We start from the raw sequence: 57,364 nt of genomic DNA, 5'->3' as shown, positions 1-57,364 counted from the left end.
TGCAGCGCGCCGGGTCCTGCTACATCTGCGAGGGCTGCGGCTCGACCAGCGGTTGCAGCTGAACAACGGTGGGCGGCACGTGGGACGGACATCGGGTGTAGTCCGCACGGGCAGCTGACCGGCAGTTGACGAAGGGGACCGGCCATCGGCCGGTCCCCTTCTGCGCGCGGTGGAACGGCGCGACACCGTTACGAGCGGTTCCCCATCTCCGAGGCGAACGAACCGGGGTCACCCTCGAATCCGCGGACGGCCCCGCGGAAACCCCAGGACCCCGACGAGTCCCGGACGAACTCCGCGACGACGGCGGCGGTGGCGGCCGCCACCCCCGAGAAGTCGTCCTCCACCAGATTCGTGTATCCCTCACGGATCTGCACGGCCGTGTGCTCGATCTGACCGAAGGTCTTGTGGCCGTCGCGCTGCTGGATGGCCACGCCGACCACGACCCTGGCGTACGCGTCCGACAGCCGGTCCAGTTCGAGCGTCATGACCTCGTCGAAACCGAAACCCTGCCCCGTGCGGCTGTCGCGGTTCAGCGTGATCGTGCCGTCAGGTGACCTGCTGTCGAAGTGCACGAGATAGGAAGGGGCACCGTAGGGCGCGTCCTTCCCGTACGTGGCCGCGATTATGTCGAGGTCGTTGGCGGGCTCACCGGCGGCGCTGGGGTCCCACTTGACCCTCACTTCGACCTTTTCGATGTCCTTGTTGGGAGTGCTCATCGGACGTGCCTCCTTGCTGCTGGACCGACGGACCTCTTCGCTCCCCAGATCATGTCCGTAACTGTCCGTGGATCCAACCGCGCAGGAAACGGACGTCGCTTTCGGGCCATCGTGTGGCCGGAGTTGTGTGCTGTCCGTGTCTGAGGGCAGAGGCGCGTCCCGGGCGTGAACCGCGACACGCCGGGCGCCGTACGATGGCGCGGTGCTGGTCAAGTGGATTCGTTGCACCGTGTCGGACCGTCGCGGTTTCGAGCGGGGGCAGCGGAAGTGGGCGGGGCTGCTCGACGAGCCGGGATTCCGGGGTCAGAGCGGTGGGTGGAGCCGAGGGCAGCCCGAAGTCGCCCATGTGTTCGCGTTCTGGGAGAACCGGGTCTTCTACGACTCCTTCATGGCCCGCGGGCATGACCGGATGGCCGCCGCGCAGTCCGGCATGTACAAGGACATGCAGGTCAAGCTTTTCGAGTACCGCTTCGATGTGAAGACCGGTTTCGCGCCGAACTTCGTCGACGCGGACGTGGTCAGGGTGGCGCACACCCAGGTGCACGAGGACCGCGTCGACCACTTCGCCCTGATGCAGCAGCGGGTGTGGAACCCGGCCATGGCGGGTTCGCCCGGGATGCTGCGCGGAGTGTTCGGAGAAGCGCCGGGGCACGAGTTCCTGGTGCTGTCGATGTGGCAGTCCAGTGCCGAACGCGGCAAGTACCGGCCGGAGGGCGTCGCCCGGCTCTCCGCGCGGGCGGAGATCGAGAGGGACGTCGCCTCGCTGACGGGCGACGTGGTGCAGCTCGATCCGTCGTGGACGGTCTGACCCCTGCTCGCACGGCCGCCCTCCAGGGCGCGTACACCCGCCGGGTCCCGCACAACTGCTCGATCGGGCCGCACGGCATCCGGTGCCGCGGCAGGCTACGCTCGCCCCGTCGCGACGTCCGGCACGCCGAGAGCACGCACCGGACACCGCTCCCTGACGTTCCCCGACGTTCCCCGACGTTCCCCGACGGGCAGACACTGCCTGCTGCGGCACTAGGGTCGGTGCATGGCACGACCGCAACGCATCGTTCTTGTCCGGCACGGTGAGTCCGAGGGCAACGCCGACGACACCGTCTACGAACGTGAGCCCGACCACGCGCTCGGACTCACGGCGAAGGGTCTGAGCCAGGCGCGGGCGACGGGCGCACAGCTGTGCGAGACGTTCGGGAACGAGCGCGTCAGCGTCTACCTCTCGCCCTACCGGCGCACACACGAGACGTTCGAGGCGTTCGGCCTGGAACCGGCCCACGTACGCGTCAGGGAGGAGCCCCGGCTGCGGGAGCAGGACTGGGGCAATTGGCAGGACCGCGACGACGTGCGGCTGCAGAAGGCCTACCGGGACGCCTACGGGCACTTCTTCTACCGCTTCGCGCAGGGCGAGTCCGGGGCGGACGTGTACGACCGGGTCGACGCCTTCCTGGAGAGCCTCCACCGCAGCTTCGCCTCCCCCGACCATCCGCCGAACGTCCTGCTGGTCACCCATGGGCTGACCATGCGGCTCTTCTGCATGCGCTGGTTCCACTGGTCGGTGGCGGAATTCGAATCACTGTCCAACCCCGGGAACGGCGAATCCAGAATTCTGCTGCTCGGCGAGAACGGCCGCTACAGGCTGGACCGGCCCTTCGAACGGTGGCGTACCCCTGAGCCGTACGGCCGCACCGGATAGAGTGGCCGGGCGATGACCGCTGACTCTGCTTCCGACCGCTTCGAACGCGCTCTGGCCAGCCTGCGTGGACTCTCCGTGGGTGATGCCCTCGGCTCCCAGTTCTTCGTGCCGGCCCATTACCCGCTGCTCAAGAACCGGGAGCTGCCGCCCGACGGCTGGCAGTGGACCGACGACACCGAGATGGCCTGCTCCGTACTCGCCGTGCTGGCCGCGCACGAGCGCATCGACCAGGACGCGCTCGCCCACTCCTTCGCCCGGCACCACGACTTCGACCGGGGCTACGGCCCCGCCGTCAACCGGCTGCTCAGGCTGGTGAGGGAAGGCGGCGACTGGCGGGAGCTGGCGTCCGCCCTCTTCCAGGGGCAGGGCTCCTGGGGGAACGGTTCGGCGATGCGCATCGCACCGCTGGGTGCCTGGTACGCACACGACCCGGAGCAAGCCACGCACCAGGCCGAGATCTCCTCGTACACCACCCATCAGCACCGCGAAGGCGTCGTGGGGGCCATGGCCGTCGCGGCGGCCGCCGCCCTCGTCGCCGCTCCGGGAGGGCCGCCGACACCGGAGGACCTGCTCGACGGCGTCGTCGCCCTCGTGCCCCGCAGCGCGGTCGGGGCCGGGCTGCGAAGGGCGCGCGACATGCTGGACTACCAGGACGCCGGCACGGTCGCGGCAGTGCTCGGCAACGGCCGCCGCACGAGTGCGCACGACACGGTTCCGTTCGCCCTCTGGTCGGCCGCACGGAGTCTCGGCGACTTCGAACAGGCCTTCTGGGTGACAGCGGAGGCCGGCGGTGACGTGGACACCACCTGCGCCATCGTCGGCGGGATCGTGGCCGCGGAGCCGACCGGCGCGCCTCCGGCGGACTGGCTGGCCCGCACGGAGGAGCTGCCCGACTGGGTCCCTACCGCTCCGGCGCGCCGCTGACGGCCCGGCAGCGGCGTTCCACTGTCACGGTCCTGCCACAGCGGTGGTCCCGACCGTTCGAACAGGACGGACGGGACTTACTCTTTCGGCCACGCCGCCCTCATCGATCTTGGTGGGCGTGTGCCTAGAGACGCCGGGGCCGTCGCGCCGCGATGTGCCGTGCGAGCGGACCCCGGTCGGGGAGGGGTCCCATGTCCGATCAGCCGTCCGACGCATCAAGTCGGTCCGAGACGTCGCCGGAGTCACCGGTGTCCGGCGACGTGCCACCTGCGTCAGCCGTCACGCCCGAGCCGGACGGTGTCGTGCCGCCCGGAGACCCCGGCCGGGCGAAGGCGGCGGGAAAGCCCGCACGGGCGTCCAACGCACCGGTCCCGGCGCAGGACGCCGGCCCGGACGCGCCGAAGGTGCCCGCGTACCTTCAGGCGCCGCCCAGGCCGGACGTCTGGCAGCGCCGGGGACAGCAGCCGCCGCCCGGCGTGCTGTCCCGGCTGCGGCCCCCGTCCCCGCCCGCGATCGGACCGGCGACACTCTGGTCGGTCCTCGCGACCGCCCTGCTCAGCGCTCTGCTGCTCGGCGACGGCCTGGGGCCCAACCTGCTGATCGTGGCCGTGCCGGCCGCTCTGGGGGCCTTCTTCTCCGCGCGCTCGGCAGGGCGGGAGCTGCGGCCCTGGACCGCCGTGTGGGCGGTGGGCGGCTTGGCGCTCCTGACGGTTCCGGCGCTCAGGGAAGCGGGGTGGCCGGTCTTCCTCGCCGTGGTGTCGGCCCTCGCCCTGGGCTCACTCGCCCTGCACGGGAGCCGCAGCTGGCCCGGCGTGCTGCTCGCGTCGCTGGGGCTGTTCCCCTCGGCCGCCGCCGGTGTGCGCTGGGGGTGGCAAGGGGTGCGTGCCCGCGCCGACGACTCCAGGGGCCGGGTGCGCACCGTGGTGCGCAGCACCGTGGTCGCCCTGGTGCTGCTCCTCGTGTTCGGCACGCTCTTCGCCTCCGCGGACGCCGCCTTCGCCGACCTGCTGGGCAGCCTCACCCCCGACGTGTCGGTCGGTGACAGCCCCTGGCGGATCTTCCTCTTCGCACTCGGACTCGTCGGCGCGCTCGCAGCCGCCTACAGCGCTGCGGCGCCCGTGCGCTGGGACGGCATCACCGTCCGGCCCGGCAAGGCCAGGAACAGGGTGGAGTGGGCCCTTCCGCTCATCGTGCTCAACCTGCTCTTCGCCGTCTTCATCGCTCTCCAGCTCGTCGTACTCCTCGGCGGGTACGACAAGGTGCTGGACGAGACGGGCCTGAAGCTCTCCGAGTACGCCCGGCAGGGCTTCTGGCAGCTCCTCTGGGCCACTCTGCTGACCCTGCTCGTCATCGCGCTGGCCCTGCGCTGGGCGCCGCGCGGCGGACCGGGGGACCGGACACTCGTCCGGAGCGTCCTCGGTTCCCTGTGCGTGCTCACGCTCGTCGTCGTGTTCTCGGCGCTGCGTCGCATGGACCTCTACGTGGACGCCTTCGGGCTGACCCGGCTCCGGATCTCCGTCGCCGCCGTGGAGCTCTGGCTCGGCGTGGTGCTGATCCTGATCATCGCGGCCGGTGTCTTCGGCGCCAGGCTGCTGCCGCGTGCCATCGCGGTGAGCGCGGCGGCCGGTGTCCTCGCGTTCGGGCTGCTCTCGCCCGACGGGCTGATCGCGGAACAGAACGTGGCGCGGTACCACAGCGACCGGACGATCGACATCGACTACCTGAAGGGCCTCTCCGCGGACGCCGTGCCGGCCCTGGACACTCTGCCGGAACCGCTGAGGTCCTGTGCGCTGCGGAACTTCGAGCGGGACGTCGCTCTCCAGGACGCTCCGTGGTACTCCTCCAGCTGGGGTGAGGTCAGGGCCCGGGAGATCCTGGAGGAGCGCCCCGTACGGAACGAAGGGGTCGAGTGCTACCGCCTCGGCCAGGAGACCGACGAGCGGGACGGGTACGAGGAGGATGACTCCTACGACCCGTACTGAGCCGGCCGCCCGCTTCACGCCCTGAGTGTCTGGAGGTCTCCGAACGCCCGCTCGTGTCGCGGGCGTTCGGGGAAGGCGCCCGCCCCGGAGAGGCGCCGGAGAGCCACGTGACCGGTGCGGCACCGGGTACTTCCGGGACACCGGGAAGGGTGTTCCGGACATGGCCGGACACATGCCGAACCGCTGGACGGTGCCCCGGGGTGTTCTTGCCGTGCGCATCGGCGTAACCTGGCAGGCGCCATGCCGTACGAACCACCCACGCACACCGTCGAGCGCTCACTGCGCGCTACGTCCGGTGCCAGGACCGTCGCCGGTGTCGACGAGGTCGGACGCGGAGCGTGGGCCGGCCCCGTCACCGTGTGCGCGGCCGTCACCGGTCTCCGCAGACCCCCTGAGGGCCTGACCGACTCCAAGCTGATCAGTCCCAAGCGCCGGGCGGAACTCGCCCCGACGCTCGAGAAGTGGGTCACGGCCTACGGGCTGGGACACGCGTCACCCCTGGAGATCGACGACCTCGGCATGACCGCGGCGCTCCGTCTTGCGGCCGTCAGGGCGCTGGAGGCGCTCCCCGTGCGACCGGACGCCGTGATTCTCGACGGCAAGCACGACTACCTCGGCCCGCCCTGGAACGTCCGTACCGTGATCAAGGGGGACCAGTCCTGCATCGCCGTCGCCGCGGCTTCGGTGATCGCCAAGGTTCACCGGGACACGATGATGGCCGAACTGGGCGCGGGCACGGGGCAGTACGCAGACTTCGCCTTCGGCGCGAACGCCGGTTATCCGTCGCCGGTGCACCGGGCCGCGCTGGAGGAACGGGGGCCCACGCCTCACCATCGCCTCAGCTGGGCCTACCTCGACGCGCTGCCCAAGTGGCAGCACCTGAAGAAGGCACGATTCTCCGCCGAGGCGGCGGCACTGGAAAGCGGGGGCCAGCTCGGCTTCGACTTCTGATCGCACAGACGTATCCACCCGCCGACCCGTTCACGTCGGCTGTGACAGACAACCATTCATGCCTCTCATCCCCGAGGAGCCTCAGATTCCCGAGAGCGCCCAGGGTCCCCGCGTCACTCCGGCCGCCGGCCGAACCGCGCCGACCCCCCGTCCCGTACCTGGTCCGCGTTCCGCGGCCACCCCGCGTCCTGGCAGCTCAGGACGCGGCCCCGCGCGGCCCGCGCCCCCGGCGCAGCGCCCGCACCCCGCTCCCGCCGCCCCGGCTCCTGCCCGGAAGCAGTCGGAAGCGGATTCCGCAGCGCAGTTCCAGCTCATTCCGGCTCCGGCCGACGGTGCGGTCGACGCAGCCGACGAGGCGGTCGACCTGCTGCTCGACGCCGGTCGGGCACCCGGCGACATCCTGGTGCTCACCACCGGCGAGCAGCATCCGTGGGCCGCTCATGAACTCTCCTTCGGAGAGGCCGCCTACTGGGCCCAGCACGACACGGGCGAGGACGTCTTCTTCGCCCGCACGGCGACCGCCGACCGCTGTGCCTCCCGTGCCGTGGTCGTGGTCGCCGTGAACGGCGATCTCGACGACGTGGCCGCCCGCGCGTTGGCCGACGCACGGGAACGCGCGGGTGCGCTGCTGATCGTCTGCGGAGACCCGCAGAAGATCAACTCAGCACTCGGCGCGGGAGTCTGAGCCGTACATCCGTGGGTCCCGGCCGTCCGTGAGGGCATCCGGGGCCCACGTCCCGTTTCACCGGGCGGCGCTCCGGCGCAGTGCGTCGGCCGACCCGCCCCCGGTGCTCAGCGGGACGGGGTCATGGCCGGTGGAGGTGTCCGCCAGGGCGGACGGTCCGGACAGCAGCGTCGGGCTGCGGCCACCCCGGCCCTCCCCGAGGACCTGCCAGCCGCCACGCGTCAGGGTGATGTAGGCCCCGCAGCGAAGGCCGTGCAGTGTGCAGGCGTCCCTCAGCCCCCACATCCACGCCCCGTCCTCCTCGGTCCAACGCTCGTCGCCCTCGCGACAGTAGAGCAGGACCGCGGTTCGCACCGGGGTGCGGCGGCGCAGATCGTGCGGGATCACCCGGCGCAGATGCGCCAGCAGGGCGTTGCGGAACTCCCAGCCGTCCGCGGCCACGGTGGAACGGCGGTCGAACGAGGCGCTCGCCGTGAGCCGTTCTTCGTGGTCGAGGACGGCGACGACGGCGGTGGCCGGAGTCGGCCGGTGCCGCGCGTGGAGGCCGCTGACCACCTCCCGCGGACTGCGCAGCAGAGGTATGCCCGCCGCGGCCCACTCGGCCGGTTCGAGCATCCTGGCAGTGTGGTTGACGGAGCCGGCGGACGCCGACAGTGAAGAGGCTGCGGACGGAGCGAATCCGAAGGTCACGGTCCTCCCTTCGCTTCACGCCCAGGGTACGGGCAGGGTCGAGTGAGGGCGCGCCGCGGCACAGCCCTTCCGGGCCCGCGAAAGACCGTGCGGGGAGCGACTCCAATTCTTCCTGTCGTACCGGCGGGCGGCAACGAGCAATTGGCGCGGCTGACGGATATCTGACGGAATAGCACGTATATCCCTGCCCGTTCGGCGCCGAACGAAGCCATTCGTCACACCTGAACCGCGAGGACCAGCGGGAACACCCGCTCCCGTCCCCGCGCGCCGGAGCGGCCGGGCATGCGCCACACCGGGCGGGATTCGCTCATTGCCGGTGCCATCGGGTTGCATGGGGGACATGGACAACCTGGAGCTCCGCGCCGAAGCCGACACCATCCTCGCCGAGCTCGTCGGCGACCCGGGGGGTTCGGCGCGACTGCGGGAGGACCAGTGGCAGGCCGTGGCGGCGCTGGTGGAGGAGCACCGGCGTGCTCTGGTGGTGCAGCGCACCGGCTGGGGCAAGTCGGCGGTGTACTTCGTGGCCACTGCCCTGCTGCGCCGGCGTGGATCAGGCCCCACGGTGATCATTTCGCCGCTGCTCGCGCTGATGCGCAACCAGGTCGAGTCGGCGGCGCGGGCCGGTATCCAGGCGCGCACGATCAACTCCGCCAACCCGGAGGTATGGGAGACCATCTACGGAGAGGTGGAGCGAGGCGAGACCGACGTTCTCCTGGTGAGCCCGGAACGCCTCAATTCGGTTGATTTCCGTGATCAGGTACTGCCGAAACTCGCTGCCACGACGGGTCTGCTGGTGGTCGACGAGGCGCATTGCATCTCGGACTGGGGTCATGACTTCCGGCCCGACTACCGGCGGTTGCGCACCATGCTCGCGGAACTGCCGGCGGGTGTGCCGGTGCTCGCCACGACGGCGACGGCGAACGCGCGGGTGACCGCGGACGTGGCGGAGCAGTTGGGGACCGGGGGTGCGGACGCCCTGGTGCTGCGGGGGCCGCTGGACCGGAAGAGCTTGCGGCTCGGTGTGCTGGAGCTGTCGGACGCGGCGCATCGGCTGGCGTGGCTGGGGGAGCGGCTCGGGGACCTGCCGGGCTCGGGGATCATCTACACCCTGACGGTGGCGGCCGCCGAGGAGGTCGCGGCGTTCCTGCGGCAGCGCGGGTACCCGGTGGCCTCGTACACGGGGAAGACCGAGAACGCCGACCGGTTGCAGGCGGAGGAGGATCTGCTGGCGAACCGTGTGAAGGCGCTGGTGGCGACCTCCGCGCTGGGCATGGGCTTCGACAAGCCGGACCTGGGGTTCGTGGTGCACCTGGGGTCGCCCTCGTCCCCGATCGCCTACTACCAGCAGGTGGGCCGAGCGGGGCGTGGCGTGGACCATGCGGACGTCCTGCTGCTCCCGGGCAAGGAGGACGAGGCGATCTGGGCGTACTTCGCCTCGGTGGGCTTCCCGCCGGAGGTGCAGGTGCGGCGCACGCTGGCGGTGCTGGAGGATGCGGGACGTCCGCTGTCGCTGCCGGCGCTGGAGCCGTTGGTGGACCTTCGGCGCTCGCGTCTGGAGACGATGCTGAAGGTCCTCGACGTGGACGGTGCGGTCAAGCGCGTGAAGGGGGGCTGGACCTCGACGGGGCAGCCATGGGCCTACGACGCGGAGCGGTATGCGTGGGTGGCCCGGCAGCGTGAAGCCGAGCAGCAGGCCATGCGGGACTACGTGGCGACCACGGGCTGCCGGATGGAGTTCCTGCAGCGACAGCTCGATGACGAGAAGGCCGTTCCCTGCGGGCGCTGCGACTCCTGCGCCGGACCCTGGCTCGATCCGGCCGTCTCTTCCGCGGCTCTCGCGGCCGCGACGGGCGAGCTGGACCGCCCGGGCGTCGAGGTCGAGCCCCGCAAGATGTGGCCGACCGGTCTCGCCGCGGTCGGGATGGACCTGAAGGGCCGCATCCCCGCAGGCCAGCAGGCGGTCACAGGACGCGCGCTGGGAAGGCTGTCGGACATCGGCTGGGGCAACCGTCTGCGCCCGATCCTGTCGGCCCAGGCGCCGGACGGGCGGATCCCGGACGATGTGCTGGCCGCCGTGGTGACGGTGGTGGCCGACTGGGCCCGCTCGCCGGGAGGCTGGGCCGACGGTGCGCCGGACGCCACGGAGCGGCCTGTGGGGATCGTCGCCATGCCCTCCCGCACCCGCCCCCAGCTGGTGGGCTCGCTGGCCGAGGGCGTGGCCCGCGTCGGCAGGCTCCCGCTGCTGGGGAGTCTGGCCTACACTCCGCAGGCCGACGAGCACGCTGCCCACCGCAGCAACTCCGCCCAGCGGCTGCGGGCCCTGGCCGCCTCGTTCACCGTCCCCGACGGTCTCGCCGCAGCCCTGGCGGCCACTCCCGGCCCGGTGCTGCTCGTCGACGACTACTCCGATTCCGGATGGACCCTGGCCGTAGGGGCACGCCTGCTGCGCCAGGCCGGAGCGGGCCAGGTGCTCCCGCTCGTCCTCGCCCTGGCAGGGTGACCGGGCCCGCCGGCCGTGGCACATCCAGCCGAGCGGGCAGGCTCCCATCCAACCCGGCGGCATGATGAGGCGCGACCCGCCGTGACTCCCTGTGGATAACTTATCCACAGGGGGTGGCGGGAATCGGTGGACCGGGGGACGGTCGTGCCATGAACAAGCGCGAAGAACCCACCGGTCCCTCCGGCGCACAGCAGATCACCCTGCGCGGCCCCGGAGACCTCGCCGACGCCCTTCCCTATCTGATGGGTTTCCATCCGAACGACAGCGTGGTCATGGTGGCCCTGCACGGTGGCCGGGGTCGCTTCGGCGGCCGGCTCAGGCTGGGTATCCCACCCGAGCCGGAGGAATGGGCGCCGGTCGCCGACCAGTTGGCGCGGTGCCTGATCGAGGGAAGCGAGAAGCGCGAATCCCGACCTGACGCGATCGTCGTCTTCCTCTGCCAGGACCCCGCCGAGGGGGAGAGTGCTCCTCAGACCATGGAGCGGCTCAGGCCGCTCGCTCAACGCCTGCGTACGGCCTGCGGGGTGCTCGACGTTCCCGTACTCGAAGCGCTGTGCATCTCCGACGGCCGCTACTGGTCCTACTGCTGCCCCGACGAACGATGTTGCCCGGCCGAGGGCAATTCACTGGCCCTGCCGGGAACGACGGTGATGGCGGCCGCGGCCGCGTACGCCGGTGTGCAGGTGCGTGGATCGCTGAGGGACATGGAGGCACGGCTCATGCCGTGGGAGACCCCGGCGGCACCGGAGCAGGAGAGTGCGCTGGATTCGGCCGGTGCGGTGCTGGTGTCCCGCATCCTCGACGTCGAGGGGCGCGGTGAGGTGGGGCGGGAGACTCTGACGCTCGCACGCTGCCTCATGGAGCGCCTGGGGAACGCGCCGGCCGCAGGCTCCGCCGAGGAGGACGCCCGTGACGACACCCTGATCACGGCCGAGGAGGCGGCGGCGGTGATCCTCGGACTGCAGGACCGCGAGACCAGGGACCGGGCGGCGGCATGGATGGAGGGCCGCGAGGCCGGAGCGGCGCTGCGGCTGTGGCGTGCTCTGGCTCGGCGCTGCGTCGGTCCGTACGTGGAACACGCCGCGGCGCCGCTCACGCTGGCCGGTTGGGTCTCGTGGTCCATCGGTGACGAGGCGGGTGCCAGGGTTGCGCTGGGGCTCGCCCTGCGGGCCGATCCCTCGTACACGTTCGCTCAACTGCTGCACGAGGCGTGCAACCAGGGACTGGACCCGGAAACGCTGCGCAGCTGCCTCCGCGGGGGAGGCGTCCCGCGTGACGACGACGGCGCGGGCGAGGGCGAGGGCGGAATCAGCGTCCACGGAAGCCTCAGCGCCCCACAGGGCCCCGGTGGACGGCGGCCGGAGCGACGGGCCGAGCCCAGGCCGGCGCGCGCTCCGGCCGCCGGGCGGAAACGGAAGGCGGTGCGGCGGCCGGAGCCGGGTGCCGCTGCCCACCCCCGATCGGCGGTGGGCAGGCCCGGGGCCCGGGGTGCCCGGCGACCGGGCCACCGCGGGGTCAGGACCCGCGAATGACGGATCCGGACCGCCCGGGCGCGGAACCGGTCTCGTGAATGGAGTGTTTATCGTCAGAGAGACGACTATGATTTCGGCATGCCGTCCTACGACCCGTCGACCTTCCCGCCCTTCGCTGTCACCGTCGACCTGGTTGTCCTCACGGTGCGACGACACGCCCTCTGCGCCCTGGTGGTACGCCGTGGTGAATCGCCGTACCAGGGGCGGTGGGCGCTGCCGGGCGGATTCGTCCGAGCCGATGAGGACCTCGGGGCGGCGGCGGCGCGTGAACTCGTCGAGGAGACCGGGCTCTGCGCGCACGACCCGGCCGCCCCCGCCACCGGCAACGGCGCCCACCTCGAACAGCTGGCCACCTACGGCGACCCGGGGCGGGACCCTCGGATGAGAGTCGTCAGCGTCGCCCACCTCGCGCTGGCCCCTGACCTGCCGGCCCCGCGTGCGGGCGGTGACGCGAACAGTGCCCGGTGGGCGCCGGTCGAGGACCTCATCGGGCGGGGAGAGGGTTCCGGCCGCGACGGCGAGCAGTCCGCGTCCCTGGCCTTCGACCACGCGAGGATCCTCGACGACGGAGTGGAGCGGGCCCGCTCGAAGATCGAATACTCCTCCCTGGCCACGGCGTTCTGCCCGCCCGAGTTCACGGTCGGCGAGCTGCGGAGGGTGTACGAGGCGGTGTGGGGAGTGGTCCTGGACCCCCGGAACTTCCATCGCAAGGTCACGGGAACACCCGGTTTCCTCGTTCCGTCCGGAGGGACGACGACACGGCAGGGGGGTCGCCCCGCGCAGTTGTTCCGGGCCGGCGCGGCGACCGTGCTCAACCCTCCGATGCTGAGGCCGGAGGTCTGAGGGATTCCGTCCCGCAGGCTCGGGCCGGGCGCGCCCACGGAACGCCCGTAGAAGCCTCGGTGCAACAAAAGTCCGAAATGTCGCGTTATCTTGCTGGGGTACTCCACCCTGCCGCCGAGCGGTCTCACCCTCAGCGAGAGAAGCGATGCTCCAGGCCATCGGACTCACCAGCGCCCCCCGTCGCGACGGTCCGCCCGTCGTGGACGACCTGACCTTCCAAGCCCCGGCCGGCAGTGTCACCGCGCTGCTCGGCGCACCCGGTTCCGGCAAGACCACGGCCCTCCGTCTGATGCTCGAACTCGAAGCGGGAAGGGGCGTCACCTACTTCAGGGGCCGCCCGCTGCACCGCATCGGCCACCCCGCCCGCGAGGTCGGGGTGTTGCTCGGCGACGTACCGGGGCATCCCGCGCGCACCGCGCGCGGTCAGCTCCGCATGCTCTGTGCCGCAGCGGGAGTTCCCGCGTCGCGAGCCGACGAACTGCTCGAGGTCGTGGGCCTCGCGGCGTTGGGCGACCAGCGCATCGGGACCCTCTCGGCGGGGATGGACCGGCGGCTCGGTCTCGCCTCGGCGCTGCTCGGCGATCCCCATACGCTCGTTCTCGACGAGCCCACCGCGGGGCTCTCGCCGCGCGAGCGGAGCTGGCTCCACGGCCTGCTCCGCGCACACGCGGCCGAGGGCGGCACGGTCCTGCACACGACCGGCGATCCCAAGGAAGCCGCCCGCGCGGCCGACCGGGTGGTCACGATCAGCGAAGGGCGTCTCGTCGCCGACCAGGACGTCGCCGACTTCTCCCGCACCCGTCTGCGCCCCCGGGTCGTCGTGCGGACCCCGCACGCGGCCCGGCTGGCCGCCGTGGTGAGCCGTGAGGCCCGCGCCGCCCAGCGCTCCGTCGAGGTGGTCGCCGAGGGTGGCAGCCGGCTGGCGGTGTACGGGAGCAGCTGCGCGGAAGTCGGGGACGCGGCGTACAGGCACGGTGTCCCCGTCCATCAACTCGCCGACGAGACAGGGGACGCGGGGCCGACGGCCGCTCCGTCCCGGGGCCCGGGCGGTGGGTGTGCCCCGCCGGGCTCGCCGCCGAGGATCGTCCTGCCGGGGCCGGCCTCGACCGTGGCGGTCTCGAAGCTGCCGCCCCCGATCCCCGTACGCCCGGCCCGTGGGCCGCTCCGCCCCGTGCGGTACGAGCTGCGCCGCCTCTTCGGCGTCAGGGTGACCACCCTGATCATGGCGGCCGTCCTGATCGTCTCGGCGGGCCTCTCCGTGGTGCTGGCCCGCTCGGGGAGAACGCCCCTGCCGGATCTGCTGGTCGCCTGGCCGGACCTGTTGCCGCTCCCGCCTGCCGCGTTCGCGGCCGGGCTGCTGGGCGCCCTCTCCTTCGGCGACGAGTTCCGTTACCCGGCGCTCGCCGCAGGACGCGGGACGGTGCCGCGCAGGCTGGGTCTCCTGCTGGCCAAGCTGGTGGTCTCGGCGGGCGTCGCGCTCCTGCTCGCCCTGCTCTGCGTACTGGCGGACGCCGAGGCGCTCCGCCTCGTGTACGGCGGTGACGTGGTGGCCGTACCCGCGAACGCCGTTCAGTTGGCCTTCAGTTGGGCCGGTCTGTCGGTGGGGTGTGCCTGGGCGGGGCTCCTGGGGGCAGGCGTGTTCCGGCTGACCGGTGCCGGAGTGGCGGCCGTGTTGGCGGTTCCGGTTCTCGTCGTACCGCTGGTGCAGAAACTCCTCGCGGGACCGTCCGCCCGTTCGATCACCGGCCTGCCGGGCCGACTGCGTGAACTCGGCCGGGTGCAGTGGCCCTACGAGGCGGACCGATGGGTCATGGCCGCCGTGCGGGTCGTGGCACACCCCGTGGGGCTGGCGCTTTCCTTGTCGTTGTCCGCCTTGATCTGCGCGTATGTGTTCACCAGCCTTCGCGGAAGGGCCCGTTGGTGATCGCGTTGCCGGGGTGGGGTGCACGTCCCCTGAATAATCCGCCTGAAGAAGTGTGATTTCTACCGATAAGGCGTCAATTGAGCGGTGGGTGCCGATCACCCTTTCGTGTGCTTTTCACCAAAGACCTCAAGGGCTGGGTGAGCAGCGCCGACAAAGGATGCGTGAGTACCCTTGCGCACACCATGATGACCGCCGCCCGCTCCGCCGACTCCGGCCTCGCCGGGCCGGGCGAACTCGACCGCTACCCCTACACGGAGGCGCCGGCCGGCGAGCGTGCCGCCCTCCGGTCCTGGGGCGGTGCCGAATCCGACCTGGGGCGGGCCGGCCGGCGAGGCACGGCCAGTCGCGGCCGTGGACTTCACGGCCAACTGGTCCAGCAGCTCGGCCAGATGATCGTTTCCGGTGACCTCGGTGCCGACCGGCCGCTCGTCCCGGAGGAGATCGGTCAGCGATTCGAGGTGTCCCGCACCGTCGTGCGGGAGTCCCTGCGCGTCCTCGAGGCCAAGGGCCTGGTCAGTGCCCGGCCCAACGTGGGTACGCGGGTCCGGCCGGTGAGCGACTGGAATCTGCTGGACCCCGACATCATCGAATGGCGCGCCTTCGGCCCGCAGCGCGATGACCAGCGTCGCGAGCTGGACGACCTCCGATGGACCATCGAACCGCTGGCCGCCCGGCTTGCCGCGGGGCACGGGCGTGAGGACATCCAGCAGCGCCTCAACGACATGATCGAGATCATGGGGCATGCGATGGGCCAGGGGGATGCCATCACGTTCTCCCGGGCCGACGCCGAGTTCCACGCACTCCTGATCCAGGCGGCGGGCAACCGCATGCTCGAACATCTCTCCGGGATCGTGTCGGCCGCCCTGCATGTCTCCGGCGGGCCCGTCACCGGCTGTGACCGGCCGGCCGAGGCGTCCCTCGGTCACCACGCGCGGATCGTGGAGGCCCTGGCGGCGGGTGATTCCGCAGGCGCCGAGGCTGCCATGCGGCAGCTGCTGGTGGGCCACACGGACGGGGAACGGGTGGTTCCCGCGCCTCGCGAGCACTGAACGCCCTACGGCCGGGGTAGGCGGACCGTGTGCCGCCGGGCCTTCGCGGCTCGGCGGCATGTTCATGCGGTTATATGACCTCTGGTTCTGTTTGTCGCGAATGAGGTGTGACTGGGGCCACGCGAATTGGGCGTAACACTCCTCGAAACAGTGCGATGACTTAAGAGGTGACCGCCGCGGAAGGAATACAGCAGCCACACAGTGCGCTGTGCAGTTCTGAGGCCAAGCCCGCGCCGTCGGCGACATCCCCAGCCGACGGTCGTCGGTTCCAGCCCTCTCCAGGGCCGGACCGGAAGCCGTTTCCATCGTTCCGAGAGGTTGTTCGTGTCGGCCAGCACATCCCGTACGCTCCCGCCGGAGATCGCCGAGTCCGAGTCTGTGATGGCGCTCATCGAGCGGGGAAAGGCTGATGGGCAGATCGCCGGCGATGACGTGCGTCGGGCCTTCGAGGCTGACCAGATTCCGCCAACCCAGTGGAAGAATGTTCTGCGCAGCCTCAACCAGATCCTCGAGGAAGAGGGTGTGACGCTGATGGTCAGTGCCGCGGAGTCGCCTAAGCGCGCCCGCAAGAGCGTCGCAGCGAAGAGCCCGGTCAAGCGCACCGCCACCAAGACCGTCGCGGCCAAGACGGCCGTGACGCGGACCGTCGCGGCATCTGCCGCCCCGGCGGCCCAGAGCGCGGATGTGGCGGCCGACGACGCTGCCGTTGCCGCTCCTGCGAAGAAGACAGCAGCCAAGAAGACGGTCGCGAAGAAGACCGCCGCGAAGAAGACCGCGGTCAAGAAGACCGCTGCGAAGAAGGCCGGAAAGCAGGACGACGAACTGCTCGACGGTGACGACGCGGCCGAGGAAGTGAAGCCCGGCAAGGGTGAGGAAGAGGAGGGCGAGGGCGAGAACAAGGGCTTCGTCCTCTCCGACGACGACGAGGACGACGCACCCGCGCAGCAGGTCGCCGTCGCCGGCGCCACCGCCGACCCGGTCAAGGACTACCTGAAGCAGATCGGCAAGGTCCCCCTCCTCAACGCGGAGCAGGAGGTCGAGCTCGCCAAGCGCATCGAGGCCGGTCTCTTCGCCGAGGACAAGCTCGCGAACGCCGACAAGCTCGCACCCAAGCTCAAGCGCGAGCTGGAGATCATCGCCGAGGACGGCCGCCGGGCCAAGAACCACCTGCTGGAGGCCAACCTCCGCCTCGTGGTCTCGCTGGCCAAGCGCTACACCGGTCGCGGCATGCTCTTCCTGGACCTCATCCAGGAGGGCAACCTCGGTCTGATCCGCGCGGTCGAGAAGTTCGACTACACCAAGGGTTACAAGTTCTCCACGTACGCCACGTGGTGGATCCGCCAGGCGATCACCCGCGCCATGGCCGACCAGGCCCGCACCATCCGTATCCCGGTGCACATGGTCGAGGTCATCAACAAGCTCGCGCGGGTGCAGCGCCAGATGCTCCAGGACCTGGGCCGTGAGCCCACTCCGGAGGAGCTGGCCAAGGAGCTCGACATGACCCCTGAGAAGGTCATCGAGGTCCAGAAGTACGGCCGCGAGCCGATCTCCCTCCACACCCCGCTGGGTGAGGACGGGGACAGCGAGTTCGGAGACCTGATCGAGGACTCCGAGGCGGTCGTCCCGGCCGACGCGGTCAGCTTCACGCTGCTCCAGGAGCAGCTGCACTCCGTGCTCGACACGCTTTCCGAGCGTGAGGCGGGCGTGGTCTCGATGCGCTTCGGTCTCACCGACGGACAGCCGAAGACGCTGGACGAGATCGGCAAGGTCTACGGGGTGACGCGCGAGCGCATCCGTCAGATCGAGTCCAAGACCATGTCGAAGCTGCGTCACCCGTCGCGCTCGCAGGTGCTGCGCGACTACCTCGACTAGGCCGCGGACGTTGCACATGGGCCGGGGCCCGGAACCTGACGAAGGTTCCGGGCCCCGGCCCATGTCGGCATGCGGTCGGCACCGGGGCGGATGACGCTGAGTGGGCACTGTTCACGTCTGCGTCAGGAGCTTCCATGCCCCGTGTTCCCGTACGTGCCCTTCCCGCCGCCTTCGCCATGGTGGTCGCCGCGGCCCTCATACCCCTCGGTCCCCCGGACCCCGCCGCGGCGGACGGCGTCGTCGTCGGCGGGAGGCCGGTGGCCGTCGCTGACAGTCCGTGGGCCGTGGCCCTTTCGAGCCGTGACCGGTTCGGGGGAATCCGCGCGGGGCAGTTCTGCGGCGGGGTCGCGATAGCGCCGACGAGGGTGCTGACGGCCGCCCACTGCCTCAGGGAGGACGTGCTGGGAGCAGCCGTCACGGAGGTCCGGGACCTGCGGGTCATCGCCGGCCGGGACGAGCTGAGCGGGCCGGGTGGCCAGGAGATCCCCGTGCGTTCGACCTGGGTCAATCCTGGTTACGACCCGCGTACCAATGCCGCCGACCTCGCGGTCCTCACCCTGGCCCGGGCGTTGCCGACGAGCAGCGTCATCGCGATGGCAGGGGCAGGGAACCCGGCGTACGAGCCGGGTACCGCGGCGACCGTGTACGGCTGGGGGGACACGACGGGGTACGGAGCCTATGCGTCCGGGCTGCGCGCGGCCTCGGTGCGGGTGCTGCCGGACAGCGACTGTGCCCGGGCGTACCCCGGCGGCACGCAGGGTGTGTACGAGGCCTCATCGATGCTCTGCGCCGGTGACAGCGCGGGTGGGCGGGATGCGTGCCAGGGGGACAGCGGAGGCCCGCTGGTGGCCCGTGGGCGCCTCGTCGGGCTGGTCTCCTGGGGAAGCGGGTGCGGGAGCCCCGGAAGCCCCGGGGTGTACACGCGTGTGTCCGCGGCGATCGGGTGGATGGCCGCACGGAGCTGACCGCGGCGGCCCCGCATCGCACGGCGACATGAGAACGGGCGGCTTTCCCCGAGGGGAGGCCGCCCGTCGGCCGGTCCGGGACCGGGCCCATGGCTCGTCGTGGATGCGAGGTGTCAGTGTTGTTCCTCGTCGGCGGCACTGGCCTGCACGGCAGTGAGCCGATCTGTCTCATCCTGTATTTCCGCGGCGATCTTCTTGAGTTCCGGCTCGAACTTGCGCCCGTGGTGGGCACAGAAGAGCAGTTCACCGCCGCTGATCAGGACGACGCGCAGGTATGCCTGGGCGCCGCAACGGTCACAGCGGTCTGCTGCGGTCAGCGGGCTCGCGGGGGTCAGAACAGTAGTCACGTCGCCTCTTCTCTAGCTCGACGAGCTGTCGTACCAGGGTCAACATCCAACCAGGCCGAAAACGTTCCCGCTCGTGGCATTTCTTCGAAACTTCTTCTCAGGATGGCTGTCTGTTGACGGTTGGCGGCGAATGTGCCGTATTGCGTAGCGCTACGGTTTCGCGTTGCTTGTGTGGGCCGGTCCGCCGGCTGGCTTGCCGGTTGTTCATGAGGACGTGCCCGGAGCCTAAATGGTTCATGCCTCGAAGGGAACGTGATGTGCGCGTCACCCCAAGGGGTGATCGAACGTCTATGCGAGGCTGGACTAGCATAAGGATTCCCCCTGGGTGGCGTTACAACCGCTCTACCAGGCCTCGGTAGGCTCTCAGCGGCTACCGAGGCCGAGCCCGTCACCCACTGGGCCCCCGAATGAAATTCAGCGAGGAGCGAACCGCGTGACCGCCGATTCCGTGCCGTCCACTGCGCTGCTGACCGGAGCAGGCGGCGCAGACAGGGACAGCTCCAACTACACCGCGCGGCACCTTCTCGTCCTCGAAGGGCTCGAAGCCGTCCGTAAGCGTCCCGGGATGTACATCGGGTCCACGGACAGCCGCGGACTCATGCACTGCCTCTGGGAGATCATCGACAACTCGGTCGACGAGGCCCTCGGGGGTTACTGCGACAGCATCGAGGTCATCCTCCACGACGACGCCTCCGTCGAGGTCCGTGACAACGGCCGGGGCATCCCTGTCGACGTGGAGCCCAAGACCGGGCTCTCCGGCATCGAGGTCGTCATGACCAAGCTGCACGCCGGCGGGAAGTTCGGCGGCGGTTCCTACGCGGCGTCGGGCGGCCTGCACGGCGTCGGTGCCTCGGTCGTGAACGCCCTGTCCGCCCGGCTGGACGTCGAGGTCGACCGCAACGGCGCGACGCACTCCATCAGCTTTCGGCGCGGTGTCCCGGGCATGTTCACCGAGCAGGGGCCGGAGAGCCCCTTCGACCCCGCCAACGGCCTCCGCAAGGGCAAGCGCGTCCCCAAGACGCGTACGGGTACCCGGGTGCGGTACTGGGCGGACCGCCAGATCTTCCTCAAGGACGCGAAGCTCGGCCTGGAGACGCTGTACCAGCGCGCACGCCAGACCGCGTTCCTCGTGCCCGGCCTCACCATCGTCGTCCGCGACGAACGGGGCATCGACGGCGAGGGCAAGACCGAGGAGACCTTCCGCTTCGACGGCGGGATCAGCGAGTTCTGCGAGTACCTGGCGCAGGACAAGGCCGTCTGCGACGTCCAGCGGCTCACCGGGACGGGAACGTTCAAGGAGACCGTGCCGGTCCTGGACGACCGCGGGCACATGACGGCCACCGAGGTCACCCGCGAGCTGGGTGTCGACATCGCCCTGCGCTGGGGCACCGGCTACGACACCAACCTCAAGTCCTTCGTCAACATCATCGCCACCCCCAAGGGCGGCACCCATGTCAGCGGCTTCGAGCGCTCCCTCACCAGGACGGTGAACGAGGTCCTGCGCTCCGCCAAGCTGCTGCGCGTCGCCGAGGACGACATCGTCAAGGACGACGCTCTGGAAGGCCTGACCGCTGTCGTCACCGTACGGCTCGCGGAGCCGCAGTTCGAGGGGCAGACCAAGGAGGTGCTCGGCACCTCGGCGGCCAACCGGATCGTTTCCAACGTGGTCGCCAAGGAGCTCAAGGCGTTCCTGACGTCCACGAAGCGCGACGCCAAGGCGCAGGCCAGGGCGGTGCTGGACAAGGCCGTGGCAGCGGCCCGCACCCGTATCGCGGCCCGCCAGCACAAGGACGCTCAGCGCCGCAAGACCGCGCTCGAGTCCTCCTCGCTGCCCGCGAAGCTCGCCGACTGCCGGAGCGACGACGTGGAGCGCAGCGAGCTCTTCATCGTGGAGGGCGACTCGGCCCTCGGCACCGCGAAGCTGGCCCGCAACAGTGAGTTCCAGGCCCTGCTGCCGATTCGCGGGAAGATCCTCAACGTCCAGAAGTCGTCCGTCTCGGACATGCTCAAGAACGCCGAGTGCGGTGCCATCATCCAGGTCATAGGAGCGGGCTCCGGGCGCACCTTCGACATCGACGCGGCACGCTACGGCAAGGTCATCATGATGACCGACGCCGACGTCGACGGTTCCCACATCCGCACCCTGCTGCTCACGCTCTTCCAGCGGTACATGCGGCCGATGGTCGAGGCCGGGCGGGTCTTCGCGGCCGTGCCTCCGCTGCACCGGATCGAGCTCGTCCAGCCCAAGAAGGGCCAGGACAAGTACATCTACACCTATTCGGACAACGAGCTCCGGCAGACCCTGCTGGAGCTGCAGCGGAAGAACGTCCGGTTCAAGGACTCGATCCAGCGCTACAAGGGCCTCGGTGAGATGGACGCGGACCAGCTGGCGGAGACCACGATGGACCCGCGCCACCGCACCCTGCGCCGGATCAACATCGGCGACCTGGAATCCTCCGAGCAGGTCTTCGACCTGCTGATGGGCAACGAGGTCGCGCCCCGCAAGGAATTCATCACCAGCTCCGCGGCCACCCTGGACCGCTCGCGCATCGACGTCTGAACACCTCGACGCGCCCCCGAGCCCCCGCCCGTGCCGCCATGCGCACGAGCGGGGGCTTGCGCACGCACCCCGCGCTTCCGTCACCTGAAATGGTGAAGCACGGCGAATGACGTGCCCGGGATCTTCCCGTTCTGCCCATTCTTGGCTACGCGGCCGAAAAAGGCTCGTGGACAAGGGAGTTGTCGGTGGAGAAGGAAGCAGGGCCCCGCGCGGCGGCGATGCCGCTCGACGACCCGTGGTACGAGGTGACGGACATCGGATGGGCCCAGCCGGAGGACGCGGGTGTCCGGGCGTCCAACGCCTCGGGTAACACGGCTGTTCCGCTCCTGGCGCTCGTTCTCGGAGGCGGCGAGGGCTCCAAGGGCGGCACGGTGCTCTTCGCGATCGTGGCAGCCATCGCCTTCGCCACGATCCTGGCCGTCGTCGCCGGGATCACCCTGGCCTCCTCGGCCTCCGTCGCCCACGACCTCTACGCCTCGCTACGCCGGCCGGGGACGAAACGGCGGAGCGAGGTCGGCGTGGCCCGGGTGGCCGCGGCGGGCATCGGGGCAGTGGCCATCGCCCTCGGCCTCCTCGCCCAGGACCGGAACGTCGCGTTCCTGGTGGGGCTGGCCTTCGCGGTCGCGGCGTCCGCGAACCTGCCTGCGCTGCTCTACTCGCTGTTCTGGCGGAACTTCACCACCCGGGGAGCGGTCTGGGCCGTCTACGGGGGTCTGGTCCCCGCCGTCGTGCTCGTCCTGCTCTCGCCGGTCGTCTCGGGTAGCCCCACCTCGCTCCTCACAGCACGCGGAGACGGAGGTCCGGTCGCTCACCGGCGCCGGTGCGGCATAGGCGCAGCCGAGGCCGCCGGACTCATGAGCCGGTGGCCCAGGTGTACCGGTGTTCCGGGCGGCCCGTCTCGCCGTACCTGAGGGACAGCCGCACCCGGCCCGTGCGTTCCAGCAGCTTCAGATAGCGCTGGGCCGTCTGCCGGCTCATCCCCGCGCTCTCGGCGATCTCCTGTGCGGAGAGGGGCCCCTCGGCCGTACGCAGGGCCTGACGGATCAGTTCCGCGGTCGTCGTCGAGTGTCCCTTGGGCAGGTCGGACGTTCCCGTGGCCCACAAGGCCCCGAACAACCGGTCCACCTCCGTCTGCTCGGCCTCGCCACCGCTCTCGAACGTGCGGCGCAGTACCGCGTACGCCTCCAGTTTGGTACGCAGCCCGGCGTACGCGAACGGCTTGACCAGGTACTGGAGGGCTCCGTGGCGCATCGCCGCCTGCACGGTGGCGACGTCGCGTGCGGCGGTCACCATGATCACATCGGTGTGATGGCCGAGGGCCCGCAGCTCCCGCACGACGGCCAGACCGTTGCGGTCCGGCAGATAGTGGTCGAGCAGGATCAGGTCGATGGGCATCTCGCCGATCCTGGCGAGAGCCTCGGCCGCCGAGTGGGCCATGGCGGCCACCTGGAATCCGGGCACCTTGGAGACATAGGCCGCGTTGATCCGGGCGACCCGCACGTCGTCGTCGACGACGAGAACCTCGATCACGGGGATCCTCCTGACGTCGCGGGTCGTACGGGGGACGAAGGGCAGCCGGGCTGCGGGGTCTCGCCCAGAGCGTCCGGGAGGACGACGGTGAACACAGCCCCGCCCTCGGGGGAGCCCGATACGGACACGCTGCCGCCCTGTCGTTCGGCGAGCCGTCGTACGAGCGGCAGCCCCAGGCCGCGTTTGCCGTGGGCCGGGAGCTCCTTCGTCGACCAGCCCTCCGTAAAGATGGACTCGTGTGCATCGGCGGGAACGCCCGGACCGCTGTCGTGCACCCGCAGCACCACCGTACGGCCCTCGGTCCGCAGCCCGACCTCGATCCGTGCGCCGGGAGACCCGGCGGCCGCGTCCATCGCGTTGTCGACCAGATTCCCGAGGACCGTGACGAGCCCTCGTGGGTCCACCAGCCGGTCCGGCAGCAGTGCGTCCGCGGCCATACGCAGAGCGACGCCGCGCTCCGCGGCCACGGTCGCCTTGCCCACCAGGAGGGATGCCAGCAGGGGGTCGTGGACCTTCTCGGTGACCTGTTCGGCGGTCGCCCGGTGGACGCCGACGACTTCTGTGACGAATTCCGCCGCCTCCTGGTGCATCTCCAGCTCCAGCAGTCCCAGGAGGGTGTGCAGCCGGTTGGCGTGCTCGTGGTCCTGGGCGCGCAGCGCGTCGATCAGGCCACGGGTGGAGTCGAGCTCGCGGCCGAGATACTCCAGCTCCGTGCGGTCGCGGAGGGTGGCCACGGCCCCGCCGTCGTCGGTCGGCACCCGGTTGGCGAGCAGCACGCGGCTGCCGCGTACGGTCACCAGGTCGTCGCCGACGACCCGCCCGGCCAGCACCTCGGTGGTCCGGCCCTCACCCAGCGCCTCGTCGAGCCGCTTGCCCGCGGCGTCGGGACCGAGGCCGAGCAGCCGCTGGGCTTCGTCGTTCAGGAGCCTGATGCGCCCGGTGCGGTCGAGCGCCACGACCCCCTCGCGAATGCTGTGCAGCATGGCCTCGCGCTCGGTGAGCAGCGCCGAGATGTCGGAGAACGCCAGGTCGTGGGTCTGTCGCTGAAGACGGCGGGAGATCAGATAGGCGGCCAGCGCCCCCACGGCCAGCGCTCCGCCCGCGTACGCGAGCAGCCCGGGGATCGTGGCGAGCAGCCGGGCACGGACGCTGTCGTACGCGATGCCGACCGAGACGGCGCCCACGACCCGGTCCGATCCGTCGAGCAGCGGCACCTTGCCACGGGCCGAACGTCCGAGCGTGCCGCTGTCGATCTCCATCACGGACCTGCCGGCCAGGGGTGTGCTGGGGTCGGTGGAGACGACGCCACCGATGCGGGAGGCGTCCGTGTGCGACCAGCGCACGCCCTGCCTGTCCATGATCACGACGTACTCGGCTCCGGTCGACCGCCTGATCCGCTCCGCCGCGGTCTGGACGGCCCCGTCCGGTCGCGGCTCGGTGGCGAGCAGCGAGGCGGCGATCTGCGGCTGCGCTGCCGTGCTCTGCGCGATCGCCAGGGCGCGGCGCATCGCCTGGTCGTCGAGCTGTGCGCTGAGGGGTGCCAGGAAGAGGCCCGTGACGAGGACCGTGACGCCGGTGATGATGGCCAGCTGCATCAGCAGGACCTGGGAGAAGACCCGCTTCGGCCAGCCGAAGCGGCGCGGTCCCCGTGGGGTGGTCGGTGGGGCGCTCATCGTACGAACGGTAGAGGGCGAACCCCGCTTACCGAAATCTCCGTCGGCCGGACCCCTGCCGATCGGCTGCGGCTGGTTTCACGGAACGGGCAACGGCCGGGGCGGTCGTGGCCCGTTGTACTGCCCTCTGGGGCGCATGCGCAGCGGACGTTCCGTGTACTCCTCCATGGCATGGGCGATCCACCCCGCCGTACGGGACACGGCGAACACCGTCTCGCCCGTTTCGGCGGGCATGCCGTACGCGACCGAGAAGGCTGCCAGGGCCAGGTCCACGTTGGCGTGCAGGGGCGTGTGGCGGGCGGTGGTCGCGACCACGTCACGGGCCGCCGCCGTCGCCGGGGCCGCCTCGGGCATCTCGTCCAGCAGCGCGGGGGCCCTCCAGCACACCCAGTCCCGCGGAGACCACGGCGTACGGGTGCGCGTGGGTCGACGCGGCGACGCGTGGTGCGCCGAGCCGGGCGCTGGACACCATCGGCACCACTGACAGGATCGACAGCTGGATCCGTGACCGGGTGCTCGCGGGGGAGCGGATCATGGGCTTCGGACACCCCGTCCACCGCACCGAGGACCCGCGTTCCCGCATGCTCCGCTCGGTCGCACAGGGATTCGGCGGCCCGCTCGTCGACTTCGCCGTCGAGGTGGAGCGCCAGGTGGAGGCGATCCTCGCCGAGCTCAAGCCGGGACGCGAGCTCCACACGAACGTGGAGTTCTACGCCGGCGTCGTCATGGAGCTCTGCGGACCGCCGCGCGAGATGTTCACCCCCACCTTCTGCGCCGCGCGCATGGTCGGCCGGAGCGCCAATATCCTGGAACAGGCGGAGGACTCGAAGATCATCCGTCCGGCGGCCCGCTGCGCGGGGACCCCGCCTCCGCAGCCCGTACCGGCACTCTGACCGACCAGAGGAAGGCCCCCGTTGACCCCGCCCCGCGCCCCGCAGATCCCGGTCGTCGTCCTGGCGGGGTTCCTCGGATCCGGCAAGACGACCCTGCTCAACCACCTGCTCCGCAACAGGGCGGGCAACCGGATCGGGGTCGTCGTCAACGACTTCGGGTCCATCGAGATCGACGCCATGACCGTCGCGGGCCAGGTCGGCTCCACGGTCTCGCTGGGCAACGGCTGCCTGTGCTGTGCCGTCGACGCGAGCGAGCTCGACACCCATCTGGAGACCCTGACCGGGCCCGCCGCCCGGCTCGATGTGATCGTCATCGAGGCGAGCGGTCTCGCCGAGCCCCAGGAACTCGTGCGGATGCTGCTGGCCAGCGACAATCCGCACATCCGGTACGGGGGACTGGTCGAGGTCGTCGACGCGGCCGAGTTCCCCGCCACCCGGGAGCGCCACCCGGAGATCGACCGGCACCTCGCCGTCGCCGACCTGATCGTCCTGAACAAGACCGACCGCGTCGCGGACGAGGATCTCCGGGCCGTGCGGGAGGCGGTGGACACCGCCGGCGGCGGAGCGGCGGTCATCCGCGCCGTGTACGGGAGGATCGACCCGGAGGTGCTGTTCGACCCCGTGCTCCGGCCGGACGAGGACGGCGCCTTCCGCCAGCTGACCTTCGAGGACCTGCTCCCGGAGGCCGACCGCACGCACGAGGAGCATCTGCACGCGGCGTACGAGAGCGTCTCGTTCACCGCCGACGTCCCGCTCAGCCCCCGCCGCTTCATGGCGTTCCTCGACTCCAGGCCCGCGGGCCTCTACCGGATCAAGGGATTCACCGACTTCGGCGCGGGTGACCCCCGTAACCGGTACGCCCTGCACGCCGTCGGCAGGTTCCTGCGCTTCGTACCGCAGCGCTGGGCCACCGGCGAACCGCGGCGGACCCAACTGGTCCTGATCGGCTCCGGCATCGACGCCGAGGCGCTGCACAAGGAACTGGAGTCCTGCCAGGACGCCTGGCAGGACGCCACCGAGGAGCTGGAACGCAGCATGTGGGGCGTCCTGCGGTACGTACGGCAGCCGGACGGCGACGAGGCCTGAGCCCTCGCGCCGTCCGGCCGGTGTCCTACAGCGGCCCGGCGATCACCGCGACGGGACTCGTCAGCGGTGTCCCCGAACCGTCACGGCGCGGATCGGGGTCCGGCAGCTCGGCCGGTGCGCCGTTCTTCTGCGCCGCCCGCGCCGGGGTCTCACCCGCCCAGGCGAACACCAGGACGTCCTCCCCCTTGAGGAAGCGCTGGCAGCGCACCCCGCCGGTGGCCCTGCCCTTGCGCGGGTACTGATCGAACGGGGTGAGCTTCCAGGTCCGCTCGGAGTCGTCCAGAGTGCCGTGCGACCCGGCGATCGTGAACACCGCGGCGTCCGCCGAGGGATCCACCGCGGTGAACGAGAGGACACCGGCGCCCTCGGTGAGCTTGATGCCGGCCATACCGCCCGCCGCGCGTCCCTGGGGACGCACCGACGCGGCCGGGTAGCGCAGCAACTGCGCGTCGGACGTGATGAAGACCAGGTCCTCCTCGCCCGTACGCAGTTGGGTGGCGCCGACGACACGGTCACCGTCCTTCAGCGAGATGACCTCCAACTCGTCCTTGTTGGCCGGGTAGTCGGGCACCACACGCTTCACCACCCCCTGCAGGGTGCCGATGGCCAGGCCGGGCGCGTCCTCGTCCAGGGTGGTGAGGCAGACCAGCTCCTCGTCCGCCTCCAGGCTGAGGAACTCCGAGATCTGGGCCCCGCCCGACAGGTTCGGAGCCGCGTGGGTGTCCGGCAGCTGCGGGAGATCGATCACCGACAGCCGGAGCAGGCGTCCCGCGGACGTCACCGCGCCCACTTCCCCGCGTGCGGTCGCGGCGACGGCCGAGACGATCGCGTCGTGCTTGGTGCGCCGGGCGTCCTCGGCCTGGGCGACCGGCTCCGCGTTGGCCGTGCGGGCCAGCAGGCCGGTCGAGGACAGAAGCACCTGGCACGGGTCGTCGGCGACCTCCAGCGGCACCGAGGCGATCTGGGAACCCGCCGACTCCAGCAGCACCGTGCGCCGGTCGGTGCCGAACTTCTTAGCCACCGCTGCCAGTTCGGACGAGACCAGCTTGCGCAGTTCGGCGTCCGACTCCAGGATCGCGGTCAGCTCGGCGATCTCCGCGTCGAGCGTGTCGCGCTCGGTCTCCAGCTCGATCCGGTCGAAGCGGGTGAGCCTGCGCAGCGGGGTGTCCAGGATGTACTGGGTCTGGATCTCGCTCAGCGAGAAGCGCTCCATCAGGCGCTCCTTCGCCTGCGCCGAGTTGTCGCTGTCCCGGATGAGACGGATGACCTCGTCGATGTCGAGCAGCGCCACGAGGAGGCCCTCGACCAGGTGCAGCCGGTTGCGGCGCTTGGTCCTGCGGAACTCGCTGCGCCGGCGCACCACGTCGAAGCGGTGGTCGAGATAGACCTCCAGGAGCTCCTTCAGCCCCAGGGTGAGCGGCTGTCCGTCGACCAGCGCCACGTTGTTGATGCCGAAGGACTCCTCCATCGGCGTCAGCTTGTAGAGCTGCTCCAGCACGGCCTCCGGCACGAAGCCGTTCTTGACCTCGATCACCAGACGCAGACCGTGCGCCCGGTCCGTGAGGTCCTTGACGTCCGCGATGCCCTGCAGCTTCTTCGAGCCGACGAGGTCCTTGATCTTGGCGATCACCTTCTCCGGCCCGACGGTGAAGGGCAGTTCGGTGACGACGAGACCCTTACGGCGGGCCGTGACGCTCTCTATGGCGACCGTGGCGCGGATCTTGAACGTGCCGCGCCCGGCGGCGTACGCGTCCTTGATGCCGCCGAGACCCACGATCCTGCCACCGGTGGGCAGGTCGGGTCCCGGGACGAAGCGCATCAGCGTCTCGAGGTCGGCGCCCGGGTGCCGGATCAGGTGGCGGGCGGCGGCGATGACCTCGCCGAGGTTGTGCGGGGGCATGTTGGTCGCCATGCCGACCGCGATCCCGGAAGCGCCGTTGACCAGGAGGTTCGGGTACGCCGCCGGGAGGACGACCGGCTCCCGCTCCTGGCCGTCGTAGTTGGACTGGTAGTCGACGGTGTCCTCGTCGATCGACTCCGTCATCAGGGTCGTGGCGTCGGCCATCCGGCACTCGGTGTACCGCATGGCGGCCGGCGGGTCGTCGTTGCCCAGCGAACCGAAGTTGCCGTGCCCGTCGACGAGGGGCAGGCGCATCGAGAACGGCTGTGCCATGCGCACCAGTGCGTCATAGATCGACGCGTCACCGTGCGGGTGCAGTTTGCCCATCACCTCGCCCACGACGCGGGCGCACTTCACGTAGCCGCGGTCGGGGCGCAGTCCCATCTCGTTCATCTGGGACACGATGCGGCGGTGCACGGGCTTCATGCCGTCGCGGGCATCGGGCAGCGCCCTGGAGTAGATCACCGAGTACGCGTACTCGAGGAAGGAGCCCTGCATTTCGTCGACGACGTCGATGTCGAGGATCTTCTCCTCGAAGTCGTCCGGCGGCGGGGTTTTCGTGCTGCGGCGGGCCATCGCGGCTGCGACTCCTTCACAGATTCTGTCGGGCAACCTCAGGTTCTGACGCCGACCATTGTGGACCGCCGCACTGACGACGCCGACCTCGACCCGTCCGAAACGGCCCCCGGGGCCTCCCCAGAGCCCCTGTTTACGGCAGCATCTACGACAACATTCACCCGACGGGAACTTCGCCAGGTGCCCGTGCGCTTGGTCTTAGAGTGGCAGGTCCGGCAGGAAACCCTGTACCGATCGAAGGGACGTACATGCCCATGGGTCACACGGCCACAGCCCAGGCCGGCTCCGGCGGCTTGACGGCGACCGAGCACCGTCTGGCCAACGGCCTGCGCGTGGTGCTCTCCGAGGACCATCTGACCCCCGTCGCCGCGGTCTGCCTCTGGTACGACGTCGGCTCCCGGCACGAGGTCAAGGGACGCACAGGCCTGGCTCACCTCTTCGAGCACCTGATGTTCCAGGGTTCGGGCCAGGTCAAGGGGAACGGGCACTTCGAGCTGGTGCAGGGGGCGGGCGGCTCCCTCAACGGCACCACCAGCTTCGAGCGCACCAACTACTTCGAGACGATGCCCACGCACCAGCTGGAGCTGGCCCTGTGGCTCGAGGCCGACCGGATGGGCTCGCTGCTCGCCGCGCTCGACGAGGAGTCCATGGAGAACCAGCGCGACGTCGTCAAGAACGAGCGCCGCCAGCGCTACGACAACGTCCCGTACGGCACCGCGTTCGAGAAGCTCACCGCCCTCGCCTACCCGGAGGGCCACCCCTACCACCACACGCCGATCGGTTCGATGGCCGACCTGGACGCGGCGACCCTGGAGGACGCGCAGGCGTTCTTCCGGACGTACTACGCGCCGAACAACGCGGTGCTCTCGGTGGTCGGGGACATCGACCCGGAGCAGACGCTCGCGTGGGTCGAGAAGTACTTCGGCTCCATCCCCTCCCACGACGGCAAGCAGCCCCCGCGCGACGGCTCGCTGCCCGCCGTCATCGGCGAACAGCTGCGCGAAGTGGTCGAGGAGGAGGTCCCCGCGCGTGCGCTGATGGCCGCCTACCGGCTGCCGCACGACGGCACGCGCGAGTGCGACGCCGCGGACCTCGCGCTGACCGTGCTCGGCGGCGGCGAGTCCTCCCGCCTGCACAACCGCCTGGTCCGCCGCGACCGTACGGCGGTCGCCGCCGGATTCGGTCTGCTCAGGCTGGCCGGCGCTCCCTCGCTCGGCTGGCTGGACGTCAAGACGTCCGGCGGCGTCGAGGTGCCCCGGATCGAGGAGGCCGTCGACGAGGAGCTCGCCCGCTTCGCCGAGGAGGGCCCCACGCCCGAGGAGATGGAGCGCGCCCAGGCCCAGCTGGAGCGTGAGTGGCTGGACCGGCTCGGCACGGTCGCCGGCCGCGCGGACGAACTGTGCCGGTACGCCGTCCTGTTCGGCGACCCGCAGCTCGCACTGACCGCGGTGGGCCGGGTGCTCGACGTGACGGCCGACGAGGTCAAGGCCGCCGCAAGGGCGCATCTGCGTCCCGACAACCGTGCGGTCCTGGTCTACGAGCCGCTCGAACCGGCCGACGAGACGGACGGCACCGACGCGCACGAGACCGACGCGCACGAGGGGGCCGACAAGTGACCGACGCCGCCGTGACTGGAGTAGCGATGGAGTACCACCCGCAGCCGACCGCCGGTGAGGCCCGGCCCTGGGCCTTTCCCGCGCCCGAACGCGGCGCCCTGCCCAACGGGCTGACCGTGCTGCGCTGTCACCGCCCCGGCCAGCAGGTCGTCGCCGTGGAGATCTTCCTCGACGCCCCGCTGGACGCCGAGCCCGAGGGCCTGGACGGTGTGGCCACGATCATGGCGCGCGCCCTGTCCGAGGGTACGGACAAGCACTCGGCGGAGGAGTTCGCCGCCGAGCTGGAGCGGTGCGGCGCCACGCTGGACGCGCACGCGGACCACCCGGGTCTGCGAGTCTCCCTGGAGGTCCCGGTCTCCCGGCTGGCCAAGGCCCTCGGTCTGGTCGCCGAGGCACTGCGCGCCCCGGCCTTCGCGGAGAGCGAGATCGAACGCCTGGTGGGCAACCGCCTCGACGAGATCCCGCACGAGCAGGCCAACCCGGCCCGCCGGGCCGCCAAGCAGCTCTCCAAGGAGCTCTTCCCCGCCACGGCGCGGATGTCGCGCCCGCGCCAGGGCACCGAGGAGACGGTCCGGCGGATCGACGCCGCCGCCGTACGCGCCTTCTACGACGCCCATGTCCGCCCCTCCACCGCGACGGCGGTCGTCGTCGGCGACCTCACCGAGGTGGACCTGGACGCGCTGCTCTCCGACACCGTCGGGGACTGGTCGGGCAACGCCGGCCAGGCCCGGCCGGTGCCCCCGATCACCGCGGACGACACCGGCCGTGTGGTCATCGTCGACCGTCCCGGAGCCGTGCAGACCCAGCTGCTGATCGGCCGGATCGGAGCGGACCGGCACGACAGTGTGTGGCCGGCCCAGGTCCTCGGCACGTACTGCCTGGGAGGCACCCTCACCTCGCGGCTCGACCGTGTGCTGCGCGAGGAGAAGGGCTACACCTACGGCGTCCGGGCCTTCGGGCAGGTGCTGCGCTCGACGGCACCCGGGTCCGCCTCCGGGGCGACCGGCGCCGCGATGCTCGCCATCAGCGGCTCCGTCGACACGGAGTCCACCGGCCCCGCGCTCGACGACCTGTGGAAGGTCCTGCGGACCCTGGCGGCCGAGGGGCTCACCGACGCCGAACGCGAGACCGCCGTGCAGAACCTCGTGGGTGTGGCCCCGCTGAAGTACGAGACGGCGGCCTCCGTCGCGGGCACCCTGGCCGACCAGGTGGAGCAGCACCTGCCGGACGACTACCAGGCCCAGCTGTACGCCCGGCTGGCCGCGACCGGCACGGTCGAGGCGACCGCTGCCGTGGTCAACGCCTTCCCGGTCGACCGGCTGGTCACCGTCCTGGTCGGGGACGCCGCGCAGATCGCGGAGCCCGTGAAGGCCCTGGGGATCGGCGAGGTGTCGGTCGTCACCGGCTGACGGAACGGGACATGACGGACCCTGGCGCGTGCACCGGGCGCCAGGGTTCTGCCATGTGTCCGTTTCGTAAAGAAAATGCCTATTAATCCTGTGGGATGTGCGACAAAAGGCCCTTTCTGTTTGGTGCCGTGAAGGGCCCCGACCTAGCGTCGGCCCGGCTGTCCGCCAGACGAATGCCGCATCCGCGGCGCCGGGCAGCCATCGCCGAGTCCCCGTCAGGCGCGAGCCTGGGGAGCCGGGGACCCACGAAGTCCCTGGGGTGAATCGGATCCCTGTCACCTCGTCCGAGGTGTGGGGGCCCGTAGGAGACCTTCCTGCTCCGAACCCGTCAGCTAACCCGGTAGGCGAGAAGGAAGGAAAGGACCAGCCCCTCCATGGCGTTCATCCGTGCCACCGGGAAGCACCGTGCCCCGAGCCGCCTGACGCGCAAGAGCGCCGAGGTCGCCGGCATCGCGGCCCTGGCCACCGCCGGTGTCATCGGCACCACGGCCTCCCCGGCCCTCGCCGCGGACTCCGAGGCCGTCACCGCCACCGGCCTGACCCAGACCGTCGCCCTCGACACCACCCTCGCCGCCCAGATCGACGCCCAGGCGAAGGCCCAGAAGCACCAGGCCGACCTCGCGGCCGAGGCGAAGGCGAAGGCCGAGGCGGAAGCCAAGGCAAAGGCCGAGGCGAAGGCGGAGGCCGAGCGCAAGGCCGAAGCCCGCGCCGCGGAGGCGCGCGAGGCCGAGGCGCGCGCGGCGCGCGCCGCCGAGCGGGCCCGGCTGAACTCCTTCCACCTCCCGGTCGCCGGATCGCACGTGACCACCGGATATCAGTCCGGCGGCGCGCTCTGGTCCTCCGGAAGCCACTCCGGCGTGGACTTCCAGGCGGCGTCCGGCACCTCCGTCGTCGCCGTCGGCGCCGGTACGGTCGTCGAGGCGGGCTGGGGCGGCGCGTACGGCAACAACATCGTGCTGCGCATGAACGACGGCACGTACACCCAGTACGGCCACCTCTCCTCGATCGGTGTGTCCGTCGGCCAGAGCGTCGGCTCGGGTGAGCGGATCGGTGTGTCCGGCTCGACCGGCAACTCCACCGGACCGCACCTGCACTTCGAGGCCCGGACCACCCCCGAGTACGGCTCGGACATGGACCCCGTCGCCTACCTCCGTGCCCACGGCGTCCAGGTCTGACCGCACGCCGCACGACACCGCCCACGACGCAGGCCCCGGCATCCGCCGGGGCCTGCGTCATGTCCCGGAAGAGGTCGCGGAAGGGGTCGCGGAAGGCTCGTGGAAGTGCTTTTTGGCCAAAAGATATCCATGGATTCCACCCCGCCATCGGAAATTGTGGCCGGTTGCAATAGAGTCACGGAACAGGCGTCGATCGGCCGCGTTCCGCGGGGATTAAGGCGGAGGTTCGGACATGCGCATTCCCGCGCATTCGGTATGCACGGCAATCCGTGACGACATCGTCTCCGGTGTCTTCGAGCGCGGCAGCCGCCTCACCGAAGAGGTGCTCGCGCGTCGCTACGGCGTCTCCCGCGTCCCCGTGCGCGAGGCGTTGCGCACCCTGGAATCCGAGGGGTTCGTCGTCACCCGCAGGCATGCCGGTGCCTGCGTCGCCGAGCCCACGGAGCAGGAGGCCGCCGACCTCCTGGAGATCCGGATGCTCCTGGAACCACTCGGGGCGGCCCGCGCCGCGCAGCGCCGCACCGAGGCGCACCTCAAAGTGCTCCGAGGCCTGGTCAGGCTGGGGCAGGAGCGGGTGCGCAGGGGCGAGGGGGAGGATCTGCGCTCCCTGGGCGGCTGGTTCCACGAGACGCTGGCACAGGCCTCCGGCAGCCCCGCGCTGATAGCGCTGCTCACCCAGCTCCGGCACAAGATCGCCTGGATGTACGCCGTCGAGCAGCCGGCCCGCCCCGCGGACTTCTGGGCCGAGCACGGTGCTCTCGTCGACGCCGTGGCGCGCCGTGACGCGGAGCGGGCCAGGGCGCTCGCCACCCAGCACGCCGAGCGGGCCACCGCGGCCCACCGGCTGCGGCGCACGGACCCGCCGGGGCGCCCGGCGCGGGTGAGGACTTCGCAACACCCCGTAAACATCGCGGGAGTCCGCCATTAACAATTGCACCGTATACAAAGAGGATAATTATTGAGGGGCTTTCTTTGTGCTGCCCTGATTTCGTTTTCCGGGCTCAGCCCCGACCTCGTTCGGAAAACGTGAAAAGCCGCGGCTCCCCGTGGGGGTGCCGCGGCTTTTCCGTGGAAATGATTCCAGTTCGGGACGCCCGGAATCAGACGGTCTCCGGAAGCTCCTCGAGCCCTTCGGCGACCAGCTTCGCCAGGCGGTCCAGGGCGGCCTCGGCGTCGTCCGCCTCGGACGCGAGCACGATCTCCTCGCCGCCCTGGGCGCCCAGACCGAGCACCGCGAGCATGGACGCGGCGTTCACCGGGTTGCCGTCAGCCTTGGCGATCGTCACCGGGACGCCGGAGGCCGTCGCGGCACGGACGAAGATGGAAGCGGGGCGGGCGTGCAGGCCCTCGGCCCAACCGACGTTGACGCGGCGCTCAGCCATGGTTCTGCCCTTCACGTAACAATGGGTTGTCTAGACCAGTCTCTCATGCAGGGCGCACTGCCGCGCCAGGCATCGCCACCGGGCACAACGCGATACAGGCCCCAAGCGTGCCCGCGCCGCCACCCCGCCGCGACCGGTGCGACGGGTCGTAGGCTTTGCCCATGGAGCCCACTCCGGAGCAGAGTCCGCATCACGCGTACCCCGACCACTGGGAGGCGGACGTGGTGCTCCGCGACGGTGGCACCGCGCGCATCAGGCCCATCACCACGGACGACGCCGAGCGGCTGGTCAGCTTCTACGAGCAGGTGTCCGACGAGTCGAAGTACTATCGCTTCTTCGCCCCGTACCCGCGCCTCTCCGCCCGGGACGTGCACCGCTTCACCCATCACGACTACGTCGACCGGGTGGGGCTGGCCGTCACGATCGGCGGCGAGTTCATCGCCACCGTCCGCTTCGACCGGATCGACGAGCAGGGCAGGCCCGCCTCGGCCCCCGCGGACGAGGCCGAGGTCGCCTTCCTCGTCCAGGACGCCCACCAGGGGCGCGGTGTGGCGTCCGCACTCCTCGAACACATCGCGGCGGTGGCCATGGAGCGGGGCATCCGCCGCTTCGCCGCCGAGGTGCTGCCCGCCAACAACAAGATGATCAAGGTGTTCCGGGACGCCGGCTTCACCCAGCAGCGCAGCTTCGAGGACGGCTCCGTCCACCTCACCCTCGAACTGGAACCCACGGCCGAGTCGCTCGCCGTCCAGCGCGGCCGTGAGCAGCGGGCCGAAGCGCGCTCCGTGCAGCGCCTGCTGGCCCCAGGGGCCGTCGCGGTCATCGGCGTCGGCCGCGAGCCCGGGGGCGTGGGCCGGACGGTGCTGCGCAACCTCCTCGGTTCAGGCTTCACCGGACGTACGTACGCGGTGAACACCTCCTTCGCCGCCGGACCGGGCACGGTCGACGGGGTGCCCGCGCACCGCACGGTGGGTGAGATCGGCGAGCAGGTCGATCTCGCGGTCGTCGCCGTGCCCGCCGAGCGGGTGCCCGAGGCCGTCGCGGACTGCGGCGAACACGGTGTGCAGGGCCTCGTCGTCCTCTCCGCCGGATACGCGGAGCGGGGTACCGAAGGCCGGGAGCGGCAGCGGGAGCTGGTCCGGCAGGCACGCTCGTACGGCATGCGGATCATCGGCCCGAACGCCTTCGGCATCATCAACACCTCCGAAGCGGTCCGTCTGAACGCCTCCCTCGCCCCCGAGTCCCCCCAGGCCGGGCGCATCGGCCTCTTCACCCAGTCAGGCGCCATCGGGATCGCACTGCTCTCCGGCCTCCACCGCAGGGGCGCCGGGCTCTCGGCGTTCATCTCGGCGGGCAACCGGGCCGATGTCTCCGGCAACGACTTCCTGCAGTACTGGTTCGAGGACCAGGACACCGACGTCGCCCTGCTGTACCTCGAATCACTCGGCAACCCGCGCAAGTTCACTCGGCTGGCGCGCCGGACGGCCGCCGTGAAACCCGTGGTCGTGGTGAAGGGCGCCCGGCACAGCGGAACCAATCCGCCCGGCCACACCGTGCCGGTCAGCCGCATCCCGGACGCGACGGTGTCCGCCCTGATGCGCCAGGCGGGCGTGATCCGCGTCGACACCGTCACGGAGATGGTCGACGTCGGCCTGCTCCTCGCCGGACAACCCCTGCCGGACGGGCCCCGGGTGGCGATCCTGGGCAACTCGGAGTCGCTCGGCCTCCTCACCTACGACGCCTGCCTGGCGGAGGGGCTGCGTCCCCGCCCGCCCCGCGACCTCACCACCGGTGCGAGCCCGCAGGACTTCCGGTACGCGCTGGCCGAGGCCCTCGCCGACCGGACGTGCGACGCCGTGATCGTGACCGCGATCCCCTGGGTGGGCGAGGACGGAAAGGCCGAGACCGGCGACGGCGAGGTCCTGGCGGCCGCGCTGCGCGAGGCGGCGGCCACCGGCCCCCCGAAGCCGGTGGCGGTGGTACACGTGGAGATGGGTGGCCTGGCTCAGGCCCTCGCCGCCGCGGCGGGCACGGCCACCCCGCCCGCACCCCGGCCCGCCGCCGACGCGGCTGTCGTGGAGCCGTCCTCCCGGCAGCCCGCCCCGGGCCCGTCCGCCGACGGGCCGGACGCCACGGGGCACCCCGCCCGCTCCGCCGGCCGCATCCCCGCCTATCCCGCAGCGGAGCGAGCCGTCCGCGCGCTCGCCGAGGCGGTGAAGTACGCCCAGTGGCGGCGCCAGGCGGCCACCCCCGGCAAGGTGCCCGAATTCCTGGACGACACCATCGACGAGCACGGCACCGCCGGACTGATCGAGACACTGCTCGGCCCGAGCCCCGATCCGCGCGGCCGCCCGCTCACCCACGACGAGGCCCGTGAGCTGCTCTCCCGCTACGGAGTCTCCGTGCGGCCCGCGCTCCCCGCCGCCGACCCGGCTGCCGCGGTCGCCGCCGCCGCGCACCTCGGCTACCCGGTGGCCCTCAAGACCACCGCACCCCACCTCCGGCACCGCGCGGACCTCGGCGGTGTCCGGCTCGACCTCACCGACGAGGACGCCCTGCGCCGCGCGTACGACGAACTGACCGAACTGCTCGGCACGCCCGCCGAACTCCGGCCCGTCGTCCAGGCCATGGCACCCAGAGGTGTCGACACCGTCGTCAGGGCGTCCATCGACGCGGCCGCCGGTGCCGTTCTCTCCTTCGGCCTGGCCGGCGCGCCCTCCGAACTGCTGGGTGACACGGCACACCGCCTCGTGCCCGCCACCGACCGCGACGCCGCGGAGCTGATCCGTTCCATCAGGGCGGCTCCGGTGCTGTTCGGCTGGCGCGGTTCCGCGCCGGCGGACACCGCGGCGCTCGAGGAGCTCCTCCTGCGGGTGTCCCGGCTGGTCGACGACCACCCCGAGGTGGTCTCGGTCACCCTGGAACCCGTGGTCGTGGCCACGCAGGGCCTGACGGTGCTGGGAGCGAGCGTCCGACTGGCTCCGCCACCGGCCCGCAGCGACCTCGGGCCTCGCCGGCTCCCCAGCTACTGACCGCCCCATGGACCCGCGCACGGCGTCCCCGGCAGTCACCGGTCCCCCGTAGGATGGTGGGCATGGCAAAGACCGGTACGACGACCCAGGGGCTGCGCGCGGCTATCGAGCGCAGCGGCTACTACCCGGCCCTCGTGGCCGAGGCGGTGGAGGCCGCCGTCGGCGGGGAGCCGGTCGCTTCGTACCTGGTGCACCAGGAGACCACCTTCGACTCCAACGAGGTCCGCCGCCATGTCACGGTCCTCGTCCTGACGGACACGCGCTTCATCGTCAGCCACACCGACGAGCAGGCCGCCGACACGAGCTCCCCGACGCCGTACGCCACGACGTCCACCGAGTCGGTCAAACTCGACCGGATCTCGTCCGTCGTGGTCAGCCGCGTGGTGGCCAACCCCGAGAAGTACGTGCCCGGCACGCTGCCCCGCGAGGTCGTCCTGACCATCGGCTGGGGCGCCGTCTCCCGCATCGACCTGGAGCCCGCGGCCTGTGGCGACCCCAACTGCGAGGCCGACCACGGCTACACGGGCAGCTCCACCGCCGACGACCTGAGCCTGCGCGTCAGCGAGGCCGGGGACGGCCCCGACGCGGTGCGCCAGACCCTCGCCTTCGCCCAGTCGCTCTCCGAGGCCACGGCCACGGCCGCGGCGACCGCCCGCTGATGGTCCAGCCCGCCTGGCAGGACCCCGTTCTGCTCGACCCCGGGACCGCGCCCGTCCCCGAATACGGCACCGGCTCGCTCGCCGACCTGCTGCCGACGCTCGTCGCGGGCCAGGGGGTACCCGGCTTCGAGGCGACGATCCCCGAGCTCACCCCCGCGGACCGGAACTGCGTCTTCCTGATCGACGGCCTCGGCTGGGAGCAGATCAAGGCACACCCGGACGAGGCGCCCTTCCTGCACTCGCTGCTCCCCACCTCCCGCGGTGGTACCGGCCGGCCGCTCACGTCGGGCTTCCCGTCCACCACCGCGACCTCGCTCGCCTCGGTCGGCACGGGCCTCCCTCCGGGCGAGCACGGGCTCCCCGGCTACACGGTGCGCAACCCGGAGACGGGCGCCCTGATGAACCAGCTCCGCTGGAAGCCGTGGACGGCCCTCAAGGCGTGGCAGCCGTACCCCACCGTCTTCATGCTCGCCGACGCCGCCGGCGTCCGTACGGCCCAGGTCTCCGCCCCCGACTTCGAGCAGACCCCCCTCACCAAGGTGGCGCTCAGCGGAGGTTCCTTCCTCGGCCGGCTCACCGGTGAGGACCGGATGGACCTCGCAGCCGAGCGGCTCGCAGCCGGTGACAGGTCCCTCGTCTACACGTACTACAGCGAGGTCGACGGCCAGGGACACCGCCACGGCGTGGACTCCGACGCCTGGCGTGGTCAGTTGATGTACGTCGACGGGCTCGCCCGGCGCCTCGCCGAACAGTTGCCGCCCCGGTCGGCGCTGTACATCACCGCCGACCACGGCATGATCGACATCCCCTTCGACGAGCAGTCCAGGATCGACTTCGACGAGGACTGGGAGCTGAGTGCCGGAGTCGCCCTGCTCGGCGGCGAGGGCCGTGCCCGCCATGTGTACGCGGTCCCGGGAGCCCAGGCGGACGTGCTGACCGTCTGGCGCGAGGTGCTCGGGGAGCAGTTCTGGGTGGCGAGCCGGGACGAGGCCATCGCGGCGGGCTGGTTCGGTCCTCGGATCGACGAGCGGGTGTACGGCAGGATCGGTGACGTGGTGGCCGCCGCGCACGACGACGTGGTGATCACCGCTTCGGCCAAGGAGCCCCACGAGTCCGCGATGGTGGGGATGCACGGATCGCTGACCCCCGTGGAACAGCTGGTCCCGCTCCTCGAAGTACGCTCGTAGCCCTCCGTCCTCCCTGTACCGCACACCGAAAGGCGCTCGACTTCTCATGCCCGAACTCGTGTTCTTCTCCGGAACGATGGATTGCGGAAAGAGCACCCTGGCACTGCAGATCGGACACAACCGGTCGGCACGAGGTCTGCGGGGAGTGATCTTCACCCGGGACGACCGGGCGGGGGAGGGGAAGCTGTCGTCGCGGCTGGGCCTGGTGACCGAGGCGGTCGAGGCCGTCCCGGGGATGGACCTCTTCGGTTACCTCGTGGGCCTGATGTCGAGGGGCGACAAGGTCGACCACGTGATCGTGGACGAAGCGCAGTTCCTCGCCCCGGAGCAGATCGACCAGTTGGCCCGTGTCGTCGACGACCTCGAACTCGACGTGTTCGCCTTCGGTATCACCACGGACTTCCGCACCAGACTCTTCCCCGGCTCGCAGCGGCTGATCGAGCTGGCGGACCGGGTGGAGACACTCCAGGTCGAGGCCATGTGCTGGTGCGGTGCCCGTGCCACGCACAACGCCCGGACGATCGGTGGGGTGATGGTGGTCGAGGGGGAACAGGTCGTCGTCGGCGACGTCGACCGGCCGGCCGCGGACATCGGTTACGAGGTCCTCTGCCGCCGTCACCACCGCCGTCGCATGACGAGCGGCTCCGTCCGCGCCGGCGCGCTGTCGCCGGACGTCCTGCCGGTGACCGCCGACTGAAGGGCGTCGTACCCACGCTGTGCGACCGGATGCGATCCGGGCCGTCGGCGGTCCCGGTTCGCTCGCGGGCTGTCCGTGCCCGCTGTCGGTGACGGCACCGGTTGTCACCAGGCAGCTGGGCCCACGAGCTCCGGCTCTGCCCGCTCGCACCGAGGGCCGCTCCGGACGCGGGCGAAAGACCCATGTCGAACCCGCCCGCTGACCGCGTTCCGCGACAATTGCGACGTGGCCGGACACCAGCCACGTCCGCCCCCCAGCGACCGCCCCGACACCGCGAGGCCCCGGATGACCACCACACCAGCACCCCCGATCACCGTTGTCGGGGAGAGCGTCGCAGACGCCTTCGTGACCTCGGACGGCGACGACAGCGCCACGCTGACCGTGCACGCCGGGGGCGGACCGGCCAACACCGCTGTCGCGCTGGCCCGCCTCGGTACCCCCGCCCGCTTCCTCGGCAGGCTGTCGGCCGGTCCGCTGGGCTCACTGATGCGGCGTCGCCTCACCGCCTCGGGCGTGGATCTGAGCGGTGCCGTCACCACCACCGCGCCGGCCACCCTGGCCATCGCTCAGCTCGACTCCACCGGCAGCGCCGCCTACGACTTCTACGCCGAGGGCACCGCCGACTGGCGGTGGACCCGCCAGGAACTGGCTGCGGCACTGGGTGGGGGCACCACCCCCGCGTGCGTCCATTCCGGAAGCCTGGCCCTTGCCCTGCCGCCGGGCGGCCCACTGATCGAGGAGGCTCTGACACGGGCACGTGAGACGTCGACGATCTGCATCGATCCGAACGTACGACCGTCGCTGGTCGATCTCGACGAGGTCCGCGAACGACTTCCGGACTGGTGCCGGCTCGCCGACATCCTCCGGCTGAGCAGTGAGGACGCCGAGCTGCTGATGCCGGGAGCCGGCCCGGACGAGGCCGCCCGACGGCTGATGGACCACGGTGCCGGGCTCGTCGTCATCACGTGCGGTGCCCAGGGCGCCCTGGGGTACTCCGCCACCGGACGCCTGCACGTCCCCGTGCCCGAGGTGAAGGTGGTGGACACCGTCGGCGCGGGTGACTCCTTCACCGCGGGACTTCTGCACCGGCTGGCCACGGACGGCCTGCTGGGCGGCAGGCTGGACGGCCTGCGCGATGAACAGCTGTGGTCCGCACTGGAGTTCGCGGCATCCGTCGCCGCACGCACCTGTGAGGTCGCCGGTCCCAATCCGCCGTACGCGGCAGATCTGCGTTCGGGCCGGGGCGGCGTGGAGCGCTCCGGCTGATCTCCCGGCCGGAGGGTGGGGGCGGGCTCGGACCTGAACGATGTCGGGTGTGCGGCGTCGTCAGGCGCCGAGCCCTCGGGCCGGGCCGGCCGATCCGGCGTACCACGTCGGCCGGTCGTGGCGGCAGCCGACGGGCACGTCAACCGCTGTACGGGCAGCGCCGTTCGTCGTGCTGTGACCGTCCGGGCGGAGGTCAGCTGCCGGGCGGCCTGACGATTGTGAACACCGCGCCCTCCGGGTCCGCCACCGTGGCCAGTCTGCCGCTGGAGGCCTCCCTCGGTGGCCGCAGCACGTGCCCGCCGAGCTCCACCACGCGTGCGGCCGCCTCGTCGGTGTCGGCGACCTGGAAGTAGGTCATCCAGTGGGGGCCCCGGTCGCGCGGCAGTGCGTGCCCCACGCCGTGCAGGGCGGCCACCGGGTGGTCCTGGACATGCAGCGTCTGGTAGTCGAAGTCGGCCGAGACGACCGCCTCGGTCCCGAATCCGAAGACGGCCTGGTAGAACTTGGCGACGGACGCGGTCTCCCGGGTCACCAGCTCGTTCCACACCGGGGTGCCCGGTGTGCCCGCCAGGGCGGTGCCGAGGTGTTCGGCGGCCTGCCAGACACCGAAGACGGCGCCGTTCGGGTCGGACGCGATCAGGAGACGGCCCGCGTCCCCCGCGTCGAGGGGGCCGACGGCCACCGTCCCTCCGCAGGAGCGGATCGACTCCGCCGTCACGTCCGCGTCCTCCGTGGCGAAGTAGGTGGTCCAGGCGATCGGGAGGTGCTGGTCCGGCGGCAGCTGTCCGATGCCCGCGACCTCCTTGCCGCACAGCATCGCCCTGACGTACGGACCCAGCTGTTCGGGGCCGGCGCGGAACTCCCAGCCGAACAGCCTGTTGTAGAACTCCTGGGTCGCGGTCAGTCCGTGCACGATCAGACTCACCCAGCACGGTGCTCCGGGCATGCGCCGGGTGGCAGCCTCGGTCATCTTCTTCTCTCTCCTCGTACCATCGGGGTGGCCGTACGGGGGACGAGCCGGCACGGCGTCCAGCGGTACGGATGCGGGCGCGCACGCTCCGTGCAGATGCTCGCACCACTGGGGCTCCAAGGCACCCCGGCCCGCCGCGCTTCGCGGCTTCCACTCACTTCGAAGCCCGATTTGCTGCGGTACGTCCTCTGCGGCGCACGGCAGAAGGTGCGGCCCCTGCGCGAAGATGGCACCCATGAAGCCCATCATCACCGCATCCGAATACATGAGCGAGTCGACGGGGCCGCGCCCGCCGGTGCTCCTGGACATCCGCTGGCAGCTCGGCGGGCCGAACGGCCGCGCGGACTACGAGGCCGGGCATCTTCCGGGGGCGGTGTTCATCGATCTCGACTCCGAGCTCGCCGGCCCGGCGGGCAGCGGTGGCCGCCATCCCCTGCCGGACCCGGAAGCCTTCGGAGCCGTGATGCGTCGGGCCGGAGTCGGCCGGGAGACTCCTGTCGTGGTCTACGACGGCGGTCAGGGCTGGGCGGCCGCCCGCGCCTGGTGGCTGCTGCGCTGGACCGGGCACCGTGAGGTCCGCGTACTGGACGGCGGTCTCGCGACATGGATGGGTGAGCTCACCACCGCCGTTCCGGAGCCCGCCGAGGGCGATTTCCGGCCCGAGCCGGGCGCGCTCGGTCTCCTGGACGCGGACGCGGCCGCCGAACTGGCCCGCTCCGGTCTGCTGCTCGACGCGCGGGCCGCGGAGCGCTACCGGGGGGACGTGGAGCCGATCGACCGCGTCGGCGGGCACATCCCCGGCGCGGTGTCCGCCCCGACCACCCTGAACGTCGGCGAGGACGGCCGCTTCCTGCCCGTCGGCTCGCTCGCCTCCCGTTTCTCCGGGCTGGGCGCCGACGGCGGTACCGAGATCGGCGTCTACTGCGGCTCCGGCGTCTCGGGCGCCCATGAGGTGCTGGCGCTGGAACTCGCGGGGCACCGGGCCGCGCTGTACGCGGGGTCCTGGTCGGAGTGGACCTCGGACGAGTCGCGCCCCGTGGCCACGGGGCCGGACCCACGCTGACGGGCGGCCGGTCCCCCTGACGGAGCGAGGGCCCGTGCGCCGCTGCGCACGGGCCCTCCTCATGGCGCGGACATCCGGTCCGGGCCTCAGTCCTGCTTCTTCCGGCGTGTGCCGAAGACGATCTCGTCCCAGCTGGGCACCGCCGCCCTGCGGCCCGGGCGGACACCGTCGGCCTCCGCCTGACGGTCCGTCGTCCCGGTCAGCCGGTCGCGGTGGCCCGCCACCGCGCGGGGCATCAGCACATCGGCGTACGCGGAGCCGGCACCGGCGGACGCCGCCGCGGCCGGGGGCTCGTCCGCCTCGGGCTCCTGCTGCGGCGCGGGCTCGAGTGCGGGCGGTTCGGGCTGGGTGGGCCGCTCCGGGACGATCATGTCGCCGCGGAAGCTCGGTACCGCCTCCAGGAGGCTGGTCAGGGAGTCCCGCTCGCCGGCGGACACGCCGCTGAGACGCTCCTCCGGATCCGGTGCGGGGGGTCCTGGACGCTCGATCTGGCGGTCCAGCGCACGATCCAGCGGCCGGTCGCGCGGCAGCCGCGCGATCCGCGGCACGAACGGGAAGCTCGGCTCCGGAGCGGTGACGTCGTCGGTCTCGCCGATCAGCGAGCGCGCCTCTTCGTCCACGGCCTGGACCAGGCGTCGCGGCGGGTCGTACGTCCAGCTCGCGGAGTGCGGTTCGCCGGCGACGAGGTAGACGAGGAGGACCTCCCAGGTGCCGTCGTCCCGGCGCCAGGAGTCCCACTGGACCGTCTCCCTGTCGGCGCCGCGCAGCAGCATCCGCTCCTGCACCGCCTCGCCGAGCTGGGGGCCGGTGTTCTCGCCGGGACGTCGCACGGGAGTCTTCCGGGCGCGCTCGGCCATGAACGCGCGCTCCGCGAGCACCGGGCCCTCGAAGCGGCGCACCCGGTCCACCGGGATGCCGGCGAACTGGGCGACCTCCTCGGCGGAGGCACCGGCACGTATACGTGCCTGGATGTCGCGCGGGCGGAGATGGCTCTCCACCTCGATCTCGATCTGGCCGAGCCTGGCGCGGTCGTTGCGGACGGCGGCACGCAGCCGCTCATCGATCGGAAGCGTGTACTCCGTGCTGTCCGCAGCCTTGAGCACCAGTCGTGTGCCGTCGTTCGAGACGGCCACGACACGCAGTTCGGGCATGGGAACCTCCCGGGTGGTGCCTGCCGACGTCACGTGCGTCGCTGCTTCCGCTAGTCGAGTGTGACCTGCCCGGGTTCAGCCTGCCACAACCTTGCCAAGTTACCCGGCATGTCGGGCCTTGGCCCTGAACGCCACGACGACACGGCCACCGGTGTGCGACGTGGAGTGACCAAGTGGTCGCTCCACGCAGCTGGCGCCCGTGCGATGCCGCGGCGCCGCCGGTTAGAGTGCCGCCCTTCGGCCCCCTCCCGTAGGTCCCGGATACCCGTGTGGGAGTCCGGCCCCAGGGCTCGCCACAGTACTCCATTCGGGCCACCGGGGTGGACCGGCGCGCCGTCGAAGTTCTCGCCGGGCGCGGGAGTCGGGTTACCCATTTGTCAGCTGTTTGCCCTCAATGCGTGGGCTGCTTCACAAAATCTCCAGAATCGGAACTATCTGATTCGCCCAAATGTCTCTTCAGGGTGCAAGGTGGGGTAGCTGTCGAGCAGGGGCTGATCATGGTTCAGAAGCCGCATAACGGTGCGGAACGCAAAGAAGGGCGCATAGATCTGAGCCTGCCGCAGGTAGCGGGCAGCGCCGTGGCCGCGGTCGCGGCGGCGGTGATGGCCTCACAGCTCGGTGTGTACGGAACCATCGCCGGGGCGGGCGTGATGAGTGTCGTGGCCACCTGCGGGGGCTCCGTTTTCCAGCACTTCTTCCGGCGCACGGGGGAGCAGATCCGCGAGGTCACCGTCCAGGTGAAGCATCCGGCGGGCCGTCAGGTCACGGTGTTCACCCGGGAGCCGTCCCCTGAGCCGGGGCGGCCCGAGGACGACGCGACGAAGGTGCTCCGCACGGTCGACCGCGACCAGGCGCACGACCGCACCACGGTTCTGCGCGAGATCCGGCCCGGCGACCTGGACCGTACGACGATGCTGCGGCAGGTCCGGATCGGCGACGCGCACCCCGGCGACCCGGCTCCCGGCGACCCCCGTCCTGACGACGCCTTCTCCGACGCCCGTACGCACGGCACCCGCGTACGGGGCTGGAAGCGCTCGGCCCTCGCGGCCGCCGGGGTCTTCGTCCTGGCCATGGGCGGTATCACCGTGTACGAGGTGGCCTCCGGCCACGACCTGGGCGGCAGCGGCGGGACCACCGTCGGATCCGTCGTGCGCGGGAAGAGCGACGCCGGGCCGGCTTCCCCCGCGCCCTCGGGCAGCACCGACGGCACGGGCCAGGAGGAGAGCGGCGGCGACGGCAGCAGCCCGGACGGCGACGGGGCCACCCCGGGTACGGACCCCGGGGACGGGCCGAGCGCGCGGCCCGACACCACCGAAGGCTCCACGCCCGGACCCGTCCCCACCCACTCCGCGTCCGAAGGGTCCACGGCCCCGGAGCCCACCGCTCCCGAGGTACCCGGCGGCGCCGCCTCCACGGCACCGGAGCCTGCCGCGACCGATGACGCCACGGTCCAGGAGGACGGTGCGGCCGGGGCGGACGCCGGCCGCTGAGACGGCGGTGTCAGTCGCCGAGCACCCGGCGCAGATAGCTGTTGGCGAACAGCCGGCCCGGGTCGAGCCGGTCGCGCAGTGCGGTGAACTCGCCGAAACCGGGATAGACGCCAGCCAGGTGACCGGCGTCCCGGGTGTGGATCTTGCCCCAGTGCGGGCGGCCGTCGTATCCCGTCATAATCCGTTCGACTGCGGTGAAGTACGCCTGGTGCGGCGTGCCCCGGTACAGATGCACCGCGATGTACACGCTCTCCCGGCCCGAGGCCGTGGAGAGCGTGATGTCGTCCGCGGGCGCCGTGCGGACCTCCACGGGGAAACCGATCCGCAACGGTGAGCGCTCCACCATGGCCTTGAGCTCCCGCAGGGCCTCGGTCGCGGCCTCACGCGGCAGGGCGTACTCCATCTCGACGAAGCGCACCCGCCTGGGGCTCGTGAACACCTTGTACGGGATGTCGGTGTACGTACGGGCCGACAGGGCACGGCTGGAGATCCTGGCGAGGGAGGGGATGGTCCAGGGGACCGCCCTCCCGACCGAACAGGCGACCTGGAAGATCCCGTTCGAGAGCAGCTCGTCCTCGATCCATCCGCTGACCCGCCCCGGCGGGGCCGCCGCCCCGGCGCTGCGGTTGTTGCGCTTGGTGTTGCAGTTGCCGGTGTGCGGGAACCAGTAGAACTCGAAGTGCTCGTTCTCGGCGACCAGCTGCTCGAACTCGGCCGTGACCCGGTCGAAGGTCATCGGCTCCTCGCGGGCCGTCAGCAGGAACTCCGGCTCCACGGCGAACGTGACCGCGGTGACCACCCCCAGGGCCCCGAGCCCGATCCGGGCCGACGCGAAGACGTCCGGGTGCTCGCCGGGCGAACAGCGCAGCACCGTGCCGTCGGCCGTGACCAGTTCCAGTGCGCGGATCTGCGCGGCGACGGACGCCGAGTCGCGGCCGGTGCCGTGGGTGCCCGTGGAGATGGCCCCGGCGACCGTCTGCTCCATGATGTCGCCCATGTTGGTGAGGGAGAGCCCCTCCCGGGCGAGCGCGGCGTTGAGGCGTTTCAGAGGGGTGCCGGCCTCGACCGTGACGGTCATCGCCCCCCGGTCGATGTCCCGGATGCCGGTGAGCAGGTCCGGGCGTATGTGCACCCCGTCGGTGGCTGCGGTCGCGGTGAACGAATGGCCGGTGCCGACGGGTTTGACCGTCAGACCGTCCTCGGACGCCCTGCGGAGCACCCCGGCCAGCTCGTCGACGGAGGCGGGGCACTCCACGCGCGCGGGCCGGGCCGTGACATTGCCCGCCCAGTTACGCCACGTGTTCGCCGCCCGTGCGTAGGTGTCGGTCATCTTCCCCGCGCCCTCCCGTCGGTACCGGCTCCCCGAGCCGGCGATACCCCAGGAACGCCACCGCGGCCGCGAGTGCTCCCGCCACCGCGGGCACCGCGTACCCCGCCCCGGCCCCGGAGGCGTCGACCACCCAGCCCGCGGCGGAGGAGCCGAGCGCCACTCCGACGGCAAGCCCGGTACTGGTCCAGGTCATGCCCTCGGTCAGCTGCGTGCGCGGTACGTGCTGCTCGACGAGGGCCATCGTGGTCACCATCGTCGGTGCGATGGCGAGGCCCGCGACAAAGAGCGCCACGGCCAGGAACGGCAGGCTCCCGGCCAGTTGGAGGGGGATCATACTCACGGCCATCGCGCACACCCCCACCAGCCACCTGGTGGAGGGCTTCCCCCGCAGGTGCAGCAGACCGAAGACGGCTCCGGCGAGGCAGGAGCCCAGGGCGTACACCGCGAGCACGAGGCTGGCCGCCGCCTTGTGGCCGCGCTCCTCGGCGAAGGCCACCGTCACCACGTCCACCGCGCCGAAGATCGCCCCGGTGGCGACGAAGGTGCCGACCAGGACCCGCAGTCCTGGGGAACGCAGGGCGGAGCCGCCCGTGTGGTGCTCCTTCGGATGCGGCGTGGGCTCGGTGGCGCGCTGGGCGGTCAGCCAGAAGACGCCGATCACGAGGAACACACCGGCGAGCAGCGGCCCCGCCTCCGGGAACCACGCGGTGCACAGGCCGATGGAGATGATGGGGCCGAAGATGAAGCACACCTCGTCGACGATCGACTCCCAGGCGTACGCGGTGTGCAGCTGCCGCCCGGAGCCCCGGTAGATCTCCGCCCAGCGGGACCGGACCATCGACCCCACGCTCGGGACGCAGCCGGCGCCCGCCGCGAAGACGAACAGGGTCCAGTCGGGCAGCCGCTGCTGAGCACAGATCAGCAGCCCGGCGACCGACGCGGCCGCGAACAGCGTGAAGGGGCGCAGCACACGGCGCTGCCCGTGCCGGTCGACCAGCCGCGAGACCTGGGGCCCCATGACGGCAGCGGCCATGGCGAGCGTCGCGGAGAGGGCTCCCGCCAGCCCGTAACGGCCCGTGAGCTGGGAGACCATCGTCACCACGCCGATCCCCATCATGGACAGCGGCATCCGGCCGAAGAAGCCGGCGGCCGAGAACTCCCGGCTGCCGGGGGCGGCGAAGATGGCGCGGTAGGGGCTGGGCACGGGGACTCCGGGAAGGCCTGTCAGGTGTGCGAGGGGCTGACACAGCTTACGGGTGCCGCCGACCCGCCGATGGCGGTTGCCCCACTGTCGGAGGCGGGTGGCAGGATCGAGTGCATGGCCGATGTGCGTGATCCCGCTCCCTACGACGCTCTGCTGCTGCTCTCCTTCGGTGGTCCCGAAGGCCCTGACGACGTGGTCCCGTTCCTGGCGAACGTGACCCGCGGCCGGGGCATCCCCGAGGAACGGCTCAAAGAGGTCGGCAAGCACTACTTCCTCTTCGGCGGCGTGAGCCCGATCAACGCGCAGAACCGGGCACTGCTCGACGCGCTGCGCAAGGACTTCGCGGACCACGGCCTCGAACTGCCGGTGTACTGGGGCAACCGCAACTGGGCCCCGTACCTCACCGACACCCTCCGCGAGATGACCGCCGACGGCCACCGCCGGATCGCCGTGCTCGCCACCAGCGCCTACGCCTCGTACTCCGGCTGCCGCCAGTACCGCGAGAACCTCGCGGAGTCCCTGTCCGTCCTGGAGTCGGAAGGGCTCCCGGTGCCCCGGGTGGACAAGCTGCGGCACTACTTCAACCACCCCGGCTTCGTACGGCCCATGGTGGACGGCGTGCTGGCGTCGCTGGCCGACCTCCCCGAGGACGTGCGGGCGGGGGCACACCTCGCGTTCACCACGCACTCCATCCCGACCGCGGCGGCCGACACCTCCGGGCCGGTGGAGAGCCACGGCGACGGCGGCTCCTACGTGGCCGAGCACCTGGACGTCGCCCGGCTGATCTCCGAGGCCGTGCGCGAGGAGACCGGTGTCGAACACCCGTGGCAGCTCGTCTACCAGTCGCGCAGTGGCGCCCCGCACATCCCGTGGCTGGAGCCCGACATCTGCGACCACCTGGAGACCCTGCACGGCGACGGTGTCCCGGCGGTCGTCATGGCCCCCATCGGCTTCGTCTCCGACCACATGGAGGTGCTGTACGACCTCGACACGGAGGCCACCGCCAAGGCCGCCGAGCTCGGACTGCCGGTGCGCCGCTCACCGACGGTGGGCGCGGACCCCCGGTTCGCCGCCGCCGTGCGCGAACTCCTCCTGGAGCGCGCCGCCGCCGAACAGGACCGCCCGGTGACGCCGTGCGCCCTGGGCGCGCTCGGCCCCTCCCACGACCTCTGCCCGGTCGGCTGCTGCCCGGCCAGGGCCCTCAAGCCGGCCGCAGCCGGCGCCGACAGCCCGTTCTAGGACGTTTTCCGAAATCCGCGTCCCAGCCCCGCGACCACCTCTGGAGTGTTGTGACCGACCCCCTCCTGTCCGAACTGCTCGACCTCGCGCTGGAAGCCGCACGCCGGGCCGGCGCCCTGCTCCGGGACGGCCGCCCGGCCGACCTGGGGGTGGCCGCGACGAAGTCCAGCCCCATCGATGTCGTCACCGAGATGGACATCCGGGCGGAGAAGCTGATCACCGGCTATCTCTCGGAGCACCGTCCCGCCGACGGTTTCCTGGGGGAGGAGGGCGCGAGCGTCGAGGGCAGCAGCGGCATCCGGTGGGTCATCGACCCGCTCGACGGCACGGTGAACTACCTCTACGGGCTGCCCACCTGGTCCGTCTCCATCGCCGCGGAGCGCGACGGTGAACGGGTGGTCGGCGTGGTCGAGGCCCCGATGCGGCGCGAGACGTTCCACGCGGTGCTCGGTGGCGGTGCGTACGGCAACGGGGAAGCGCTCCGCTGCCGGCCCACGGCGCCCCTCGACCAGTCGCTGGTCGCGACCGGCTTCAACTACGTCACCGAGGTACGCGCCCATCAGGCAGCCGTCGCCCAGCGACTGATCCCGCTGCTGCGCGACATCCGGCGCGGGGGATCCGCCGCCATCGAGCTCTGCGACGTGGCGGCGGGCAGGCTCGACGGCTACTACGAACGCGGGCTGCACCCGTGGGACGTGGCGGCCGGCGACCTCATCGCGCGGGAGGCCGGCGCGATCACCGGCGGCAGGCCGGGACTGCCCGCGGACGGAGACCTCACGGTCGCCGCGACCCCCGGGGTCTTCGAGCCGCTGCAGGCGCTCCTGGAGGAGCTCGGCGCCTGGCACGACTGACGTACACACCTCCCTGAGCCCGTCGTGGCACCCGGGGAGGCCGTCGGCACAGGAAGAGGGCCCCGGAGAGCCATCACGGCTCCCGGGGCCCTCTCGTGGCGGCTCAGACGCTTGTGGCGCTGATTTCCACTCCGTGCTCGGCGGCGAGGCGGTGCAGGTCGTCCAGCTCTCCCTGCTCGACATCCGCGAGGAAGTCGTCGCCCGTCTCGCGAGCCCTCGTGAGGTCGGACTCGGTGGTCTTGATTCGTTGCAGCAGACCTGCGGTGAAAGCGTCCATGAAGCGCCCCCTCATCGTGGGTCGGTGGCACGGGGGTGTGCCCGGTGGTCCTCCGGCGGGCCGGAGTGCGGGTGATCACGCAGTCCCTCTGGATGCGGGACGGGCTGTGGTACGCCACATGCATGGCGTGATCGCGGGGTGTGAGATCGTCCTCCCCGCCACCGGGCGGGGAGAAACCTCAACTGGCCCGGGAATCCGAACGATTCCCTTCGGCGGCGGCCCGGGCCCGCGCCGCCTTACCGCCGGTTTATGCGCGTTACAGGCAGGATGGACGCGCACAGTCGGTGCCGCTGACGTGCGGCGGGCGGCCGGAACGAGGGCCGCTCGTCGTTTTTTCGGAGATCTAGGGAAGGACTGCGCCGTGCGCGTACTCGTCGTCGAGGACGAGCAACTGCTCGCCGATGCGGTGGCCACCGGACTGCGCCGGGAGGCCATGGCCGTCGACGTCGTCTACGACGGCGGGGCGGCCCTCGAGCGCGTCGGTGTGAACGACTACGACGTCGTCGTGCTGGACAGGGACCTCCCGGTGGTCCACGGGGACGACGTCTGCCGCAAGATCGTCGAGCTCGGCATGCCCACCAGGGTCCTGATGCTCACCGCGTCGGGTGACGTCAGCGACCGGGTCGAGGGCCTGGAGCTCGGCGCGGACGACTACCTTCCCAAGCCCTTCGCCTTCAGCGAGCTGACGGCACGGGTGCGCGCCCTGGGGCGCCGCACCACGGTCGCGCTGCCGCCCGTGCTGGAGCGCGCGGGCATCAAGCTCGACCCCAACCGCCGCGAGGTCTTCCGGGACGACCAGGAGATCCAGCTCGCCCCGAAGGAGTTCGCGGTCCTGGAGGTCCTGATGCGCAGCGAGGGCGCGGTCGTCTCGGCCGAGCAGCTGCTGGAGAAGGCGTGGGACGAGAACACCGACCCGTTCACCAACGTGGTGCGGGTCACGGTCATGACCCTGCGCCGCAAGCTCGGTGAGCCACCCGTCATCGTCACCGTCCCCGGTTCCGGATACCGGATCTGAGGGCGTGATGGCAGCTTCCCCCGCACCCGTCAAGGCACCTCCCAAGCCGACCTGGGAGCCCAAGGCGCAGGAGTCCCCGTACCCGTGGCTGCGCCCCACCATCCGGATACGTCTCACGCTGCTGTACGGCGGGATGTTCCTGATCGCGGGCATCCTCCTGCTCTCGATCATCTACATGCTGGCCGCCCAGGCGCTGAACGTGGGCAGTGACCTGCCGTTCCAGGTCGTGAAGGGGCAGGTCACCAGCGAGGTGTGCGACCTGCCGACGACGGCCAGCCCGGAGACCTTCAACGCGGCCATGAACGCCTGCGTCAACCAGCAGCGCGAACACGCGCTCGACTCTCTGCTGAACAGGTCGCTGCTCGCGCTGGTCGGCCTCAGCGTCATCGCGTTCGCCTTCGGGTACGCCATGGCGGGCCGTGTCCTGTCCCCCCTCGGCCGGATCACCCGCACCGCCCGCCGGGTGGTCGGTACGGACCTGACCCGGCGGATCGAGCTGGACGGGCCGGACGACGAGCTGAAGGAGCTCGCGGACACCTTCGACGAGATGCTGGACCGGCTGGAGCGGGCCTTCACGGCGCAGCAGCGCTTCGTGGGCAACGCCTCGCACGAGCTGCGCACGCCCCTCGCGATCAACCGCACGCTCCTCGAGGTCCACCTCTCCGACCCGGAGGCCCCGCCGGAGCTCCACCAGCTGGGCAAGACGCTCCTGGCCACGAACGAGCGCAGCGAGCAGCTCGTCGAAGGGCTGCTGCTGCTCGCCCGCAGCGACAACCAGATCATCGAGCGCAAGCCCGTGGACCTGGCCGAGGTCGCCGACCGCGCTCTCGACCAGACCAGGTCCGAGGCGGCGGCGAAGAGGGTCGAGATCCGCGGCGAGCGCGCCCAGGCCGTCGTCCAGGGCAACGGGGTCCTCCTGGAGCGCATCGCGCTCAACCTCGTGCAGAACGCCGTGCGCTACAACGTGGCGGAGGACGGCTGGGTGGAGGTCACCACCGAGCTCCAGCACGGGCAGGCGCTCCTGACCGTCTCGAACACCGGGCCCGTGGTGCCCGCCTACGAGATCGACAACCTCTTCGAGCCGTTCAGGCGGCTGCGCACGGAGCGCACGGGCAGCGACAAGGGGGTCGGGCTCGGCCTGTCGATCGCCCGGTCCGTCGCGCGGGCGCACGGAGGCCGTATCATCGCGGAGCCTCGCGAGGGCGGTGGTCTCGTGATGCGCGTCACCCTGCCGGTCTGAGAGGCTTCATGGTGTGAGGCCGCATTGGATCCCTCTGTTCGCTTTGGGCGGAATTTTCGAACCCTGTTCCCGTTCTGTCCCTGTGTGATCGATCACAGAAGCGATTTTCGGCCCCTCTACTCTCCGTGAGCACATCCCTGCCCGAAAGCCTGGAAACGTCCGGGTTTCCGGGGTGCGGTATCACGGGAAGTACACGGGGTGGCTCCCGTGAACTGCAGTAATAGGACCGTGTACGGTCCCCTTCGCCACCCAAGCTGATCGCTCATGAGGGATCCGGTTGGGTGTCGATTGAGTAACAGACCTTGATGTGAGGCAAAATCTCCGCCTCAGGTCGGGCACAAGTCCGGCCTCTCACGCGTTACGTGCGCTGAGACACCGCAGACACCCAAGAGGGGGAGAGCGACATGGCAACGGATTACGACACCCCACGCAAGACCGACGACGACGTGGACCAGGACAGCCTCGAAGAGCTCAAGGCTCGTCGGAGCGACAAGACGGCATCCGCCGTCGACGTCGACGAGTTCGACGCGGCAGAAGGACTGGAGCTGCCCGGAGCAGACCTGTCCAACGAAGAGCTGGCCGTACGGGTCCTGCCCAAGCAGGCCGATGAGTTCACCTGCATGAGCTGCTTCCTCGTGCACCACCGCAGCCAGCTGGCGCGAGAGAAGAACGGCCAGCCCATCTGCCGCGACTGCGACTGAGGGCGGCCGTCCGTGGCAGGCGACACACCGTTCCGGAAGCGGCGCTTGCGGCGCACGAAGTCGTCGGAGGCGCATCAGGGCGGCACAGGCCCGGCAGAGGGCGAAAGCCCCACTGCCGAGCACCAGGCCGCCCTGCCGGCCTCTCCCGGCAGACCTGACGACGAGCGGGGCCGTCCGGCCTCGCTCGAAGCGGCACGGGGGACAGAGCCGTCACCCGAGGCCGGGCAGGACGGACCGGCAGGGCCCTCGCAGGGCTCCGGCCGCCTGCACACACTGAAACGAGGCGTACGCAGGAGCAGGGAGAGTGCCACCGCCGCAGTCGGCCTCGTGGCCGACCGCATCATCGACGTGGCTCCACGCATCCCCGTGCGGGACCTCGCCACCCTGCGCGGACAGTTCCCGGGGCTCGGCCCCGAAGAGCTCGCCGACAAGCTGGTCGCCGGTGCGTGCAATGCCACCGCGACCGTCGGCGCGGGCATCGGGGCGGCGGCGATGATGCCCGTACCCCCCGCCATGCTCGCCGAGCTGGCGGCGGAGATCACCGGAGTCGCCGCCGTCGAGATGAAGCTCGTGGCCGAGCTCCACGAGGTCTACGGCCGGCGCCCGCCGGGCAACATCGGCCAGCGCAGCACCGCGTACCTGACGTCCTGGACGGAGGAACGCGGCATCGACGTCTCACGCCCCACCACGCTCAACGCGGCGCTGGGCGGGCAGCTGAAGCGCGAACTGCGGCAGCAGATCATGAAGCGCACCGTGCGCGACCTGCCGAATCTCATCCCGTTCATGGTCGGTGCCGTCGTCGGCGCGCTGATGAACCGACGGGACACCAGGAAGCTCGCCGACCGGGTCAGGGACGACCTGCGGCGCCAGCAGATCCCCTGGGACCGGCTCCCGGAGCTTCCCCCGCTGGAACAGCCCGCGAAGCCCGCCGAGGAGCTTCCCGAGGGCCTGGACGACTCCGGCCGCTGACCGCTCGGGAGGCGCGAGCTGCCTTCAGGCGCGTACGGGCGTGAGGGCGTCGACCAGTGCCTGCGGCTCCCGGGTCGACAGATAGACGTACGGCGTCGGGTCGGCCGGGTCCGTGACCTTCACCCGCACCGCCGTGGGGATGTAGCTGCGCAGGAGCATGTACGCACGCGGATCCGCCTTGTACGAGCGCCAGGCGCGCGCCTCCTCCCCGTCCAGCACCTCGGCGTCGCCGAGCGCCTCCAGGGGGATCCGGGCGTCACCCGCGACGAGGGAGCCCGCCACGACCCGGATGCGCGCGGAGCCGTACGAGCTCACGCCCGCGCACGCCGCGGCCGTACCGGCGACCAGGCCGCCGAGCATCGGCAGGGCGCCCAGCGGCAGGAGCATCAGCGCGCAGGCGATGCCGATCCCGCAGGCGATGAGCCACCACGAACGGGGCGCGGTGAGACGTTCGTCGAAGGGAGGAGCGGAAGGCTGCATGAAGGCAAGCTTGGCACGGCGCGACCCGGAACCGGCCGCGCGGGTAAGGTCTGCGCCTGTGAGTGGAACATCTGCACGTCTGACACCCCCGGCCGACGCGGTGAAGCCCGTCCGTCACGCCGACGCCCCCGCGCCCGGTGAGCTCCTCGGCTCTCACTACGAACACTGTTTCGGCTGCGGTGACGGGCAGGAGCATGGGCTGCATCTCCGGGCGACGGCCGGAGAGGGCGTGAGTGTCACCGCCGAGTTCACCGTGAAGCCCGCCCATCAGGGCGCTCCGGGGCTCGCGCACGGTGGTGTCCTCGCCACGGCGATGGACGAGACCCTCGGTGCGCTGAGCTGGCTGCTGCGGGTCATCGCGGTGACCGGACGGCTGGAGACCGACTACGTCCTGCCGGTGCCGGTGGGAACGGTGCTGTTCCTGGAGGCCGAGGCCACCGCCGTGCACGGCCGGAAGATCTACTGCCGTGCCACGGGACGGACCGGCGGTCCCGAGGGGCCCGTCGCGGTCCGCGCGGAGGCCCTCTTCATCGAGGTCAAGGTGGACCACTTCGTCGACAACGGCCGGCCCGAGGAGATCCAGGCGGCGATGTCCGACCCGGACCAGGTCAGGCGTGCCCGTGCCTTCGAGGTGAACCCCTGATGCGCCCTCCCGTCGACGTGCTCATCCGCCGGACCGACCCCGACGTGCCGATTCCCGGCTACGGACACCCGGGCGACGCCGGTGCCGATCTGGTCACCACCGAGGCCGCGGAGCTCGCCCCCGGCGAGCGGGCGGTGCTCCCCACCGGGGTGTCGATCGCGCTGCCCGACGGCTACGCCGCCTTCGTGCACCCGCGTTCGGGCCTCGCGGCCCGCTGCGGAGTGGCCCTCGTGAACGCCCCAGGGACGGTTGATGCCGGGTACCGTGGGGAGATCAAGGTCATCGTGGTCAATCTCGATCCACGCGAGACCGTGAGATTCGAACGGTTCGACCGGATTGCCCAACTGGTCGTCCAGCAGGTCGAGAAGGTGCGCTTCCACGAGGTGACGGAGCTCCCCGGCTCGGCGCGGGCCGAGGGGGGCTTCGGATCCACCGGCGGTCACGCCGCGGTGGACGGCGTCACGGGCGGTAACACCCAGGGTGGGAACAGCTACGCTTCGGTCGTATCCGACCGGGAAGGACGTTGACGTGTTCGGACGTCGCAAGAACAGTGGTTCCGCCAAGGACACGGCGGACGAGACGCGCGAGGCCGAGCAGGTCGCCGACGAGCTCGACGACACCGGGGCCGCGAGCGGCTCGCGCCGCACGAACCTTCCGCCGGCCCCCCGCCCCGACGGGCCGTGGGACCTCTCCGAGGTCTCCAGGCCCGGCGAGGGCCGCGTGGACCTGGGCGGGATCTTCGTGCCCGGGGTCGAGGGCATGGAGCTCCGGGTGGAGGTCGCCGGCGACGCGATCGTCGCGGCCACGGTCGTGCTGCGCGACAGCGCGGTCCAGCTCCAGGCCTTCGCCGCCCCCAGGAAGGAGGGCATCTGGGGAGAGGTGCGCGAGGAGATCGCCTCCGGCATCACCCAGCAGGGCGGGGTCATCGACGAGGTCGAGGGTCCGCTGGGCTGGGAACTGCGTGCCCAGGTCCCCGTGCAGCTCCCCGACGGGAAGAACGGCGTACAGATGGTGCGCTTCATCGGCGTCGACGGACCGCGCTGGTTCCTGCGCGGAGTGATCTCCGGCCAGGGCGCGGTGCAGCCGGAGGCCGCCGGACTGCTGGAGACGATCTTCCGGGACACCGTCGTCGTCCGTGGCGACGGCCCCATGGCTCCGCGTGACCCGATCGTCCTCAAGCTTCCCAACGACGCCCAGATGGTGCCCGAGGGTGTGCAGCAGGAGGACCAGGAGAGCTCGAAGTTCTCCGGCGGCATGGGCCAGCTGCAGCGTGGGCCCGAGATCACCGAGGTGCGCTGACCGCACCGCACCCCAGCTCGTCACGTCAGAGGCCGGTGGGCCGCGCCCCTCCCCCGGGGGGGGGCCCCCCGGCGCGGCGGGGCGGGGGCCGCCCCCCCGCCAGCGACATCCCGGAAAAAGGGGCCCCC

Annotated in this window: 49 protein-coding genes, 3 pseudogenes and 1 riboswitch (1 of these 53 cut by a window edge); of the genes and pseudogenes, 38 read left to right on the top strand and 14 right to left on the bottom strand. The window is 71.2% G+C overall.

Going from position 1 to position 57,364, the window contains the following annotated elements; all coding sequences use genetic code 11:
• Positions 1-62 carry the 3' portion of a vitamin B12-dependent ribonucleotide reductase gene (locus ABT001_RS25215; RefSeq protein WP_351281597.1) on the top strand. The gene continues 2,848 nt to the left of window position 1, outside the view, so the window shows 62 of its 2,910 coding nt (coding positions 2,849-2,910); its start codon lies beyond the left edge, outside the window; its stop codon occupies positions 60-62.
• Between the two features lie 126 nt (positions 63-188).
• Here ABT001_RS25215 and ABT001_RS25210 read toward each other — a convergent pair whose 3' ends face one another.
• Positions 189-716 carry a TerD family protein gene (locus ABT001_RS25210; RefSeq protein WP_351281594.1) on the bottom strand — a complete coding sequence of 176 codons (528 nt, stop codon included), beginning with the start codon at positions 714-716 and terminating at the stop codon, positions 189-191.
• A gap of 202 nt (positions 717-918) precedes the next feature.
• Here ABT001_RS25210 and ABT001_RS25205 point away from each other — a divergent pair, with 202 nt between their 5' ends.
• The 6 genes from ABT001_RS25205 to ABT001_RS25180 all read left to right on the top strand — a co-directional run bounded on the left by ABT001_RS25205 (position 919) and on the right by ABT001_RS25180 (position 6,951).
• Positions 919-1,524, top strand: a complete 606-nt coding sequence (locus tag ABT001_RS25205; protein WP_351281592.1) for a YdbC family protein — start codon at positions 919-921, stop codon at positions 1,522-1,524.
• A gap of 225 nt (positions 1,525-1,749) precedes the next feature.
• Positions 1,750-2,409 (top strand): histidine phosphatase family protein, encoded by a 660-nt coding sequence (locus ABT001_RS25200; RefSeq protein ID WP_351281589.1) that lies wholly within the window; start codon positions 1,750-1,752, stop codon positions 2,407-2,409.
• A gap of 12 nt (positions 2,410-2,421) precedes the next feature.
• A complete protein-coding gene (locus ABT001_RS25195; protein WP_351281587.1) occupies positions 2,422-3,333 on the top strand; it encodes an ADP-ribosylglycohydrolase family protein in 912 nt (303 codons plus the stop codon).
• 191 nt (positions 3,334-3,524) lie between these two features.
• A complete protein-coding gene (locus ABT001_RS25190; protein WP_351281584.1) occupies positions 3,525-5,315 on the top strand; it encodes a DUF4153 domain-containing protein in 1,791 nt (596 codons plus the stop codon).
• 240 nt (positions 5,316-5,555) lie between these two features.
• Entirely contained in the window at positions 5,556-6,266 is a 711-nt protein-coding gene (gene rnhB, locus ABT001_RS25185; protein ID WP_351281581.1) for a ribonuclease HII, read from the top strand.
• Between the two features lie 58 nt (positions 6,267-6,324).
• Positions 6,325-6,951: a hypothetical protein gene (locus tag ABT001_RS25180; RefSeq protein ID WP_351281578.1), complete on the top strand. Its 627-nt coding sequence runs from the start codon at positions 6,325-6,327 to the stop codon at positions 6,949-6,951.
• A 57-nt stretch (positions 6,952-7,008) separates the two neighbouring features.
• Here the strand turns inward: ABT001_RS25180 and ABT001_RS25175 are convergent, their stop codons facing one another.
• Positions 7,009-7,641 (bottom strand): hypothetical protein, encoded by a 633-nt coding sequence (locus ABT001_RS25175; protein WP_351281576.1) that lies wholly within the window; start codon positions 7,639-7,641, stop codon positions 7,009-7,011.
• 340 nt (positions 7,642-7,981) lie between these two features.
• Between ABT001_RS25175 and ABT001_RS25170 the strand changes: the two genes are divergently transcribed.
• From ABT001_RS25170 to ABT001_RS25140, 7 genes are all read left to right on the top strand, one after another.
• Entirely contained in the window at positions 7,982-10,141 is a 2,160-nt protein-coding gene (locus tag ABT001_RS25170) for a RecQ family ATP-dependent DNA helicase (protein WP_351281573.1), read from the top strand.
• A gap of 149 nt (positions 10,142-10,290) precedes the next feature.
• On the top strand, positions 10,291-11,673 hold the full coding sequence (locus ABT001_RS25165) for a DUF4192 domain-containing protein (RefSeq protein ID WP_351281570.1): 1,383 nt from the start codon (positions 10,291-10,293) through the stop codon (positions 11,671-11,673).
• Between the two features lie 78 nt (positions 11,674-11,751).
• Positions 11,752-12,516, top strand: coding sequence for an NUDIX hydrolase (locus ABT001_RS25160; RefSeq protein ID WP_351281567.1), 765 nt, complete (start codon positions 11,752-11,754; stop codon positions 12,514-12,516).
• Between the two features lie 145 nt (positions 12,517-12,661).
• Complete coding sequence (locus tag ABT001_RS25155) at positions 12,662-14,440, top strand: ABC transporter ATP-binding protein (protein WP_351281564.1); 1,779 nt, start codon at positions 12,662-12,664, stop codon at positions 14,438-14,440.
• 182 nt (positions 14,441-14,622) lie between these two features.
• On the top strand, positions 14,623-15,489 hold the full coding sequence (locus ABT001_RS25150) for a FadR/GntR family transcriptional regulator (RefSeq protein WP_351281674.1): 867 nt from the start codon (positions 14,623-14,625) through the stop codon (positions 15,487-15,489).
• Positions 15,490-15,813: 324 nt separating this feature from the next.
• Positions 15,814-17,361 carry an RNA polymerase sigma factor gene (locus tag ABT001_RS25145; RefSeq protein WP_351281561.1) on the top strand — a complete coding sequence of 516 codons (1,548 nt, stop codon included), beginning with the start codon at positions 15,814-15,816 and terminating at the stop codon, positions 17,359-17,361.
• Positions 17,362-17,495: 134 nt separating this feature from the next.
• Positions 17,496-18,326, top strand: a complete 831-nt coding sequence (locus ABT001_RS25140) for a S1 family peptidase (RefSeq protein ID WP_351281559.1) — start codon at positions 17,496-17,498, stop codon at positions 18,324-18,326.
• A gap of 113 nt (positions 18,327-18,439) precedes the next feature.
• Here ABT001_RS25140 and ABT001_RS25135 read toward each other — a convergent pair whose 3' ends face one another.
• Positions 18,440-18,673 carry a DUF7455 domain-containing protein gene (locus tag ABT001_RS25135; protein ID WP_014153643.1) on the bottom strand — a complete coding sequence of 78 codons (234 nt, stop codon included), beginning with the start codon at positions 18,671-18,673 and terminating at the stop codon, positions 18,440-18,442.
• A gap of 433 nt (positions 18,674-19,106) precedes the next feature.
• On the opposite strand from ABT001_RS25135, the gene ABT001_RS25130 reads away from it, so the two are divergent.
• Complete coding sequence (locus ABT001_RS25130) at positions 19,107-21,233, top strand: DNA gyrase/topoisomerase IV subunit B (RefSeq protein ID WP_351281555.1); 2,127 nt, start codon at positions 19,107-19,109, stop codon at positions 21,231-21,233.
• 284 nt (positions 21,234-21,517) lie between these two features.
• Positions 21,518-22,064: pseudogene (locus tag ABT001_RS25125) on the top strand (sodium:solute symporter family transporter); the annotation flags it as partial.
• Positions 22,065-22,085: 21 nt separating this feature from the next.
• On the opposite strand, the gene ABT001_RS25120 reads toward ABT001_RS25125, so the two are convergent.
• The 3 genes and pseudogenes from ABT001_RS25120 to ABT001_RS25110 all read right to left on the bottom strand — a co-directional run.
• On the bottom strand, positions 22,086-22,763 hold the full coding sequence (locus ABT001_RS25120) for a DUF7342 family protein (RefSeq protein WP_351281553.1): 678 nt from the start codon (positions 22,761-22,763) through the stop codon (positions 22,086-22,088).
• Positions 22,760-24,436, bottom strand: coding sequence for a sensor histidine kinase (locus tag ABT001_RS25115; RefSeq protein ID WP_351281550.1), 1,677 nt, complete (start codon positions 24,434-24,436; stop codon positions 22,760-22,762). The genes ABT001_RS25120 and ABT001_RS25115 overlap by 4 nt, the downstream gene beginning before the upstream one ends.
• Before the next feature lie 78 nt (positions 24,437-24,514).
• A pseudogene (locus ABT001_RS25110) lies at positions 24,515-24,884 on the bottom strand (citrate/2-methylcitrate synthase); the annotation flags it as partial.
• Here ABT001_RS25110 and ABT001_RS25105 point away from each other — a divergent pair.
• Positions 24,880-25,329: pseudogene (locus tag ABT001_RS25105) on the top strand (citrate/2-methylcitrate synthase); the annotation flags it as partial. The pseudogenes ABT001_RS25110 and ABT001_RS25105 sit on opposite strands and share 5 nt — an antisense overlap.
• 21 nt (positions 25,330-25,350) lie before the next feature.
• Entirely contained in the window at positions 25,351-26,415 is a 1,065-nt protein-coding gene (locus tag ABT001_RS25100; RefSeq protein WP_351281547.1) for a CobW family GTP-binding protein, read from the top strand.
• A gap of 25 nt (positions 26,416-26,440) precedes the next feature.
• On the opposite strand, the gene ABT001_RS25095 is transcribed toward ABT001_RS25100, so the two are convergent.
• A complete protein-coding gene (locus ABT001_RS25095; RefSeq protein WP_351281544.1) occupies positions 26,441-28,891 on the bottom strand; it encodes a DNA gyrase/topoisomerase IV subunit A in 2,451 nt (816 codons plus the stop codon).
• A gap of 248 nt (positions 28,892-29,139) precedes the next feature.
• On the opposite strand from ABT001_RS25095, the gene ABT001_RS25090 reads away from it, so the two are divergent.
• From ABT001_RS25090 to ABT001_RS25075, 4 genes are all read left to right on the top strand, one after another.
• The gene (locus ABT001_RS25090) at positions 29,140-30,507 is read left to right on the top strand and encodes a M16 family metallopeptidase (RefSeq protein ID WP_351281542.1); all 1,368 of its coding nucleotides are present in this window, start codon (positions 29,140-29,142) and stop codon (positions 30,505-30,507) included.
• 26 nt (positions 30,508-30,533) lie between these two features.
• Entirely contained in the window at positions 30,534-31,916 is a 1,383-nt protein-coding gene (locus ABT001_RS25085) for a M16 family metallopeptidase (protein WP_351281671.1), read from the top strand.
• Positions 31,917-32,108: 192 nt separating this feature from the next.
• Positions 32,109-32,277: riboswitch (cyclic di-AMP (ydaO/yuaA leader) on the top strand.
• Positions 32,278-32,290: 13 nt separating this feature from the next.
• Positions 32,291-33,091, top strand: coding sequence for a M23 family metallopeptidase (locus tag ABT001_RS25080; RefSeq protein ID WP_351281539.1), 801 nt, complete (start codon positions 32,291-32,293; stop codon positions 33,089-33,091).
• A 232-nt stretch (positions 33,092-33,323) separates the two neighbouring features.
• Complete coding sequence (locus ABT001_RS25075; protein ID WP_351281536.1) at positions 33,324-34,019, top strand: GntR family transcriptional regulator; 696 nt, start codon at positions 33,324-33,326, stop codon at positions 34,017-34,019.
• 172 nt (positions 34,020-34,191) lie between these two features.
• On the opposite strand, the gene ABT001_RS25070 is transcribed toward ABT001_RS25075, so the two are convergent.
• Positions 34,192-34,473 carry an HPr family phosphocarrier protein gene (locus ABT001_RS25070; protein ID WP_012378711.1) on the bottom strand — a complete coding sequence of 94 codons (282 nt, stop codon included), beginning with the start codon at positions 34,471-34,473 and terminating at the stop codon, positions 34,192-34,194.
• 161 nt (positions 34,474-34,634) lie between these two features.
• Here ABT001_RS25070 and ABT001_RS25065 point away from each other — a divergent pair, with 161 nt between their 5' ends.
• The 5 genes from ABT001_RS25065 (at position 34,635) to ABT001_RS25045 (ending at position 41,314) form a co-directional block, all read left to right on the top strand.
• Positions 34,635-37,505, top strand: a complete 2,871-nt coding sequence (locus tag ABT001_RS25065; RefSeq protein WP_351281533.1) for a bifunctional acetate--CoA ligase family protein/GNAT family N-acetyltransferase — start codon at positions 34,635-34,637, stop codon at positions 37,503-37,505.
• Between the two features lie 62 nt (positions 37,506-37,567).
• Complete coding sequence (locus ABT001_RS25060) at positions 37,568-38,164, top strand: DUF5998 family protein (RefSeq protein WP_351281530.1); 597 nt, start codon at positions 37,568-37,570, stop codon at positions 38,162-38,164.
• On the top strand, positions 38,164-39,351 hold the full coding sequence (locus tag ABT001_RS25055; protein WP_351281528.1) for an alkaline phosphatase family protein: 1,188 nt from the start codon (positions 38,164-38,166) through the stop codon (positions 39,349-39,351). The genes ABT001_RS25060 and ABT001_RS25055 overlap by 1 nt, the downstream gene beginning before the upstream one ends.
• Positions 39,352-39,397: 46 nt before the next feature.
• Complete coding sequence (locus ABT001_RS25050; protein ID WP_351281526.1) at positions 39,398-40,048, top strand: thymidine kinase; 651 nt, start codon at positions 39,398-39,400, stop codon at positions 40,046-40,048.
• 285 nt (positions 40,049-40,333) lie between these two features.
• Entirely contained in the window at positions 40,334-41,314 is a 981-nt protein-coding gene (locus ABT001_RS25045) for a carbohydrate kinase family protein (protein WP_351281523.1), read from the top strand.
• Between the two features lie 193 nt (positions 41,315-41,507).
• Here ABT001_RS25045 and ABT001_RS25040 read toward each other — a convergent pair whose 3' ends face one another.
• Positions 41,508-42,284 (bottom strand): VOC family protein, encoded by a 777-nt coding sequence (locus ABT001_RS25040; protein ID WP_351281520.1) that lies wholly within the window; start codon positions 42,282-42,284, stop codon positions 41,508-41,510.
• 235 nt (positions 42,285-42,519) lie between these two features.
• Here ABT001_RS25040 and ABT001_RS25035 point away from each other — a divergent pair, with 235 nt between their 5' ends.
• A complete protein-coding gene (locus ABT001_RS25035; RefSeq protein ID WP_351281517.1) occupies positions 42,520-43,347 on the top strand; it encodes a sulfurtransferase in 828 nt (275 codons plus the stop codon).
• 86 nt (positions 43,348-43,433) lie between these two features.
• Here ABT001_RS25035 and sepH read toward each other — a convergent pair whose 3' ends face one another.
• The gene (gene sepH, locus ABT001_RS25030) at positions 43,434-44,498 is read right to left on the bottom strand and encodes a septation protein SepH (protein WP_351281515.1); all 1,065 of its coding nucleotides are present in this window, start codon (positions 44,496-44,498) and stop codon (positions 43,434-43,436) included.
• A 497-nt stretch (positions 44,499-44,995) separates the two neighbouring features.
• On the opposite strand from sepH, the gene ABT001_RS25025 reads away from it, so the two are divergent.
• Positions 44,996-45,988: a hypothetical protein gene (locus tag ABT001_RS25025; protein ID WP_351281512.1), complete on the top strand. Its 993-nt coding sequence runs from the start codon at positions 44,996-44,998 to the stop codon at positions 45,986-45,988.
• 10 nt (positions 45,989-45,998) lie between these two features.
• Here ABT001_RS25025 and ABT001_RS25020 read toward each other — a convergent pair whose 3' ends face one another.
• Entirely contained in the window at positions 45,999-47,318 is a 1,320-nt protein-coding gene (locus ABT001_RS25020) for a D-arabinono-1,4-lactone oxidase (RefSeq protein WP_351281510.1), read from the bottom strand.
• Positions 47,278-48,522, bottom strand: a complete 1,245-nt coding sequence (locus tag ABT001_RS25015; protein ID WP_351281507.1) for an MFS transporter — start codon at positions 48,520-48,522, stop codon at positions 47,278-47,280. The genes ABT001_RS25020 and ABT001_RS25015 overlap by 41 nt, the downstream gene beginning before the upstream one ends.
• Positions 48,523-48,636: 114 nt before the next feature.
• Between ABT001_RS25015 and ABT001_RS25010 the strand changes: the two genes are divergently transcribed.
• Positions 48,637-49,761, top strand: coding sequence for a ferrochelatase (locus tag ABT001_RS25010; protein WP_351281505.1), 1,125 nt, complete (start codon positions 48,637-48,639; stop codon positions 49,759-49,761).
• 50 nt (positions 49,762-49,811) lie between these two features.
• Positions 49,812-50,612, top strand: a complete 801-nt coding sequence (locus ABT001_RS25005) for an inositol monophosphatase family protein (RefSeq protein ID WP_351281502.1) — start codon at positions 49,812-49,814, stop codon at positions 50,610-50,612.
• A gap of 103 nt (positions 50,613-50,715) precedes the next feature.
• On the opposite strand, the gene ABT001_RS25000 is transcribed toward ABT001_RS25005, so the two are convergent.
• The gene (locus ABT001_RS25000) at positions 50,716-50,889 is read right to left on the bottom strand and encodes a hypothetical protein (RefSeq protein WP_167359495.1); all 174 of its coding nucleotides are present in this window, start codon (positions 50,887-50,889) and stop codon (positions 50,716-50,718) included.
• Positions 50,890-51,250: 361 nt separating this feature from the next.
• Here ABT001_RS25000 and ABT001_RS24995 point away from each other — a divergent pair, with 361 nt between their 5' ends.
• The 4 genes from ABT001_RS24995 to ABT001_RS24980 all read left to right on the top strand — a co-directional run bounded on the left by ABT001_RS24995 (position 51,251) and on the right by ABT001_RS24980 (position 54,814).
• Positions 51,251-51,904, top strand: coding sequence for a response regulator transcription factor (locus tag ABT001_RS24995; RefSeq protein WP_103759760.1), 654 nt, complete (start codon positions 51,251-51,253; stop codon positions 51,902-51,904).
• Between the two features lie 7 nt (positions 51,905-51,911).
• Positions 51,912-53,144, top strand: a complete 1,233-nt coding sequence (locus tag ABT001_RS24990) for a sensor histidine kinase (RefSeq protein ID WP_351281498.1) — start codon at positions 51,912-51,914, stop codon at positions 53,142-53,144.
• Positions 53,145-53,548: 404 nt separating this feature from the next.
• Positions 53,549-53,845, top strand: a complete 297-nt coding sequence (locus ABT001_RS24985) for a DUF4193 domain-containing protein (protein ID WP_003965732.1) — start codon at positions 53,549-53,551, stop codon at positions 53,843-53,845.
• Positions 53,846-53,857: 12 nt separating this feature from the next.
• Positions 53,858-54,814 (top strand): hypothetical protein, encoded by a 957-nt coding sequence (locus tag ABT001_RS24980; protein WP_351281496.1) that lies wholly within the window; start codon positions 53,858-53,860, stop codon positions 54,812-54,814.
• 24 nt (positions 54,815-54,838) lie between these two features.
• Here ABT001_RS24980 and ABT001_RS24975 read toward each other — a convergent pair whose 3' ends face one another.
• Positions 54,839-55,294 (bottom strand): DUF3093 domain-containing protein, encoded by a 456-nt coding sequence (locus tag ABT001_RS24975; protein ID WP_351281493.1) that lies wholly within the window; start codon positions 55,292-55,294, stop codon positions 54,839-54,841.
• A gap of 58 nt (positions 55,295-55,352) precedes the next feature.
• On the opposite strand from ABT001_RS24975, the gene ABT001_RS24970 reads away from it, so the two are divergent.
• The 3 genes from ABT001_RS24970 to ABT001_RS24960 are packed head-to-tail and all read left to right on the top strand — an operon-like array spanning position 55,353 to position 57,236.
• On the top strand, positions 55,353-55,937 hold the full coding sequence (locus ABT001_RS24970) for a PaaI family thioesterase (protein ID WP_351281490.1): 585 nt from the start codon (positions 55,353-55,355) through the stop codon (positions 55,935-55,937).
• Positions 55,937-56,464, top strand: coding sequence for a dUTP diphosphatase (dut, locus tag ABT001_RS24965; protein ID WP_351281488.1), 528 nt, complete (start codon positions 55,937-55,939; stop codon positions 56,462-56,464). The genes ABT001_RS24970 and dut overlap by 1 nt, the downstream gene beginning before the upstream one ends.
• Position 56,465: 1 nt before the next feature.
• Entirely contained in the window at positions 56,466-57,236 is a 771-nt protein-coding gene (locus ABT001_RS24960) for a DUF3710 domain-containing protein (RefSeq protein WP_351281486.1), read from the top strand.
• Positions 57,237-57,364: the final 128 nt, after the last annotated feature.

This window comes from Streptomyces sp. NPDC002793 (genome assembly GCF_040295485.1).
Lineage (GTDB): Bacteria > Actinomycetota > Actinomycetes > Streptomycetales > Streptomycetaceae > Streptomyces.
This window is presented reverse-complemented; position numbering and strand designations above follow the sequence as displayed.

Coding starts and splice junctions, on each gene's coding strand:
- ABT001_RS25210 (WP_351281594.1), bottom strand. CDS start 716: ATGAGCACTCCCAACAAGGACATCGAAAAGGTCGAAGTGAGGGTCAAG.
- ABT001_RS25200 (WP_351281589.1), top strand. CDS start 1,750: ATGGCACGACCGCAACGCATCGTTCTTGTCCGGCACGGTGAGTCCGAG.
- ABT001_RS25195 (WP_351281587.1), top strand. CDS start 2,422: ATGACCGCTGACTCTGCTTCCGACCGCTTCGAACGCGCTCTGGCCAGC.
- ABT001_RS25190 (WP_351281584.1), top strand. CDS start 3,525: ATGTCCGATCAGCCGTCCGACGCATCAAGTCGGTCCGAGACGTCGCCG.
- rnhB (WP_351281581.1), top strand. CDS start 5,556: ATGCCGTACGAACCACCCACGCACACCGTCGAGCGCTCACTGCGCGCT.
- ABT001_RS25180 (WP_351281578.1), top strand. CDS start 6,325: ATGCCTCTCATCCCCGAGGAGCCTCAGATTCCCGAGAGCGCCCAGGGT.
- ABT001_RS25170 (WP_351281573.1), top strand. CDS start 7,982: ATGGACAACCTGGAGCTCCGCGCCGAAGCCGACACCATCCTCGCCGAG.
- ABT001_RS25165 (WP_351281570.1), top strand. CDS start 10,291: ATGAACAAGCGCGAAGAACCCACCGGTCCCTCCGGCGCACAGCAGATC.
- ABT001_RS25160 (WP_351281567.1), top strand. CDS start 11,752: ATGCCGTCCTACGACCCGTCGACCTTCCCGCCCTTCGCTGTCACCGTC.
- ABT001_RS25155 (WP_351281564.1), top strand. CDS start 12,662: ATGCTCCAGGCCATCGGACTCACCAGCGCCCCCCGTCGCGACGGTCCG.
- ABT001_RS25150 (WP_351281674.1), top strand. CDS start 14,623: ATGATGACCGCCGCCCGCTCCGCCGACTCCGGCCTCGCCGGGCCGGGC.
- ABT001_RS25140 (WP_351281559.1), top strand. CDS start 17,496: ATGCCCCGTGTTCCCGTACGTGCCCTTCCCGCCGCCTTCGCCATGGTG.
- ABT001_RS25115 (WP_351281550.1), bottom strand. CDS start 24,436: ATGAGCGCCCCACCGACCACCCCACGGGGACCGCGCCGCTTCGGCTGG.
- ABT001_RS25095 (WP_351281544.1), bottom strand. CDS start 28,891: ATGGCCCGCCGCAGCACGAAAACCCCGCCGCCGGACGACTTCGAGGAG.
- ABT001_RS25090 (WP_351281542.1), top strand. CDS start 29,140: ATGCCCATGGGTCACACGGCCACAGCCCAGGCCGGCTCCGGCGGCTTG.
- ABT001_RS25085 (WP_351281671.1), top strand. CDS start 30,534: ATGGAGTACCACCCGCAGCCGACCGCCGGTGAGGCCCGGCCCTGGGCC.
- ABT001_RS25080 (WP_351281539.1), top strand. CDS start 32,291: ATGGCGTTCATCCGTGCCACCGGGAAGCACCGTGCCCCGAGCCGCCTG.
- ABT001_RS25075 (WP_351281536.1), top strand. CDS start 33,324: ATGCGCATTCCCGCGCATTCGGTATGCACGGCAATCCGTGACGACATC.
- ABT001_RS25070 (WP_012378711.1), bottom strand. CDS start 34,473: ATGGCTGAGCGCCGCGTCAACGTCGGTTGGGCCGAGGGCCTGCACGCC.
- ABT001_RS25065 (WP_351281533.1), top strand. CDS start 34,635: ATGGAGCCCACTCCGGAGCAGAGTCCGCATCACGCGTACCCCGACCAC.
- ABT001_RS25060 (WP_351281530.1), top strand. CDS start 37,568: ATGGCAAAGACCGGTACGACGACCCAGGGGCTGCGCGCGGCTATCGAG.
- ABT001_RS25055 (WP_351281528.1), top strand. CDS start 38,164: ATGGTCCAGCCCGCCTGGCAGGACCCCGTTCTGCTCGACCCCGGGACC.
- ABT001_RS25050 (WP_351281526.1), top strand. CDS start 39,398: ATGCCCGAACTCGTGTTCTTCTCCGGAACGATGGATTGCGGAAAGAGC.
- ABT001_RS25045 (WP_351281523.1), top strand. CDS start 40,334: ATGACCACCACACCAGCACCCCCGATCACCGTTGTCGGGGAGAGCGTC.
- ABT001_RS25040 (WP_351281520.1), bottom strand. CDS start 42,284: ATGACCGAGGCTGCCACCCGGCGCATGCCCGGAGCACCGTGCTGGGTG.
- ABT001_RS25035 (WP_351281517.1), top strand. CDS start 42,520: ATGAAGCCCATCATCACCGCATCCGAATACATGAGCGAGTCGACGGGG.
- sepH (WP_351281515.1), bottom strand. CDS start 44,498: ATGCCCGAACTGCGTGTCGTGGCCGTCTCGAACGACGGCACACGACTG.
- ABT001_RS25025 (WP_351281512.1), top strand. CDS start 44,996: ATGGTTCAGAAGCCGCATAACGGTGCGGAACGCAAAGAAGGGCGCATA.
- ABT001_RS25020 (WP_351281510.1), bottom strand. CDS start 47,318: ATGACCGACACCTACGCACGGGCGGCGAACACGTGGCGTAACTGGGCG.
- ABT001_RS25010 (WP_351281505.1), top strand. CDS start 48,637: ATGGCCGATGTGCGTGATCCCGCTCCCTACGACGCTCTGCTGCTGCTC.
- ABT001_RS25000 (WP_167359495.1), bottom strand. CDS start 50,889: ATGGACGCTTTCACCGCAGGTCTGCTGCAACGAATCAAGACCACCGAG.
- ABT001_RS24990 (WP_351281498.1), top strand. CDS start 51,912: ATGGCAGCTTCCCCCGCACCCGTCAAGGCACCTCCCAAGCCGACCTGG.
- ABT001_RS24985 (WP_003965732.1), top strand. CDS start 53,549: ATGGCAACGGATTACGACACCCCACGCAAGACCGACGACGACGTGGAC.
- ABT001_RS24975 (WP_351281493.1), bottom strand. CDS start 55,294: ATGCAGCCTTCCGCTCCTCCCTTCGACGAACGTCTCACCGCGCCCCGT.
- dut (WP_351281488.1), top strand. CDS start 55,937: ATGCGCCCTCCCGTCGACGTGCTCATCCGCCGGACCGACCCCGACGTG.